The following is a 57,671-nucleotide window of genomic DNA, read 5'->3' as shown; positions in this document are numbered from 1 at the left end:
TGATCCAGGATTACCGCGCCCGCGCCGAGTGCATTCGCGACGAGGCCTACTCCCGGGCAGCCCGCCAGTTGGCGGCCGGCAAGCCCCCCCAGGAGGTCATGCGCCACCTCGCCCATGTGCTCACCAACAAGCTTTTGCACGAGCCCAGTGTGCGCTTGCGCCAAGCCGGTCGCGAAGGCCAATCGGAGCTGCTGGAGGCGGCGAATGAGCTGTTCCAGCTCTCGCAGGGTCAAGATACCGGTCACTGATGAATGCATCCATTCGGGGCAAGCTCGATCGGCTCGCCGAACGCTTTTCTGAGATCACCGCCCTGTTGGCCGAGCCCGAGGTGCAGTCGGATCAAAACCGCTTTCGCGATCTCGGCCGCGAGTACTCACAGCTAGAGCCGGTCATCGGCTGCTGGCAGCGTTATCTCGACCTCGAGGCCGAGATCGACGCGGCGCGTGAGATGCTCAGCGACAAGGAGATGGCCGAGCTGGCCCGCGAAGAACTCGACGCAGCCGAGCAGCGGCGTGAACAGCTCGAGCCCGAGCTCAATCGGCTGCTGATCCCACCCGACCCGAACGACCATCGCAACATCTATCTCGAGATCCGCGCCGGCACCGGCGGCGCCGAGGCGGCCCTGTTCGCCGGCGACCTGCTGCGCATGTATCTGCGCTATGGAGAACTGCTCGGCTGGCGCCACGAGATCATCAGCGCCAGCGAGGGCGAGATGGGCGGCTACAAAGAGGTCGCGGTGCGCATCAGCGGCAGCGGTGTCTATTCGCGGCTCAAGTTCGAGTCCGGCGCCCACCGCGTCCAGCGCGTGCCCGAGACCGAGTCCCAGGGCCGCATCCACACCTCGGCCTGTACCGTAGCGATCCTCCCCGAGGTCGACTCGGTCGACGAGATCAACATCGATGCCAACGATCTGCGCGTCGATACCTATCGCGCCTCCGGCGCCGGTGGCCAGCACGTCAACAAGACCGATTCCGCGGTGCGCCTGACCCACCTGCCAAGCGGTATCGTCGTCGAATGCCAGGACGAGCGCTCGCAACACAAGAACCGCGCCAAGGCCTTGGCCTTGCTGCAGGCCAAGCTGCTCTCTGCCGCGCGAGAAGAGCAGGCCGCAGAGCAAAGCGCCTCGCGCCGGCTGCAGGTCGGCAGCGGCGACCGCTCCGAGCGCATCCGCACCTACAATTTCCCGCAGAACCGGCTCACCGATCACCGCATCAATCTAACGCTCTACAAGCTCGATGAGGTGATGATGGGGAACCTAGACCAAGTCGTCGAACCGCTGCAGCGCGAACACCAGGCCGATCTGCTCGCCGAGCTGACCACGGCCTGACCGGATCGCGCACTGCATACCCTGAAACAAGCGCTGCAGCGTCTGGAGTGATGACGCGAACGCCGCTGTCTGGCGACAACCAGGACGTCACCCCTGGACAGCGACTGAGGCGATTGCCGAAAACCGCCTTAACGACGACTGACCTGCCCGACATCAAGAGGATTCGCTGGTAATGAGTGCACCGCTCGTCTGCATCGCCGAGCTGCGCCGCTCTGCCAGCACGCGCCTGGCCGCCGCCGGCTACGACAGCGCGGGGCTCGAGGCCGACCTGCTACTGGGTGCAGCCGCGGGACTCGACCGCACCCAGTTGATCGCCTGGCCAGAGACCTGCCTGAGCGCAGCCCAGCAACAGCAATTTGAGCAGTTGATCGTACGTCGCCTCGCCGGCGAGCCGATCGCATACCTGCTCGGACGGCGTGAATTCTGGAGCCTCGAGCTGCGCGTCAGCCCGGCAACGCTGATCCCGCGCCCGGAGACCGAGACCCTGGTCGAGCAAGCGCTCGAGCGACTGCCGGCATCGGCCGCGCTACAGATCGCCGACCTCGGCACCGGCAGCGGCGCGATCGCCGCCGCACTGGCTCGTGAGCGTCCGCACTGGACCTTGCTCGGCATCGAGCGTGACGCCGCTGCCCTCGCCGTTGCCGCCTTCAATGCCGCTGAGCTTCAGCTCGACAATCTCAAGCTGATCCGTGGCGACTGGTCGAGCACATTGGGCGCAGCGTCGATCGATGCCATCCTCAGCAACCCACCCTATGTGCGTCCCGATGATCCCCACCTCGTCGAAGGAGATGTCCGCTTCGAACCGGTTGCCGCACTGATCTCAGGCGGCGATGGTCTGAACGCCATTCGCTGCATCATCACCGATGCCGCGCGCTGTCTCAGGCCCGGTGGCCTGCTCGCCATCGAGCACGGCTGGGACCAAGGTCCGAGCCTACGCGGGCTAATGAAAACACAGGGTTTCGCGGCCATTGAAACCCTGCGTGATCTTGCGGGTCAGGAACGCGTGACCTGCGGATGCGACGGCCGGACTGCACGGACATCTCGCTCACCGACATCTCGCTCACCCAGACCTTGATCACCGACCCCTGGATTAAGCATACTCTCCCTATGGAAACACCCGACCCCGATCGCATCAAACAACGTCAGATCCATTTTCGTGATCTGCACCCGGAGCGGAACGACGCCAGCACCGCCGCGACCTTTTTGGCGGATGTCGATGGTGTGCTGCGTGCCGAGCCGCTGTCGCCGATCGTCTTGGACCTGACCTACGATCTGCAGCGTACCTGTCTCGAGGAGATCAACGACGCCCTCGCTGAACTCGGCCTGCATCTCGACGGCGCCCTGATCTTCAAGCTCAGACGCTCGCTCTACTACTACACCGAAGGCACTTATCGCGAGAACCACGGCTGCGCTCGCAGCGACAGCAACTCGACCAAGCGCGTGTTCGCGAAACGCTGGGAAAACCTGGAGCACGGTTGCCGCGACCCGCGACCCGAGCATTGGCGGCGGTATCTCTAGCGAGCAGACAACCAAGCGCTATCATCTCGCTCGCGGAGCATCCGGTGACTTGCACGGCGTGACAGCGTTCGCCGAGCCTTCTATGATCTGGCGATTACCCCGAGTCCGTCGAGCCCCCTATGCGCTTTGAAGTCAGCGACCGCGAGATCAAGCAGGCCAACATCCCGCACGAGATCTTCCTCACCAATCTCATCGGTAACCACATCCTAATGGCCGTCGCAGCCGGCGGCATTGCCGGCAGCTTTCCCTGGGTGATGGCGATCATCCCGGCGATCTCCTTCTCGATCCTCAGCTATTCGCTCTGGCGCGCGCGCCGCTCAATCGGCCGAGACCCCTGGTATGTGATGTGCCATTGGCAGGTCTGCGCGCGCCGCAGCCGAATCTTCATCGGCATGCTGTCACTGCTGATGGTCGCCATACTCCTCGGTTGGGTTGGCCACGTCTATGGCGGGATGATGAAGGAAGCCGCCATCGCGCTTGTTGCTGGTATCGGCATCTTGCCAGTGATGGTCACTGTCTTGGTGCTGATCATCGTCGAGTCCGATGCACTCTATAACGCCAGTCAGGCGAAGCTACCTGCCTGGGTCGTCGAGCGCTTTCCGAATCCGGATGCGATACGGATCGATCAACCGGCAGCTGAAAACGCCGCCACTTGAGATCAATCGAGCCTGGCCAGCACCTCACCAATCGCTCGCCGAGCGGACCTTAGGCGACCTTAGATATCGACACCTCAATCGCCTGCGGCCTGCTCTTTCGCGACCAGGATGTCGACGAGTTCAAACAGCTGATCGCGCCCGCCAGCTTCGGTCACGCCCGTGATATAGGTTCCGTTGACGACGATCGCAGGCACCCCCGAGAGCTGATAACGACGCACCAAGTCGGCCGACTGCCGCACCTTCATATCGACCGGAAACGACTGATAGGCTTCGCGAAAGGCCTCCTCATCGATCCCTTGCTCGGCGGCAAAGGCGATCAACTCCTCGTCGCTAAAGACCTTGCGTCGCTGCTCATGCAACGCCTTGAACAGTGGCTCATGCAACTTCTCCAACTCACCGAGCTGCTCAGCCGCGAAATAGGCCTTGGCATGCGGAATCCAGCGACTGGAGGCAGCCGCCGGCAGGCGCCGAAAGCTGACGCCGTCCGGCTTGTTCTCGAGCCAACGCTCTATGGTCGGCTCCAGCTGATAACAGTGCGGACAGCCATACCAGAACAGCTCTAACACCTCGACATCATCGCCAGGTTCTAGGCGCTGCGGCTCAGCAACCCGCTTGTATTCAATGCCCTCGTCAAAGCTCGCCGCCGCCAGCGCGGAGCCGAGCGGCCCGAGCAGCAGGAACGCAGCCAACAGCGCCATAAGCAAGATCGACCGAGACAGGCGCTGCTGGATGATGGATCGCGCAGACATGATGCTCCTCCAGATGATTTCAGTCGTTATTTCAGTCGTTTTCAGTATAGGGTCCATCAAGCTCACGCCCTATGGTGCGAGCATTGCTGGAAAGGGCCTTAGGCTGGGTTCAGAAGGTAGTCGATCACCAAACCAATGAAGACGGCCATGCCAAAGTAGTTGTTATTCAGAAAGGCCTCAAAACAGCGTTTGGGCACGCGCGCGCGGATCAGCCATTGCTGATAGATGGAGAGACTCGCGGCCACTGCAAGGCCGATGAAAAAGGCCATGCCACGACCCGCTTGCAGCCCCACCCAGACCAGGATCAGCAGCATCAGCAACTGCAGCAGGCCAACGATCAACCGATCCCAACGGCCGAAGAGGATCGCGCTCGACTTGATGCCGATCTTCAGATCGTCCTCCCGGTCGACCATCGCATATTCGGTGTCATAGATCAGCGCCCAGATCACCGTGGCGACGAACAGCACCCAGGCATAGAGCGGGATGGTCTCCTGGATGGCGGTGAAGGCCATCGGCACCGCCCAGCCGAAGGCCGCCCCCAGGAACAGCTGCGGTACATGGGTGAAGCGCTTCATGAACGGATAGATCATCGCCAGCGTCACCGCCACCACCGACATCGCGATGGTTTGCCAATTCAGGAACAGCACCAGACCAAAGGAGGCGAGACTCAGCAGCAAGAACAGCGCGACGGCCTCAGCGGGGCTGATCAGCCCCTGCGCCAGCGGTCGCGCGTTGGTGCGGGCGACATGGCCATCGAGGTGGCGATCGGCAAAATCGTTGATCGCACAGCCGGCGGAACGCATCAGCACCACACCGAGTACGAAGATGATGGCTACCTGCCAGGGCGGATGGCCCTCGCCGGCAAGCCAGAGTGCCCAGAGCGCGGGCCACATCAGGAGGAAGATGCCGATCGGTTTATTAAGCCGGATCAAGCGGACGTAGGCATCGAGCCGGACACGCCAGTCAGGGGATGATGCCGGGCCTGGACTCGATGTCGATGCCGCCGCTACCGCTACCGGCAGCTCACCCGGCTTGCTGATCTTGGTCTCGCGAACGCTCATTCGATGCTTCGATGGTCTCTGACAAGTGCAGACCACAGCCTAGCTAGGCCGATGACCTGTGATGAACAAAAGAGACATCAGCCAGCAACAAAGGGCGCGGACGTCTCGGACCCATAATTATCGCATAGCGCCTACGGCCACGAAGGTTGGAGATGCGGTTCCGGTTGGAGATAGCCCGCTCAGACATGGTCCGCTTAGACATGGCCGTAATCGTCACGACGGCCGAGCCAACGCCGAATCAGCGGCTCGACATGATCAGGCCAGTCCACGAGCAACCGATCGGCCGCGTGCCGTGCCGCGAGCGCGAGCGCGGCATCTCGCATCGGGTCCGCCAGCCGAAACTGAATCGCGCCCGCCTGGCGGGTTCCCAACACCTCACCGGCACCACGCATGCGCAGATCGGCCTCGGCAATACGAAAGCCACTCGCCTCGCGGCGTAGGATATCCAGCCGCTCACGGGCCGCGCGCGTCAGCGGCGGGTGGTACAGCAGCAAGCAAACACTGTCGATGCTGCCGCGACCAACGCGACCCCGCAGCTGATGCAGCTGCGCCAAGCCGAGCCGTTCCGGATTCTCGATGATCATCAAGCTGGCGTTGGGTACATCCACGCCGACCTCGATCACCGTCGTCGCCACCAGCAGATCCAGCTCGCCAGCCTTGAATGCCGCCATCACCGACGCCCGCTCCTGCGCCTTGATCCGACCATGCACCAAGCCAATGCGCAGCCCCGGCAACCGCTCGCGCAGATCGGCGGCGGCATCCTCGGCGGCTTGCGCCTGCAGCGCATCGGACTCCTCGACCAGGGTGCACACCCAGTACGTCTGACGCCCTTCTCGGCAGCCCGCATGGACGCGCTCAATCACCTCATCGCGTCGACTGTCCGGGACCGCGACTGTGGCGATCGGTTTGCGCCCCGGCGGAAGCTCATCGATCTCAGACAGATCCAGGTCGCCATAGGCCGACATCGCAAGCGAGCGCGGGATCGGGGTGGCGGTCATGATCAGTTGGTGCGGAATCGCGCCATCACGCTCGCCCTTCTCGCGCAGGCTCAGGCGCTGATGCACCCCAAAGCGGTGCTGTTCATCGATGATCACCAGCCCAAGCTCGGCGAAGCGCACCTCGGCCTGAAACAGCGCGTGGGTGCCAACCACCACCCGCGCCTGGCCATCGGCGATGCGCTCAAGGATCAGCGCGCGCTCACTGCCCGAGTGCCGCCCGGAGAGCCAAGCCAGCTCGATCCGCAGCGGCTCCAGCCACTGCTGCAGACTCTGCAGATGCTGCTCGGAAAGCAGCTCAGTCGGCGCCATCAGCGCGACCTGATGTCCGGCCTCAAGCACCTGCAGCGCGGCCATCGCCGCGACCACCGTCTTGCCGGAGCCGACATCGCCGAGCAGCAGCCGCATCATCGGCCGCGGTTGCTCCAGATCCGCGGCGATCTCATCCAACACGCGCTGCTGAGCGCCCGTGAGCTGGAAGGGCAGCTGCGCCCGCAGCCGCTCGCGCAGTGAGTTATCGCCCCGCAGCACCGGAGCACGTTGCGCACCGCGCGCCCGGCGCAGCCGCCGCAAGGCCAGCTGATGCGCCAACATCTCGTCGAAGGCCAGGCGTTGGAAGGCCGGATGGCTGCGCTCGAGCAGCGCCGTCGTCAGCTCAGCGCCTGCATCGGCGGGCGGTCGATGGAGCAGGAGCAAGGCGTTGGCAAGCGCGGGTAGCTGAAGTGGCGCTGTCAGGCTGGTGGGAATCCAGTCCTTGAGCGCAGCAGAATCGTGCTGCAGGCGATCGAGGGCCTGATCGGTGAGTGCGCGCAGACTGGTCTGCTGCAGACCCTCGGTGGCTGGATAGATCGGAGTCAGTCGGCCAGCCGGCTCCGGATTCGCTGGCGCACTAACCGCTTGACCAGTCGTCGGGTCAATGGCTGAACCGCTCGCCGAGCCCGATTCCGGACCAGTCGCCGAGCCATCCGTTTGACCCGCCGGCTGCTCCAGCGACTGCAGCTCCGGATGCACCATCTCCAACATCTGCGGCCCTTGACGGACCTCACCGAAGCAGCGCAGCCGCCGCCCCGGACGCATCGCTTCGATCTGAGTGCGGGTGAAGTAGAAAAACCGCAGCAACAGGGCACCGCGGCCGTCCTCGATGCGGATCTTCAGCGAGCGCCGCCGGCCCTGAGCGATCTGGGCATCGACGACCTCCCCTTCGACCAATACCTCCTCATGGATGACTAAGTCAGCCAGCGGCCGCAGCCGAGTGCGGTCCTGATAGCGCAGCGGCAGATGGAAGAGCAGATCCTGCAGCGTCAGGATGCCGAGCCGCTGCAGCCGCTCGGAGATGCGCGGCCCGACGCCCTTGAGCTGCTCAACCGGGATCTGGTCCAAGAGCGGATTGGGCCTCGTCCGTCAGCCGGCGGGAGCAGCTGAGGCGCCCGAGCCAGGCTGATCGGTCATGCGCAAGGTCGGCTGTTTGAGGCCACGCCGCGCGCGCAGCGCCTGCGCCAGTTGGTGCACCGTCATCGCATAATAGGTGCTGTTGTTGTAACGGGTGATGACATAGAAATTCTCGAAGCCGACCCAGTATTCAAGACCGCCGGCCGCATCCAAGCGCAACAGACTCACCTGACGTTGGTCGGGCAGCGCCACCGCGGGCTGAATCCCCTTCGCCTTGAGATTGGCCACAGAGTAGTTGGTCTTGAAGCCGGTATCGGTCGACCAGGGTAGCCCCGCACCACCGCTCGCCCGCGCGACCACAGCCGCGCCCGGCTGCCAACCATGGGCATTGAAGTAGCGCGCAACGCTGCCGATCGCGTCTACTGGGTTCCAGAGATCGCGCCGGCCATCGCCATCGAAATCGACCGCATAGTCATGCCAGCTTGAGGGCATGAACTGCCCCAGCCCCATCGCACCCGCAAAGGACCCCTCCGGCTGCAATGGGTCGAACCCCTGATCCTCGGCCATTAACAAATAGTGCGCCAGCTCGTCCTGGAAGTAATCGGCACGGCGCGGATAGTCGAAGGCCAGGGTTGCCAGGGCATCGATGATGCGATGCGTGCCCATGAAGCCACCCCAGCGCGTCTCGATGCCGATGATGGCGACGATGTATTCAGGCGGCACACCGTATTTGCGCGAGGCCTGATCGAGCGTCCTGGCATGCCGCGTCCAAAAGGCACTGCCCTTGTCGAGCATCGCCGGCGTGATGTGGCGGCTGCGGTAGCGCGTCCAGGCTCCGGTCGGACCCGAGGCTGGGCGCCACTGTTTATCCATGTATCGGATGATCGAGGGATCATGCTCGGCGCGCTCGAGGGTGCGCACCACCTGGGCGCGATCCAATCCTTTCGACGCCATGCGCGCAACAAACCGATCGACATCGGCGCGTCCGGCGAAGTCACCACGAGCGACGCCGCCCACAGCAGATCTGCTCGCAGCCCCGGCGTCACCGGCAGCCCCAGCGTCATCAACTGAGCTGAACGAGGCCTGGCGCACACCGGCAAATGAGGTTGCCTGAGGACTAGGACTGCTCAGCTTCAGGTCAGGGGAGAGCCTGGCGCCCGAGCTAGCCGCCTGCTTGCTCGGACTGGAACTGCAACCACTGATTAAAAGCAGTGCAAAGGCGAGTGTCAGCAGAAGCATCAGTGGGAGCGGGAGAAGAAATGGTAATCGCATGGGATGCTCCAGATCAGTCGCCGAGGACCATAATCGCATCCATCTCGATCTCAGCGCCTTTAGGTAGGGCCGCTACTCCGATCGCCGCACGCGCTGGATAAGGCTCGTCGAAGATCTCCGTCATCACCTCGTTGACCAATGGAAAATGTGCAAGATCGGTGAGAAAGATGTTGAGCTTGACCAAATCGCCAAGGTCGCCGCCTGCCGCCTCAGCCACCGCCGCCAGGTTGCTGAACACCTGCCGAGCCTGCATCTGGATGTCGCCGGTCACCAGCTCACCCGTTCCTGGCACCAGCGGGATCTGGCCGGAGAGGAAAACGGTATCACCGGCACGCACCGCTTGCGAATAGGGGCCGATCGCGGCCGGCGCCTGTTCGCTATGGATGATCTGTTTGGCCATGAGGCGCCTCCAAATTGGTGAGATCAGCAAGTGAGAATCAGCAAGTGAGATCGACGGGTGTGAACAGCCGCGGCCAAGCCTGCCCGACACTTGAATCGGCGAGTATAGCGAACCGAAACGCTAAGGACGTGTAAGGATCATGAGACAGCACCAGGCTAGCCCCAGAAGCACCATCTTTGAGCACAGGATACGAGGCTGACCAGAACCGGCCTTAGCTTGATTGATCCGGCAATCAGGTCGATTGACCAGCCTGCGATCGGCTCAGCTCGTTGCCCCCTTAGGTGCCCCCCTTAGGTACCCCCTTAGTGCCCCCGAACAACCCCTGCCACCAGCGCCGACGGCTTTTCGGCACCAATTGGGTCGCCGGCAGATCGACCGGCGGCAACTTGCTCATCACCCAGCCCGGCAGTGGCGGATGGCTACTCGAGCCGCAAGCCACGCCAAGATTATTGGGATCGTAGATCTTCACCAGACTCGGGATGCGCAGGTCGTCGGCGTAGACGATGCCGCACAGGCGCTCATCGTGCTCGCGGCGCAGCAAGGCATCGATCTCATCGATGAAGCGCTCCACCATCGCCTGATCGGCTGGGGCCTCCGGCGGCGGCTCGCCGATGGCATAGAGGTACCAACCACCCTTGGCATCGGTGCGCAGTCGCATCCAGAGCGCGTCTAGATCGCTCCAGCGCAAGGCTGATGTGAAGCTACCGCGAAAGGCCTGCAGGAAGGGGCTTGCCGCGACGTCCCTGGCTAGGTCGTTGGTCGAAGTATTGGTCATAGGCTTCGCGCGTAAGTCAGTAAGTCAAGGAGGGCTTGGAGCTATGGTTAAAGAGACCCCAGGATATAGATCAGGATGCCCCTAGAGAAGGACCGACGCAGTAGAAGAACCAATGCAGCGGTTGTCGTCGCCGATTCTGCGGCGACCGTGATAGGGTTTCCAACCCTGATGACCGAATCCGCTCCAGCGAGGCGAGATGCCATGTCAGACCAAGCCCTTGCCCACCCCCAGCGCTCACCGACAACGGCCGAGCGGTTGCTACCGAGCGACCTTGATTTCAGCTCCCCTTCCGAGGCCGGCCGCCGTGTCTCGGAGGAGGTCTACTGGCGCGACTACTACGGTCAATCAGAGATCTGCTACGAATGGAACAACGGCATACTCGAGGAGAAGCCGGTGTCGAATCAGGAAACCTTTCTCATCTATGCCTGGCTGCTGAGGCTGCTTGCCACCTTCGTGGCGAGCCGCCCGATCGCCGCGCTCACTGGCCTGGACATGGGCTTCCGCCTGACACTGCCTACCGGTACCGTCATTCGCCGCCCCGACATGGCCGTGGTCCACAACGCCAACCCCAAGCCGCTGCTGCTGCAGGACACGTCCTACCGCGGCATCTACGACCTCTGCATCGAGGCCCTATCAGACCTTAAGCGGGCCGACATCGAGCGCGACACCCGCCAGAAGAAGCGCGAATATGCCGCCGCCGGCGTGCCTGAATACTACATCCTGCATGCCGACCCCGAGCTACGAGCCTTCTACCGTCGCGAGCCCGCATCCGGACGCTACCGCCCCATCCCTGAGGTTGATGGCATCATCGCATCCGCTGTCCTCCCCGGCTTTCAGTTCCGGGTCGCCGATCTGCTGCGCCGCCCCGAAGACGCCATGCTGCTCGATGATCCGGTCTATGCCGACTTCGTGCTGCCCGGCTGGCAGCGCGACCGACTGCGGGCCGAGGCAGAGGCCCAGCGGGCCGAAACCGAAACCCAGCGCGCCAAGGTCATGGCCGCAAAGCTGCGCGAACTCGGCATTGACCCGGACGACCTCCGGGACTGAGGTGGCGGTTGCAGCCACCCATGCGCATCCCCGTTCGAGCCCTATTGACACTCCTCATGCTGGCGACCGCGATCGGCGGTTGGTGGCTGCTCTCGCGGCCACGGCCGATCGCGGTGCGGGTGCAGGGCGTCGAGCGCGGACTGGTCGAGGAGGTGGTCGCCAATACCCGCGCGGGCACCGTCAAGGCCTGCCGACGGGCGCGGCTGGCACCTGGCACCGGCGGCCAGATCGAGACGCTGGCCGTGCACGAAGGCGACCGCGTTGAGGCCGGGCAACTGCTGCTCGAACTCTGGAATCAGGATCTGCAGGCCCGCGTCACCCTGGCCGAGCGCGAGGCCGAGGCCGCCGAGGCCCGCTCGCTGGCCGCCTGCCTCAAGGCCGATCAGGCCGAGCGCGAGGCGGCGCGCCAGGTCAAGCTGGAGGCGCGCAACATGACCTCCGAGGAGGCCCTCGACCGCGCCATCACCGCCGCTCAGGCCGGGCGCGCGGATTGCGAAGCGGCGCGGGCCTCGGCGCTGGTCAGCAAGGCGCGGATCGGCGTCGCGCAGGCCGAGCTGGAGCGCACGCGCCTGACCGCCCCCTTCGCCGGCGTCGTCGCCGAGGTCTCTGGCGAGCTGAACGAGTACGTCACCCCTTCCCCGCCCGGCATCCCGACCCCGCCGGCGGTGGACCTGATCGATGATGCCTGCTTCTACATCTCGGCACCGATCGACGAGGTCGATGCCGCCAAGGTCCGCCTCGGCCTGGATGCCCGCGTCACGCTCGATGCCTTCGGCGATCAGGTGCTCGCCGGAACCCTGCGCCGCATCGCGCCCTATGTGCTGGATCAGGAGAAGCAGGCGCGCACCGTCGAGGTCGAGGTGGTGATCGCCGAGCCGCCCGCCGACCGGGCGCTGCTGGCCGGCTACAGCGCCGATGTCGAGATCATCATTGATCGCCATCAGGACGTCCTGCGTATCCCGACCGCGGCGATCCGCGCCGGCGAGACCGCTAGCGTGCTGCTGCTCGCCGACGGCGTCCTTGCCGAGCGCGCGATCAAGACCGGACTCGGCAACTGGGAGCAGACCGAGGTCGTCTCCGGCCTCGGCGTCGGCGAGCAAGTCGTGCTTTCACTTGGCCGCGAGGGCGTTGCGCCTGGAGCCGCCGCGGTCGCCGATGATGATTGAACTCAGGTGCTCGAACGGATGATCCAACTCATCGGCATCGAGCGCCAGTTCCAGGTCGGTGACGAACAAGTGCATGCTCTGCGCGCGGTCGATCTGGAACTAACCGCGGGCGATTATGTGGCGGTGATGGGCCCATCAGGCTCTGGCAAGAGCACCTTGCTCAACATCCTCGGCCTGCTCGACCGGCCCGATGCCGGACAGTATCGCTTCGACGGCACCGAGACCACGCGCCTCAACGAAGAACAGCGCGCCCGGCTGCGCCGTGAGCGCATCGGCTTCGTCTTCCAGGCCTTTCATCTGATCCCGCGGCTGACCGCCTTCGAGAACGTCGAGCTGCCCTTGATCCTGGCCAGTAGGCCAGTCAAGCCGCGCCGAGCACGGGTGACCGAGACCCTGGCGGCGCTGGGTCTTGGCGACCGTGCCAACCATCGTCCCGACCAGCTCTCTGGCGGCCAGCGCCAGCGCGTCGCCATCGCCCGCGCCACGGTCACCGAGCCCGACCTGATCCTGGCCGACGAGCCCACCGGCAATCTCGACCGCGCCTCCGGCGAGGAGGTGATCGCGACCCTGGAGGCGCTCAACGCCAAGGGGCTGACTCTGGTCGTCGTCACCCACGATGCCAGCCTCGGCGAGCGCGCCCAACGGCGCATCCAGATGGACGACGGAGCCATCCTCGGCGATGCGTCTCGCTGACATTCTGAGCAGCGAGCGCGACACGAACGCAGGCCGCCCATGCCATGCGACCCGCGGCTGAGACCGGCCCCGAGTCCTAACCGCTGATCCCTTCCACCTTGTCGTAGACCTCGGCCAGCGACAACTCGGCCTCGATCACCGAGAGCGGGATGGATTCGGAGGACTCCTGATAGGTGCTAAGACGCCAGGTTCCGTCCGACTGACGGATGAATAGCTCGGCCTGTATCCGATCCTGCGACAGCAGCAGATAGGCTTGCAGGCTTGGCAGGCTTCGGTAGTAGCGGAACTTGTCGCCGCGATCATAGGCTTCGGTGGAGTCCGAGAGCACTTCGACGATCAGCGTCGGATTGGTGACGACGTCGCGCCGTCCGTCGTGGAAGTCGCGCTCGCCGCAGATCACCACCACATCGGGATAGGCCCCCACCTCGGCGGTGGCGATATGAACCTTCATGTCACTTGGGTAGACGCGACAGGGTCGGCCCTTGAGTTGGTGCTGATTTCGCCAAACATCTCCATCTGCTTCAGAGCGGCAGTCTAGACGGTAGGGGGATTTGCTGTTGCTTCCAGCGCCTCACGCAACACCCTGCGCTCGACCTTATCGATCAGGGCTCGTAATACCCGCTCTTCGTTCGCCCTTCGCGCATCTCGTCCGCTCGGCTGATGCAGCGCTTCAACCAACGCTACAGCCAGCGGAAACTTCAACGCATCCGCCTGATGTAGCCAGCGCATCCCCTCGTCTTGGTCATAGATGCCGCCATCACCGAGTAACAGATCACGCCCTAGATAACACATCGCATCTGCGTGTCCAGCCCGTGCAGCTTTCGCGAACCAGTCGCGAGCGATTCTCGGGCGCTTGAGTTCGAGCATCCAGATTCCTAGTTCGCACTGTGCCTTAGGATCTCCAGCATCGGCAGCTAGGACGAGGGCTTCGTCTTCCTGCCCCAGTGGAGCATCACACAGCGCCACAACCTCCGCCAGTTCCAATTGTGTCTTGTTCCCTTGCGAGGTTTCCTCTAACGGTTTCAGTCGGCCGCCATGAATATAGCGCCACAGCGTGCGCCGAGTCAGTCCAGTAACAGCGCTTGCCGTGCTTAAACTAATCGATGGCATGGGGGAATCCTGGGTTGGTCGAAATAGGTAGATGTCTTCGGATCATGATAGCCAGCAACGTCGTGATGCTTCCAGTCCTTCACCGTTTGTCACATCTTTAGAGGTGTGACATCAGCCCACATGTCACACCTGTAAAGGTATGACAGTAATACGCCTTTCAAACTCTCAAGAAGAATGAGTTTATATAAATCAATAACTTTCAGAAACGCCAAGTGATGGCACAGAAATCGCTTAAATCAACATCGGGACCAGCAACGCCTTCCTTCTTGGCCAGACGGTTCCTGTTCACTATCACTCGGAGATACATTCCATGAAAAAAAAGCAACAGGCTGGATTTACCTTGATCGAGCTTATGATCGTTGTTGCGATCATTGGCATTTTGGCGGCTATTGCATTGCCGGCTTATCAGGATTTTACTAAGCGTGCTCGTGTGTCTGAAGCTCTCGTTGCAGCCGCATCGGCTAAAGCTACCATAAGTGAAAACATAGCCAACGCCGGTTCAATTGCCGCTACTGGAAATTGCGCAGGCTATACAAATTTAGCGACTGCAACTGATAATGTCACTTCATCTTCTTGCGACGATACTACGGGAGCCATCACGGTTACTTCAACACAAGGAGCTGGCGATACGGCTGCTTGTGAGATCATTCTTACGCCAACTATGAATGCTGATGATTCAGTTATCTGGGAATGCACTACAAACGCGGAAGATTGCCTGAATATTGTCCCTGCTGAATGCCGCTCTGTCGCGGGCTAAGACGAAGGCTAAAGTGGACCCCATATGTCCAGGACAGTTTTGTCCTGGGTTTAAGCTGCTTCGGTTGCTTTAAATGCAGCGCCTTGGCACTTCCCCGGCTCGGCCGCAGGTTCGTCGCCGGCGGAGCGTAGCGCATCCGTGGGACGAACCTGCGGCCGAGCCAAAACGATCCACGATCCTGGCAACGCCACCTCCCCCCGTACTGTACAACGCATCGGGGGTGAGGTTTCCCAACCCTTGGTGCGGCCGCCCTCCGTTGTAGAAGGTGAAGTACTCGGTGAGCCCCAGCTGTGCCTCAGGCACGGTGGCGTAGCCCTTGAAGGAGATGTCCTCGAACTTCACGCTGCGCCACAGCCGCTCGACGAAGAGGTTGGCCAGCGCGCGTCCCCGTCTGCCCATAATGATGGCGATCCCGGCGTCTAGCAGAACCCACGTGAAGGCATCGCTCGTGAACTGCAACCCCTAGTCAATATTGAAGATCTTAGGCTTGCCGTGGCGACGCAGCGCCTCTTCCAGGCAGTCCCTGCAGCCCCCGCTTCCAGGCTGTTGGACAGCCACCAGGTCAGCACTCGTCGCGAGTACCAATCCACCACCGCGACCAGGTAGGCAAACCCATGCTCCAAACGGATGACCACATCGAGGACACCACGACGATAGGCGCAGACGTAAGCGCTTTGGTCCGCTTTCTGCCAGTCACCTCGGGTCTGGTGAGGTGCGGCGAAAGCGATCAGATCCTCAAGAGAGAGTTTTAATGGAGTGGGCGGCATGTGGCCGCAGACCTCGTCGAACAGGCCCCGACGCTTCGCGGCTTGGTAGGCGGCTGGATCTCCGCGTAGCCAGGCGGCCTTTGAAGCGTAGCGGGCTGCTGAGGTCTTGATCTCATCAAGCGAAAGCAGGCTGGATCTCTGCTTTGTCATCTATCGATATGTAGCCCCGTAAAAGCCGAGCTTTGGTATGGCGCCTGCAAAAGTCAGCGAGTGAAGGAAAACCAAGCCGCCTTGATTGCCTTCTTCAGCAGCCTTGCAACGCAGCCTTTCGACGACGAAGCCGCTTTTCGCTGTGGCGAGTTGCGCGCCTATCTGGCGCGCCAAGGTACTCCAATCGGCCCCTATGACATTCAGATTGCCGCGATTGGTTTGACGCACGGGGTGACCGTCGTAACGAATAATGTCGATGAATTTTCCCGCGTTCCAAACCTCAGAATCGAAGATTGGCTCATACCGCCATGAGCAGCGACCTACATCCGGGCTGGCTGGAACTCACCGGAACACGACGACACCTGCACGGAGACGCAAACGCATGACGGCCTTGCAGACGCGCCCGCTGTGCGTGGATCTGGATAGCACCCTGATCCACACCGATCTGCTGATCCAATCCCTGCTGCTGCTCCTGAAACGCAACCCGCTCTGGCTGTTCGCGCTCCCCCTGTGGCTGCTCAAAGGCAAAGCCCATTTCAAACAACAACTCGCAGCACGGCAGGCCCGCTATCCTTCAAAGATCCCCGCCAAGTCGAGCGCCATGGCCTCAAAGGGCGGCACCCGCACGGGCTTGCGATCCGTCGCCGTGAGCCTTGCAACCACCCGATAGCCGCCGTCTTCTAACGCGTGCGCGATCAGCGTTCGCTGCTCGGGCCAGATCAGCCAAAACCAAGGGACGCGATGACGCTGCAAGAGCAGTGGGATGGTGATCCTGTCCTTCTTCTCATGGCCTGGCGAGACGATCTCGCAGACCCAGTCCGGCGGCAGGTCGATGACGCCGTCGAGTGGCTTGGGCAACCGTTCGCGACGCCAGCCGGCCAAATCGTGAGAGGGACACTCGTGGGGTTCGTAGGCGACGCTGACGTCGGTCAGGATCCACCAGCCCCTCGGACTGGTATCGTCGGCGAAGGGGCCAAGGGTGCGATCGGTCTTGCTCTGCACCCGTGCATGCGCGAACCGCGTCATTGGCCGTCGCACAATGTCTCCGCCGATCAATTCCACGCGCTCCTCTGAGTGCTGCAGTAGGTCATGAACGGTCTTTAGCTCGACGGCTTCCATCTTGGTTTGCTGGTCTCGCTGTAGCGGGATTCGCGGGTAAACCCTAACCGCTGATCCCTTCCACCTTGTCGTAGACCTCGGCCAGCGACAACTCGGCCTCGATCACGGAGAGCGGGATGGATTCCGAGGACTCCTGATAGGTGCTCAGAATCCAGGTTCCGTCCGACTGACGGATGAATAGCTCGGCCTGTATCCGATCCTGCGACAGCAGCAGATAAGCTTGCAGGCTTGGCAGGCTTCGGTAGTAGCGGAACTTGTCGCCGCGATCATAGGCTTCGGTGGAGTCCGAGAGCACTTCGACGATCAGCGTTGGATTGGTGACGACGTCGCGCCATCCGTCGTGGAAGTCGCGCTCGCCGCAGATCACCATCACATCCGGATAGGCCCCCACCTCGGCGGCGGCGATATGGACCTTCATATCACTTGGGTAGACGCGACAGGGTCGGCCCTTGAGTTGGTTGCGAAGCTCGGCGCTGACATTGAGCGTGATGAGGTTATGCTCCTCGCTGCCGCCGACCATCGCAAAGACCTCACCGGCGACGTATTCGCAGCGCTGATCGGTGGCGGTTCGCTCAATGGCGAGCCAGTCGTCGAAGGAGCAAAAAACAGTTCTTGATTTTTCATTCATTTTTTATCAAAATTTTCTACTGTAGATAGGTTATCTACAAGCGCGAAGGTTTCGCATTCCATGGTCAGAGTCGAAGTCGAATCGCAAGGTTGTTCTCTGTTCAGGATGAACGCCGAGGCAATTTTTATGGCGCAAGCTGGGTTTCGACGGCTGAAACTGCCCATGTTGCCGGTGTTGACCGGCCATTCGGTTGGGACTGCTCAACCAGGACTCCAGTTGCTCACCCGCAAGGGTGTTATCAACGGAGAGCGAAATGCCTAAAAGCTGCATAAGCAATTTTGTTTAGGTTTTTAGGAACAGAGATGCGGTTGAGGTTCGGCTGACATCATGATCTCCGGTGGATCATTGTGCTGGATGGTGCTGGGCCAAATTATAACGGATAGAAACGGATAGGAAATCCAAACGAGCCTAAGGGGACTAGGCCGAGATAGGGTCGTCACTGACAGAAAGCCTTGTGGCCTCTGATTTTGATGTCTGCTAGTGTGATGCTTAGCATTGACCGAGTGATAACAGCAATGCGAGCTGACCGCCATCGAGAACGTCGCGCCGCCGTTGATCCTGGCCAGCAGGCCACTCAAGCCGCGCCAAGCGCGGTTGACCGAGACCCTGGCGGCGCGCCACGGCGCATCCAGATGGACGACGGAGCCGTCCTCGGCGATGCGCCTCGCTGACATCCTGAGCAGCGCGACGCGCACGCTGACCGCCCATGCCACCCGCAGCTGGCTGACCCTGCTGGCGGTGGCGCTCGGCAGCGCCGCCGTGGTGGTCCTGTCCGCGCTGGGCGAAGGCGCGCGCCACTACGTGCTCGACGAATTCAGCGGGCTCGGCACCCAGCTGTTGATCGTCATGCCTGGTCGCAACGAGACCCGCGGTGGCGCGCCGCCGCTGCTCGGCGAGACGCCCCGCGACCTGACCCTGCACGATGCCCTGGCGCTGCTGCGCTCACCGCTCATCGAGCGGGTTGCCCCACTCGCGGCCGGGGAGGCGCCGGTCTCCTATCGCAGTCTGGAGCGCGAGGTGACCATCATCGGCACCACGGCGGATTTCCTCGAGGTGCGCCATCTCAGCCTGGCCGCGGGTCGTTTTCTGCCGCCGGGTGATCCGGAGCGGGCCGTGCCCACCGCCGTTATCGGCCAAACCCTGGCCGAGGCGCTGTTCGGCAACCAAAGCCCGATCGGCCAACGCCTGCGCATCGGCGACCGTCGCTTCCGCATCATCGGCCTGCTGCAGGCGAGCGGGGTCTCGCTCGGCAGCAATCTCGCCGACTCCGCCATCATCCCGGTCAGCGCCGCGCAGGCCCTGTTCGACAACCCCTCGCTGTTCCGCATCCTGGCGCAGGCGAGCGGCCCGGCCGCGCTTGAGGCCGCCGCCGATGACATCCGACGTATCATTCGCGAGCGTCACGAGGGCGAGGACGATGTCACCGTCATCACCCAGGATGCATTGCTCGGCACCTTCGACCGCATCCTCGGCGCCCTGACGCTGGCGGTGGCCGGCATCGCCGCCATCAGCCTGCTGGTGGCCGGGGTGCTGATCATGAATGTGATGCTGGTCTCGGTGGCGCAACGCACCGCCGAGGTCGGCCTGCTCAAGGCGCTGGGCGCGCGTGAGCGGGATCTGGTGCAGCTATTTCTCACCGAAGCACTGTTGCTCGCCGGAGCCGGCGCGCTGAGCGGGATCGCGCTGGCCTATCTGGGCATCGACGCCGTCAATCTCCAGCTCAATCTGCAGCTGACCGGCTTTCAGCTCCAAGTGCCGCCCTGGGCACCGCTGGCCGCCGGATTGGTCTCGGTGGGGAGCGGGCTCCTGTTTGGCCTGCTGCCAGCACTGCGCGCGGCACGGCTCGATCCCGTGGTCGCGCTGTCTGGGCGTTGAGCTTGCTGACTGCGCTGCTACTCGACGCCAAGGCCAATCGCCTCCAGCCGCACAAGAATGTAGGCGCAGCTTAACTGCGTACGTACGCTGGAGCCGAAGATGGTAGCCAAGGTAACGAGCAGCAAGGCGAAGACGGATACCATACTCATGGGACTGATTAGCTGGAGATATTCAATGTGGTGCGGCCAGCGGGATACCGGATTAGGTGTTGAGGGCGGTGATCGTGCCGATATTGCACTCTGAAGAATTAGCCTTGCTGGCCGGCGATCTAACACCCGTTGATCTGGGTGCTGGACACAACGAAGCACGCGATCTTGTTGTCAGAAAAGGCAAGGCCGATGGGCGCGAGCATGCCGTGGCGGTGTTTATGGATGGGCGCTCGGTCGAGTTTGGCGGGTCTCACAGCGACAGGCTCAAGGTGCCTGAGTTTGAGAACGCGTCTGGCATGGTGGTGGTTCATCACAACCACCCGCTTGGTGACAGCTTGAGCCGGCAAGACTTGTTATTGTTGCTGACCCGCGCGACATTTCGCGCGTAGACGCCCACGGACACCGCGGAGGCTGGTTTAGTGCCGAGCGATCTGGAAAAGCACGAACGCTTCTGGAGGCTCGCGCGGCTGTTGACGACGCCTTTGCTCAAATCACAACAGCCATTGTGAAGGCGGTGAAGTAAGGTGAAGTCGATGAGGCGACGACGCGAGCAGGGTTATGGCAGGTTGCGATGGCCTTGCTGATGACGAAACAGGGGCAGATTCAGTACTCCGCGAATACTGACGCTGTGATTGACATGGCTAAGAGGGTGTTGCAATGGCGGATAGACAGATGATGTATATCTACGAGGAGCCTTCAAGCCTAGAGCTGGCAGATTGGGAGGTTTTTCGTGACAAGATGCGTGATGAAGTTGCCCGCTTTCCAGACCGATTCGAGGCCGCTGATGCGCTGCATTTTGCGGAAGAAACGCTGCAGCAGCTCAAAGCGCTGCATGAAGCGGGTCGGCGGGAGGTTGCTTGAGCCATCGGCAAGCTGGCCTGCGTCGATCAGCAGTTAGATACCGGTGCGCCTGAGCAGGCTTTCATTCTCAGGCATGAGCAGCGAGAGATGATGCGCAGGATGGGGTGTTCGACCGCCGCCGGGTGGCTGACTTCGATACCGATCTTGCAGCTGTTGATCACGAGCGAAAGTCAATTGTTTCGATCGTCATTGCGACACCATCGAAGTGAGAGCGCCCGATGTCGCCACCTATGTCCTGACCGCCGTGCGCGCCCAGCGCGGGCGCAGTCTGCTGACGATCACCGGCATCGCCATCGGCGTCGCCACCGTCGTGCTGCTCACCGCGATCGGTGAAGGCATCCACCGCTTCGTACTCGCCGAGTTCAGCCAATTCGGCACCAACCTGATCGCGGTCACACCCGGCAAGACCAGCACCCTGGGCCTGTCTGGCGCCATGCTCTCAACCGTGCGCCCGCTCAGCCTGGCCGACGCCGATGCGCTCGAGCAGGTGCCCGATGTCGAGGCCGTGGTGGCGGTGGTGCAGGGCAATGCCGCGGTCGAGGCTGGCGGTCGCAGCCGGCGTACCCTGGTCTTCGGCGCCGGCCCCAAGGTGCCCGAGATCTGGGCCATGCGCCCGGCGATCGGCCGCTTTCTGCCCGAGGACAGCGGTGGCGGCCGGCCGTTCGCCGTGCTCGGTGCCACGCTGAGCGAGGAACTCTTCGGCAGCCACTCACCCTTGGGCGCGCGCATCCGCGTTGGCGGCGAGCCGTTCCGCGTCATCGGAGTCATGGCGCGCAAGGGCCAGATGCTCGGCTTCGATCTCGACGATACGGTCTTCATCCCGGTGCAGCGGGCGCTGGCGATGTTCGACCGCGACGGGCTGATGGAGATCGACCTGCTCTACGATCGCGCCGCCGATAGCAGCGCGGTGGCCGAGCGCGTGCGCGAGCTGCTGATCCGCCGCCACCAGCATGAAGACTTCAGCATCACCACCCAGGATCAGATGCTCGAGGTGTTGGGCTCGGTGCTCAATGTGCTGACCTTGGTCGTTGGCGCGCTCGGTGCGATCTCGCTCGCGGTCGGCGGCATCGGCATCCTCACCATCATGACCATCGCCGTGCGCGAGCGCCGTGCCGAGATTGGTCTGTTGCGCGCGCTCGGTGCCAGCCGCGACCAGATCATGGGCCTGTTCCTGCTCGAAGCCCTACTACTGGCGCTGCTCGGCGGCCTAGCGGGGCTGATCATCGGTGCCGGCGGCGCCTGGCTCATCGGCCTGCTGGTACCAGCACTACCGACCCACACCGCCTGGGATTTCGTGCTCATCGCCGAGGTCACCGCCGCCAGCATCGGCCTGCTCGCCGGCGTGCTCCCTGCCCTGCGCGCCGCTGCACTCGACCCGGTGGCGGCGCTGCATGATGAGTAGGCTCCGACGACCGAGGCGACGATTTGTGACAAGATTTGAGCGCCACTGTCCGGCAAGAATCGGGAAGTAGAAAATGGACGGCTGCTTAGCGACAATTGGAAGCCGGAGTTGGCCGCAAGCTTGCCCCTTCCTGCAGGCTTTATCCCATGCTTCAGGCTGCACGCTCGGTGCAGGCCCGATGAGCAATGTCGTTGTGATACAGATCGATCATCGGAAAACAAAGCTCGTAATCCCCCCAGACCAGCCCCCCCATATTCAAGGCGGAAACGAGCAAACCTCTCCGGCTGCAGCCAAGCGCGAAGGTCAGGATGCACCGCCCGGCTGAGGAAAGGCTTGAAGTCGACGACTTGCTCTGTACCATCATCAAAACGCAGATGCAGACAGTAGGGAGCCACCTGCTCGGCTGAGAGGATGTTGATGATCTCTGCGGTCATTTCAGTCTCCCACTGATGTGCTCGGGCCGAACCGATTTGTGCAGCACGAAAAAGTCGATCCACTTGGTCACAATTCCTCCGCTCGGGCACGTACAAGGGCCTCAAAATTCCGCCGCTCGGTTGGCTTTAATGGCGGGCGGCCACCGACATCGCTAAACAGCACCTCTGTCACCTGACCATTGACGAGAATGATCTCTGCGCGTGCCTCACGGCCTTGAGCCTTGCCGTGGACATGCACAGGCTCGTGCTCATTGGCGTAGAACATCACCAACAGACCAAGGTACTCATAGCGTTTTGGCATGATTCTGCTTCACGCTAAGGTACAGGGCGCATCGCCACCCGGACGATGAAGGGCTCACCTCAGGGTACCGTTCATGGCGCATCGACACCCTGGAAAATGCAGGCTACTTGAGGGTTACCATCGTTCCGACCTAGGGCAGACTGGTATAGTCTGCAGCTTAACTGATTGAGCGACAAACCCGATGACCAGCCTCTACCACTCCGAACTCAGCGAGCTGCCGCTACTCAGCCGCGGCAAGGTCCGCGATCTCTACGCCGCCGGTGATGAGCATCTGCTCATCGTCACCAGCGATCGGCTCTCCGCCTTCGATGTGGTGCTGCCGCAGCCGATCCCCGGCAAGGGCGAGGTGCTCAGCCGCGTCAGCCGCTTCTGGCTCGCGCGCACGGCTGGAATCATCCCCAACCAACTGGCCGAGCTGCCCGTCGAGACCTTCGTCACCGATCCCGAGCAGCGTCGAGCGCTCGGCGATCGCGCCATGCTGGTGCGCAAGCTGCGCCCGCTGCCCATCGAGGCGATCGTGCGCGGCTATCTGATCGGCTCGGGCTGGAAGGACTATCAGGCCAGCGGCGCGGTCAGCGGTATCGCGCTGCCAGCCGGGCTACGCCAGGCCGATCGCCTGCCAGAGCCGATCTTCACCCCCTCGACCAAGGCCGCGATCGGCGACCATGACCAGAACATCGACTTCGCCGGCGCCGCCGAGCGCATCGGCGCCGAGCTTGCCGAGCAAGTCCGCGCGATCAGCCTGCGCATCTATCAGGAAAGCGCCGCCTATGCCCTTGAGCGCGGCATCATCATCGCCGACACCAAGTTTGAATTTGGCCTTGATGCCGAGGGCCGCCTGCACCTGATCGACGAGGTGCTGACCCCAGACTCCTCGCGCTTCTGGCCGGTCGACCAGTACCAGCCCGGCAGCAGCCCACCAAGCTTCGACAAGCAGTTCGTGCGCGATTATCTCGAGACCCTGGACTGGGACAAGACCCCGCCTGGACCGATGCTGCCAGAGGCCATCATTGCCCAGACTGCGGCGAAGTATGCGGAGGCGGAGCGGCGTTTGCTGGGTTGAGAGCGCATGACCGCCTTCCAACAACTCATCGACGCCATGCGTGCTGGACGAGACTGGTCGGGCATGGGCGACCCGAACCAGGCGCGCGAACTCATGGCAGCGGTCTATACCGAGCGTTACCACGGCGCGGCTCATCATAAAGATCGCTACCAACTCCGCGCGAATCTACAGAAGAAGGAAGAGGCCGCCTCCTACGCCGGCTGGATAACCGCCGACAACCCCACCTCCGGTGCCTATCAAGGCACCTCCTTCGTCTGGTTCCCCGGAGCCGGCGGCAGCATCGCGGTGCTCGTCATCGGAACCGACGGGTTCGGGGCTGACAGCCATATTCTCGGCAGACCAGGTCACGGTCGACGGCTGCGCGCTCTCCGAGCGCTGCATCAGGGCCGGCTATGGGTCAAACCCGATCTCCTCGACCTCAATAGCCGCGTCCCCGAGACCCTCAGCGCCGACTGGCCAGCCGCCGAGCCTGCGCTCAAGACCTATGGCCAGGTCATCTATGCCGCGATCCCAGTGCAGACCAGCGCAGACGCCAACGCCGTCGAGGATCTGCTCGATCTCTTCTTTGCCGAACACGGTACACCACTGACCGGCAAGGCGCGAACCCGTTGGGATAAGCGGCAGCAAGACATTGCCGGCGCCATCTTCCCCAGCTTCGATGAAACGCACGTCCTCAGCCTATTGAAAGAGCGGCGGTTTCTGATCCTCGAAGGTCCTCCCGGCACCGGCAAGACACGCTGGGCCATCCGCTTGGCGGAACAGATTGGCGGTGTGACTCAGGTCCAGTTTCATCCAGCCCGCACCTACGAGGATTTCATCGTCGGCCTCTTCCCGCGCCCGGCTTCCAATGGGCTGGCCTTCGAGGTGCGGGCCGGCGACTTGCTGCATGCGAACCAGGCCGCTGCCACAGCACCCCATGTCCTGCTGATCGACGAGATCAATCGCGCCGATCTCGGCCGGGTGCTCGGTGAGGCGGTGATGCTGTTCGAGGTCGGTGAGGCACCGCGGCGAGTGCGCCTGCCGCAGGTCCCCGACGGTCATCCGCCCGAGCTGGAACTCTCGCCCAACCTGTTGGTGCTCGGCACCCGCAACACCGCCGACCGCAGCATCGCGCGCATGGACCTCGCGATCCGCCGCCGCTTCGCCTTCATCCCAGTCTGGCCGGACCTGGAGGTCGTGGCCGCCGAGGGCGTGGATTTCGCTGTCCGGCTGTTCTCAGACTGCATTCACAGCTTCGCCGAATATGCCGACGACGAAACGCTGTGGCTGGTGCCTGGCCATGCCTACTTTCTCGATCCAAGGCCCGACCTAGACCCCACCGACCGCCCAGCCCGAGTCGCCCGACGCCTCGAACTGGAACTCTTGCCGCTGTTGCGCGACTACCTCGACGAGCGCCTCTGCGGCGGCGCCACCGAGGCCATCGCTGGCCTCAGCGACCGGATCAGCTCGACCTTGATGGGGCTGCGCTAATGCCGGCCCGGCGCGGCGCGCAGAAACCGAAGGCCCGCGGAGAACTGACCCGACCCCCGCCGTTGAGCGCCCGGTCGCTGTTTCGGCTGGTCGATCATGGCGACCCCATGCGAATCGAACCCGCCGCCGTCGGCGCTGCAGGAGATCGTTGGATCGATGGTTTTCTGCAGGCCAATGAGACCCAGCTGCGTCGGCTCAATCTGCGCACCGAGGTCGAGACCCGTGGTGGTGTGCGTCTGCTGGTCCACCCCGGCAGCCACATCGGTGCGGTGCCCTTGGTCTCGCCGGCAACCCGTCGGGTCGCGGCGGGCCTGTTGGTCGAGCCGCGTTTTCGCTGGTCGGCATTGGGTGCGGTGTTGCAAGCGACCGGCTTTGCCGTTGAGCCGCGTCTCGGCCAGGCCCCACTGGTTCCAGGTTCGGCGCGCGAGGTCCCGCCCTGGCTCCTCGCCGCGCCGGTCCTGAACCGCCTCGAGGCCCTGCTGCGCTCTCTCCGACGCGGCTTTGTCGAGCGCACCGAGGTCCGCACCAGCCCCCGCGGCCGGATCGAGTGGACGCAGTGGACTCAGCGCCAGCTCGCCAATGGCCAATGGAGCCGGCTACCCTGCAGCTTCCCGGACCTCGATGATGATCCGCAGCTGCTATCGGCCATCCGCTGGACCCTGGCCCGGCTGGAGCAGGATCTGGCACAGCAACGGGACGCGCCACCTGCGCGTGCGCTCAGCGAACGCATTCGGCTGTTGAATCATGATCTCGGCCCTGGCCCCAGCCAGCGACCCTCGCCCTGGAATCAGCCTCAGACAGGCTCAGCTTGGCTCGCGGACGCCTTGCAAGCGATGAGCTGGATCGCAGAAGAACGTGGGCTGGGCGGCGCCCACAGCCTCGATGGCCTGGCCTGGGATCTCGAAGCGGACCAAGTCTGGGAGGCCTGGGTGGCGGCCTTTGTTCGGGACTTGGCACCACAACTTGGCCTCAGCTGGGTTGGGGCAAGCGAGGTCCAACAGCGTCTCAACTGGCAGGGAAGTCTGAGTTCAATGGGCGCACTGATCCCGGACACTGGGCTGCGCAGTGCGGAGCGCATGATCTGGGTCGATGCCAAATACAAAGCCCACCTCAGCCTGCTCGCCCGCTATGGTTGGAACGGCCTGAAAGACGCGGTGCGCGATGCACATCGCGCCGATCTGCACCAAGCGCTTGCCTACTCGGCCCTCAGTTCGACAGACCAGATCGATAGCGTTTTGGCCTATCCTCAACTTGGTGATCTCGGTGATGAGCGTCGCCCGCATGCCACCCTTGCAACACTCGCCTCAGGACGACGGCGGATTCGATTGATACTGGCCGGGTTGCCCTTTGGTTTTCGGTCGCCAAGCCAACGCGACCGTGCACTCAGCAGCTGGCGCAAGTTACTCGGGCGCTCAGAAGACCGCGGCTAACCCCATCGCTTTTGCACAGGACACCACATCATCATGGGCATGTTCGACAGCTTCCTAGTCCCGCTTGGTAACCGCGAGGTCGAGGCTCAAACCAAGCGCTTCGACTGCGTCTTGAAGACCTATCGCGTTGGCGATCTTGTCAGCGGCGCCGCTCCGGGCTTGCGGGTGTACTTCGATCAGCGACGCATCGATGAAGACGGCCGATTCGTCTATCGGGAGACCGAGAGTCCAACCGAGGATTGGACCCTGTTCTTCGTGCTCGCCAATGGCGTCCTCGTCGATACCGACGCCGTTGCCGGCACCCTCGGGGAGGAGCTGATCCTCCAGCGCATCCGCACGCTCAACGAGATCTGGCAGGATTCGGCACGCCTGCTCGAACGCTTGACGACCTTCATCGCCGAGAAGCAGAAACGGATCGACCGCATGAACTCAAGCATCAACGCGGTGCGGCACGTAATCCGCGATACGCGCCGTCTGCGCCAAGGCGATGATCTCTCCGGCCCGTTCAGCCTGATCCACGAGAGTTCCCGCCGACTGAAACAAGGCGATGATCCGCTCGACGTGATCGAGTCGGTCCTCGGTGAAGACCATCGGTTCTTCTACTCCGACCCTGAGGTTCCCACCGACCGGCTCGCAGACTATCGTCTCTGACCCTCCCAGAAGAACTGCTAGAAAGACGCCTGTGTGACCTGGCAGGACCAGACGACAAGACCACCGATCCAATGCCAACGCATCAGATCCAATGCAAACGCATCAGACCCAATGCCAACGCATCATCCCGGCCGCCTGATCATGCACCTGGATCTCGACGCCTTCTATGCGGCGATCGAGCAGCGCGATCATCCCGACTGGCGCGGTCGCCCGCTGGTCGTCGGCGCGCAACCCGGTGGTCGCGGAGTGGTGGCCACCTGCTCGTATGAGGCCCGACGCTATGGCGTGCATTCGGCGATGCCGATCGCCCAGGCGGCGCGCCGGCTGCCACCGGAGACCATCTATCGACGGCCCGACATGGCGCGCTATGCCGAGGTCTCGCAGCAGATCATGCGCCTGCTACAGCAGCTCTCGCCGCTCATCGAGCAGGTCTCCATTGATGAGGCCTATCTCGATGTCTCCGGACTGGAGCGCCTGATCGGTCCGCCCGAGCGCATCGCCGAGCGCGCGAAGACGCTGATCCAGTCCAACACCGGGCTGACCGCATCGGTCGGCATCGGACCCAATCGATTGATCGCCAAACTGGCCTCTGAGGCGAGCAAGCCAGATGGGCTGCGCGTGGTCGAAGCGGAGCAGGTGCAGGCGTTCTTGGACCCGATGCCGATCTCGGTGCTGCGTGGGGTTGGCAGCAAGACCGAGCCGCGTTTGCTGGCGATGGGCCTGAAGACGGTTGGCGATGTCCGGCATCAGCCCCTCGAGCGCCTGCGTCAGGCCTTGGGCGCGCGCTCCGGCACGGCGCTGCATCTGCAGGCGCGCGGCATCGCCGACGACGCGGTGCAGCCGGTGACGCAGCGGCAATCGATCTCGAAGGAGACCACCTTTGGCGAGGATGTCACCGATGAGCAGCAGCTGCGCGAGACCCTGCACTGGGCCGCTCAGGAGGTCGGCTACCTCGCCCGACATCAGGCTCTTGCAGGTGCACTAGTGACGCTCAAACTGCGTCTGCAGCCCTTCGAGACCCACAGCCGTTCGCGAACCCTGAGCCAGCGCACGGCGAGCGACCAGCTGATCTTTCAGACCGCCTGGGAGCTGTTCGCGTCAAGTCCTTGGCGCGGTCGACCGGTACGGCTCATCGGGGTTGGTCTCTCCGGCTGGGAGCCGGCGGCCTGTCCAACACAGCCCGATCTCTTCGCGGCCAGCGAACCGCAGCCCTCAACGCTGACCACTGACAAGCTGGATCAGACACTCGATGCAATCAGAGACAAGCTCGGCGATGGACTCATTCAGCGCGGGATGCGGCGGCCTTGATCAAGCTGAAAGCCTCGAACGAGAATGCAGATCCGATAACATTGCACCGCGAGCACTGATGGTTAACCACGTGGTTAACGACGCCTGTTCGCGACGGTAGATACAGCATCGCGATCAGCGCGCTTGGAAGCGGGGTAAACAGCCCTTGAGCCGTTTAACCACTCGGATCTATACCGCTAGCCAGTCGAGAAGAGAGCGCCAGGCCGCTCGCTTCTGCTCGAACCGCAGTGCGGCATGTGCCGGACTGGTCGAAGGCAGCCGATGCCGTGCAATCTCGCGGTGTGGAAGCTTCAGGCCGGGAAGGACCCGCCGCCGATACTCGCGTTCGGCCGTGCCGCCATTGAAGACGACCTGAACAATCCCTGGAGAGGCATCGAAGAAGGCACCGAAGTCGTTAACGCGAACCGTCTCTGGCCGAATCGCCTGATCGAGACTCCCTGGGCGTTCGCAAGCCGCGATCACATCCCAGAGCGCGATTCCATGCCCAACCAGCGCCGCACAACGCTCGGCGTAGCTCGCCTGTGGCGGTATCCCAAGCAGCTCGCCAAGGATCGGCCAAAAGGCGTTGCGCGGATGACCGTAATACTGCTGCTGCCGCAATGACGCCTCGCCCGGCATCGAGCCCAGGATCAGCACGCGTGCGGCAGGGCCAACAACCGGTGGGAACGCCGTTTTCAGCTCAGACTCGATGGTGCCCATTCCGCGATCAGTCTTTTGTGCTGCAGCAAGCGATCTCCAAGCGATCTCCAAGAGATCTCCAATGAGATCCCCCAAACGATCTCATTGATGGACGACCAGCCGCAAGTCGGGCATCTCTTTTTGGGAGTCTCTCAACGATCGCATTGAGCAGACCGGCACGATTCCGCCGTTGCCGGATATCGTCCCTTGCCGTAGGGCTTGCCGATCTGCCAATCGCTGGTGTGGATGAAGACGGTCATGGATGGGCGTCTGACCGTTTTAGGTGCTTAGACCCACTCCCCTTGCAACCCGCTAGCCCGCTCGACACGGCCTGCAAGAGCAGCCCCGAGCACCGCCTCCTGGCTGTAGAGCAGCGTAAAGCGCTTCTTAGCGCGGGTAATCGCGGTATAGAGCAGCTCGCGAGTCAGCACCGGATTGGGCCTATCCGGCAGGATCAGCGCGGTATGCTCGAACTCTGAGCCTTGGGCCTTATGGACGGTCATTGCAAACACCGTTTCCACCGCCTGCAAGCGACTCGGTAGCACCCAACGCACCCCGCCCTCTGCCGTCGGAAAGGCAACCCGTAGCATCGATGTCGTCATCGAGGTCGTCCCCCGCGCCTGGCCGCCCCTCACCGGTGCCGGCACCGACAAGGTGATGCCGATATCGCCATTCATCAGATTCAGGCTGTAGTCATTGCGGGTGACGAGCACCGGGCGACCCGAAAACCATTGCCGTGGCGCCGTCGCCCGATCGCCCTCGCCTGCCGCCTCTCCTAGCCATCCGCGCTGTCTCAGCAGCGCGATGATGCGCGGGTTGAGCCCTTCGACGCCCCAGACACCCTGACGCAGCGGGGTCAGCAGTTGGAAGCGCTTCTGGGCTTTCAAGATCTCCGTTGCCCACTGATCGAAGACCGCCTGATCGGCATCTGCTGGTGGCGCCTGATGGCGCAACTGGTGTAAGAAGCTGTCCTTCGCCCCAAAGGCCTCGGCCATCAAGCGGCTGAAAGCGGTATTCTCCGGATCGCTGATCACTTGGGCGTCGATGATACCCAGCGCGGGGTCTTGCTTGGCATTGAACAGATCCAGGACGTCCTGAACTGGGTTGGAGGTTGAATCAAAGGTTGAGGCTACTGGCTTGCGCAGTTGCTGCTTTTGGCCAAATCGTCCCTCTTGGTCTGATCGATCCTCCTGATGCGACTGCTCCTTCCTCTCGACGACCCCGCCCTGATTGACCAGACTGGCCAGTGCACCGATACCGCCTTCCTGGCTGAACCGGTAACTGTGCGACAGGATGACAATGGCCTGCCCAAGGCCGGAGCCGGTGTCCAGGCTGCACGGCAGGGCCGGCGACACGGACGGCTGACAAAGATCACCCAGCACCGCACCGGCCTCCACCGAACTGAGCTGATCCTTATCGCCCAGCAGGATCAGCCGCGCATCGGGTCGCAAGGCATCGAGCAGATCCGCCATCAACTCGACATCGACCATCGAGGCCTCATCGACCACCACCACATCAGCCGGTAGTGGGTTGGCGGCATGATGGCGGAAATGGCGGCTGTTCGGGATGGTGCCGAGCAGCCGATGCAGGGTCTTGACCTGGGTGGGGATCGGTCCCCAAGCCTCCGCACCACCCGGCAGCTGATGCCGTTGCCCGGCGATCGACTCGGTCAGGCGCGCTGCGGCCTTGCCGGTCGGGGCCGCCAACTCGATGCGCAGCGATGCGAAGGAAGGCGTGTCATCGCACTCATCGTTCGGCGTCGCCAAACGCTGCAGCACGGCCAGCAGGCGCACGACGGTGGTGGTCTTGCCGGTGCCGGGTCCACCCGTGATGATGAAGAAGCGACGGCTCGCCGCGCGCTCGCAGGCGATGCGCTGGCAGTCGGGTTCCTCTGGCTGTTCAGAGGACGCTTGGTCTTCTGAGGCTTGCGTGGTCTGTGGACCTGCTGAGCAGCCAAACAGCGCATCAAGGTAGCCGTCGAGCCTGGCCATATCGACCGCGACCGGCGCAGCCAGTCGCGCCTGAATGCCGGCACGAATGCGCTGCTCGTACTGCCAATAGCGGCGCAGATAGAGCAGTGGCCGCTCAGCGCTGCCCGCGAGCACCAAGGGACTGCCCGCGTGCTCGGCAAGCGCTGGCTCGCGTCTCGCGGGGTCTTTCGCCATGCCCTTGGCTTCGGGGGCGATCGGATCAGCGCCATGCCCGACGCCGGTCATCTCATTGATCATCAGGGCGATGACGCTCTGGGCATTGGCGAGCCGCCTCACCCAGTCCTCCAGATCCAGTGCCGCCAGTTGCTCGCGCAATTCCTCGCGGACTTGGGGGCTCAGGTCGGTGTCATCGCGCAGCCGGCTGAGCAGCCGCTCCGGTGCCTTCAATGCCCGATCCAGATCGAGGCAGACATGGCCATGACCATTGCGCTCGCTGGTCAGGGCAATGGCGAGCAGGACGTCGGCGTCCATGACTCCAGCCTCCTCGGCGATGAAGCGCGTGAAGGCCAGATCCACTGCCCGCAGAGCACCGGCCTCGACCCAGTTGCCAAGGCGTGCCAAGAGGTCCTGGCTGCCGAGGGGCTGGCGGCTATTGTTGCTGGACGCGGTCTTGCTCGTCGGCTGTGCTGCCTGGGCGCCAGCTGCCTGTGGGGCTGCTGCCTGTGGGCCTGCTTGTGCGGATGAATGCCCGTCATGGCTTGGCGCGGCGTCTGCGCTCAGCGCGATTTCAGCGCTCGAGATAGGCCCTGAACCCTCGGCGGGTGCAGAACCTTGCGGCGCGAGGGTGCCTGGGGAATGCATCGATGATCCGGCCATCAGGCCACCTCCAGTTGCGTCGTCAGCGGCCGCCCGTTGAACAGCCGATCCAGCCCCCTGATCAAGGCGCGGCTGGGCTTGGCCATGAACAGTCCCTGGGTCGGCGCCTGATAGCCGCGCAGGAACACATAGAGGGCACCGCCCAGATGCTGCTCGATCTGATAGTTGGGCAGCCGGGCGCGCAACAGCCGATGCAGGGCGAGCAGATAGAGCGCGTATTGCAGATCGTAGCGGTGCGCGAGGATCGCCGTGCGCATCGCCTCGTCGGTGTAGGCGCTGTCGTCGGGGCCGAGCCAGTTCGATTTCCAGTCGAGCAGGTAGTAGCGCCCTTGGTGCTCGAAGACCAGGTCGATGAAGCCCTTGAGCAGGCCGTCGAGTTGATTCGGGCGCAGCTGCGGACGCGCTGCGCCGGGGAGGCAGTGGGCTTGCACCAGGCGATCGAGGGTGGCGGTCTTGACGCCGTCGCTGGTGATCCAAAACTCCAGCTCGACCTGGACTTGGCTGGGTGCCAGGTCTTCCAACCGTAGGGTTGGCGCTGGCCCCTGTGGCGGTGCCAATCCAGAGAGCGTCCAAGGGGTGGTGAGCAGATGCTCGAGCCACTGATCCAAGGGGCCAATCCAGTCGGTGAGACCGCGCAGTTGGCAGCGCCGCGCGAGCAGGTCCTGACGCAGCGCCGGCACATGCGCGGCGGCGGCGAAGCCACGCCGGGGCTGGCCTTGGGGATCTTGCGGGTCTTGGGTTAGCGGTAACCGCGCGGCCCATTCCAGCAGACCGTGCAGGAAGGTACCGTAGCGGCTGCCGCGTGGCAGAGCGTGTAGCGAGCCCGGGGTGGCTTGGTTGTCGCGGCTGGTGGCGCGCGCCTGGCCCGGAGAGCACTCGCCGTTGCTGTTGTCGCTGCCGCTCGGGCGGCTGGCTACGACGGGGTGGTGATCAAGGCGCTTGTTAGCCGGGTCGCTGGGTTGGTCGTTGGATTGGTCGCTGGGTTGGCCACTGGCCTGATCGCCGGATTGGCCGCTGTTGACCTCTCCCTCGGTTTGGGCTTGCCCTTCTGCATCGCCTGCTGCGTCGCTTTCGCCGGTGCCAGGCCCTGCGGGCTCGCTGGTCAGCGCGCTGCTGAGGATGCCGGTCATCGCCGACGTCAAGCCCGTCTCCAGGCTCGACTCCTCCAGCGCCGTCTCCTGCTCGGCCGTATCGCCCGCGCTTGGCTCAGATCCCGGCCCATCGAACTCGGCGGCAACCTGAGCCGCGCCGACGGTTAGCGCCGAGTAGCTGGCGATCCACCAGGGCTCGAAGCGGCCATGGCTGGGCGAACGGGCCGGCTCGAGCAGGGTGTCGGTCGCCGTCGCTAGGGGCTGCGCGGGCGTCGTTGGCAGCGCCTGGATGGCGATGTCGTCGCCGTCGCCCTTGAGCTGCGCGAGGGCGTCCCAGACCTCAGCGGCATTGGTGAACGGCCGTCCGCCCTTGAGCACATGGCCGATTGCGGATTCGTGCAACTTCGGTTCCTTGCTTTTGCGACTCAGCGGCGTGATCCCGAGCCAGGCCGCATGCCGGGCGCGGGTGAGTGCGACGTAGAGCTTGCGCATGTCCTCGCTGAGGCGCTCGTCATCGGCGTTATCCCAGGCGGCCTGGAAGGCCTTATTGCCCGCCACCTCCAGCGCGCGAGAACCCGCTGCACCGCCCGCCTCTCCGGCAGCCAATCGCGTCGGCACCTGCCTGCTGTGTCCATCGATCTTTCTCCAGCTACAGATGAACGGCAGCAGCACCAGTGGGTATTCGAGCCCTTTGGACTTATGGATGGTGATCACCTGGACCAGCTCGGCATCGCTCTCCAAGCGAACGATGAACTCCTCGCCGCCGAGGTCCAGATGCGTGCTCAGATGGCGGATCAACGCCTGCTCGCCATCGAGGGCCGTGGCAGACTGCTGCAGCCATTCGGCCAGATGCAGCAGGTTGGTGAGCACGCGCTCGCCATTGGCGCGCTGCAGTAGTCGGGCGGGCAGGTGCTGCTCGTGCAGCAGCCGGCGCAGCATGGCGAGCACGCCTTGGCGCTGCCAGGTGCGCTGATAGCCGAGGAAGCGCATCACCTGCGTCTCCCAGTCCAGCTCGTCCTCTTGCAGTCGGGCCAGTTCCTCGAGCGGGATGGCTAGGGTATTGGTGCCGAGCGCGGCGCGCACCAGGCCCTCGTCGGTCGGCGCGGCGCAGGCCTTGAGCCAGTGCAGCAGATCGGCCGCCTCTTGGGTCTGGAACACCGAGTCGCGATCGGAGAGGTAGACGCTGTTGATGCGCAGCGCGGCGAGGGCCTGGCGCATCACCGCGGCCTCCTTGCCCTTGCTCACCAGGATGGCGATGTCGCTGGGTTTGAGTGGTTGGGTGACCTGCCCGCTGCCGGTTGGGGCGAAGCCGGTGCGTGGCTCAGGGGCGGTGGCCTGAGCCAACCAGCGGGCGATCTCGGCAGCGGTGGCGGTGGCCATCCGTTGCAGATAGTCATCCGGTGCGGTCGCGGCGGTACCCTCAGGGGGCTCGAGGGTCCAGCAGGTCAGTGCGGTGGCCGGTGCGCCGTCGATGAGCAGGGTTTGATCACGGCCGTTGGCGGTGATCGTCACATAGGGGATCGGGTTCTCGGGGGCTGGCTGGGTGGCGACCTTGGTCGCTGGCCCTGCTGCTGGTTTGGCCTCTGGGACGGCATCGGCATCCGCGTTCGGCGCCGCAGCCCGATCCGCCGCAAAGCGGAAGGCCGCGCGCGGTTGGGCCTCGGCATGGCCGAAGAAGCGGTTGCAGGCGTCAACCATCGCTTCGGTGGAGCGGAAGTTGGTCGCCAGGGTCGCGTGACGTCCCGTGGTGGCCTGACGCGCGGCCAGATAGGCGTGGATGTCGGCGCCGCGAAAGGCATAGATCGACTGCTTGGGGTCGCCGATCATGACCAGGGCGGTGTTGGGATCGTTGGCGGCGACCTGATAGATGGCATCGAAGATCCGGTACTGGATCGGGTCGGTGTCCTGGAACTCATCGATCAGCGCGACCGGGAACTGTCGGCGGATGGTCGCCGCGAGCGCGGCAGCTTGGGTCTGGGCGCTGGGGCTGTCATCGGCGGGGGTCAGCGCGGCGTCCAGTTCGCTGAGTAGTTCATCGAAGCCCATCTCGGCGCGGATGCGCAGGCGCCGCGGTAGCTCTTCGGCGAGCCAGTGCGCGGCGTGGGCGAGCAGGCAGGCCTCGAGTGAGGGTGGCGCATTGGGCTTGCTGGCATCGGCGGCTTGCAGGGTCTGCTGCCAGCTGGCCAGGGCGTCGTAGACGGGATGCTCGGGCGCGGTCTGGACCGGGGCCTTTTTCTTGAAAGCGAATGCGCCTCGAGCGAAATGCGGGAGCTGCGTTGGCGCATCGGCGCCCTCCGACCAAGCCCCGATCTTCGCCAAGACCTGGTCGAATCCCGCTGGATTGGCACTGCCATGCACTCTACCGTCGAGGTTGGAACGCAGCGCGCGGAGTTGTTTCTCAATCGCCTCGCGATCCTCACGCCAGATCCTGCGCGCCTCGTCCTCAGCCTCACGCTGTCCGATCCGTGTCGCCAATGCCGTCTGCAGGCAGTCGCCATCAAGCGGCTGGCCCTTGAAGCAGAGCTGGGCATCGCGGCGTTGGAGCCATTCGCGGAGCTTGCCTTGCAGCACCTCGGGCGAGGTGGCGACCTCACGGATGCAGCGCGCCTCGGCGAGCGGACGGCCATAGCAGTGCTTGCGCCAGTAGTCGCGCAGGGTCTCGGCGATCAGCTCGCTCTGATCGGTGACCAGGATGCGCTCGAACAGCCCGCCGGTGGCAAAGGCATGCTCGTGCAGCATGCGCTGACACCAGCCGTGGATGGTGGCGATCATCGCCTCGTCCATCCACTCGGCGGCCAAGCGCAGGCGGTGGGCGCAGGCTGGCCAGTGCTCGGCTGGGTAGTCCTGACGCAGGGCCTGCAGCGGATCGTTGGGCGACGCTGCTTGTGTTGCTGGAGCGGGAGCGGTGGACCCTGCTGATTCGGATGCCGCTGTTATGACTGGGTCAGGCTCGGCGGTCTGGGTATGAGTCTGGGTCTGGGTCTGGGTCGGCACCGGCTGCGAGAACAGCTCGGCAGCCTCGACCAGACGCGCACGGATGCGCTCGCGCAACTCCTTGGTCGCAGCATCAGTGAAGGTCACCACCAGGATCTCCGGTGGGGTCAATGGCCGCGCAAAGGCGGTGGCCGCCTCGCCGGTGCGGCCATGGCCGAGCACCAGGCGGATGTAGAGCAGCGCCAGGGTAAAGGTCTTGCCGGTGCCCGCGCTGGCCTCGATGAGCCGGCTGCCCCAGAGCGGGAAGTGGAGCGGGTCCAGGGTGGTCGTGGCGGCTGGCATGGGCGGGTTCTCGGCTTCGGGATCGGTTTTACGATTGAGCTTAGACTCAGGTTTGCGCCTGGCCTCATGGTCTGGCTTGCGCTTGTGCATGACCTCGTTTCCAGCCTTGGGCTTGGACGCGCCATTGGAGGCTGTTGCGGCAGCGATCGTCAAAGCGCCTGATGGGTGATGGCCTGTTGATAGAGTGGGCCATAGAGTCGCTCGATCAGCGCGTCAAACCCCTCGGCAGCGCTTAGCGTGGCGAAGTCGGGCCAGAAGCGTGCGTAGCCGACATGCGCATCGCGCTCGCCGCGATAGCGATCATTGCCCTCGTAGTCTTCGGCAGGCTTAGCGCCCTTTTCCTTGCTTTTGTCACGCAACACCCCGAACGCGGTCTTGCAGGCCAGTGGCAGGGGCTGGGTCAGTGCCTCGACATAGCCCAGCATCAGCGACTCCAGAAGCGTTGCCGCTCCCGCCTGTTCGCCCTCCTCGCAACCCCCCTCCTCGCTCGCCCGATCCTGCCAATCGAGCGCCGGCAACCAGACCTCGCTGCCAGGGCCGAGCAGACAGGTGCGGGTCGGCGCCTCGTGCTGAGCGGCCAGATGCCGCGGCCAGTGCGTAACCAGGTGAGACCAACTGAGCTGATCCTTCTTGATCAACTCGCTGGCCTGCAATCGCAGTTGCAGCCGCTCGCCTTGCGCGTTGGCGCGCAGCCCGGTGAGGCTGTCTTCGAGCAGCAGATCGCCGGCGCTGAGGCTCAGGGCGCGGATCGGCACCGCGGTTGGATACGCGGCCAGCAGCGCGCGATAGCGTTGCAGGGCTGTCGCGAACTGAGCCCGCAAGTCGTCACGCCAGTGGGCATCAAAGGGGGCAAGCGGCAATTCGCCAGCCCGCGCGAGCCGATCGACCGCCTGCTGCAGACAGGTCTCGCTGGCGATCCCAGGCTGCGCCACGAGTTGGCGTTCGACGCGCTGCAAGATGGCGTCACGCAGTCCCCAGCGCTGTAGCGCATCGAGGTCGAACGGCTCCTCATCGAGCGCGGTCTCGGCCTCGCGCTCCAGGTGCAGGGCCAGGCGTTGGGTATAGAAGGTGCGCAGCGGATGGCGCAGAAAGCGGCCCAGCCTCTGCAGGCTGATCGGCCCGTCGAAGGTCGGGGGCGAGAGTCTCGGTGGGCGTTCCGGGAACAGGGGCGCCGGCGCGGCGGCGTCAGTGGCCGCTGTCACGTCCGCGCCATCGGCCGCTGTCGCGTCCGCATAGAGCCTGCGCCACTCATCGGCATAGGTGAACAGCCGTGGGTCGCGCCCGGGCTCGAAGTAGCGCCGGCTGAACGGCTGCAACGGATGGCTGCGGGTCAGCGCCGCGAGCAGGGCCTGGCCCGAGGTGTCGGAGGCGGCCCCGGCAGCCTCTGGAGCCAGCCGCCAACCGGCCTGCAGATGATCGCGCAACTGCCCGACCAGCACCGAGGGTGGGCGCTCGGAGTCATCGCGCAGGCTGCGCCCGACCCAACTGATCACCAGGCGTTCGCGCGCGGCGAGCAGGGCTTCGAGGAACAGGTAGCGGTCATCCTCGCGCCGGGAGCGATCGCCGGGGCGGTAGTCGTTGGCCATCAGATCGAAATCAGTCGGCCGGCGGCTGCGCGGGTAGTCGCCGTCGTTCATGCCGAGCAGCCAGATCTGCCGGAACGGGATCGCGCGCATCGGCATCAGGGTGGCGAAGTTGACCGCACCAGCGAGGAAGCGCTGGCTCAGGGTCGGTGTGTCGAGGCTGGGCAGCAGGCTGTCGCGCACCACCTCGAGCGGCAGCGGTTCGTCCTCAAGACCGCCGTCGGTGGCGTCGAGTAGCCATTGCTCGAGGGCTTGGCGCAGTTGCGCAAGCGCGCGCTCGTCGGCCTCGCTGCTGGCCAGGAACAGGGCCTCAAGGCGCTCGGCGAGCAGCGTGCTCCAGGCCGCCGGGGTGCGCGGCTGTTGCAGCAGACGCCAGCTCTCGCCGAGGCTGTCGAGCAGCTGGGCCAAGGGGCCGATCAGGGCGGCGTCGAGGCCGCCGATCTCATCGAAGGGCTCGATGCCCTGCCAGGCCGCGCTGCCACCGTTGGCGAAACCGAGCAGCAGGCGTTTGAGGCCGAAGTGCCAGCTGTTTTGTTCGAGCCCGGGCAGGTCGAGGCCGGCGCGTTGCGCGGCGTCGAGGCCCCAGCGGATCTTGGCGCCCTCGATCCAGGGGCGCAGCCTGGGCAGGTCGGTCTCGCTGAGGCCGATGCGGGCGCGTAGCGCGGGGATCTCGAGCAGATCGAGCAGGTCGCTGACGGCGAAGCGCGACTGCGGCAGGTTGAGCAGGGTCTCGACGCCGATCAGCAGCGGATCACGCTGGCGGGGCGATTGGTCGGTGATCTGAAACGGGATGCGGCGTGGATCATCGCGCTCCAGGCGCCCGAACACGGCCTCGATGTGCGGGGCATAGACGCTGATGTCGGGCACCATCACCAGGATGTCGCGCGGATGCAGCGCTGTACCGGCTTGCTTGGCGCTGGCGAAGGCGTCGAGCAGTTGGTCGTGGAGGATCTCGACCTCGCGTTGCGGGCCGTGGGCGATGAGGAAGCTGAGGCTGCGGTCCTGGCGTGGATCGATGGCGGTGGCGAGTGCGCGCCGTTCGTGCAGTGGGCGCAGCTCGAGGATGTCGTCTTGGAGTTGTTGTAGCAGCGTGGGGTTGTGCGGATCGCTGGCGTCGAGCGGGGACTCGAACAGGTCGATCTTGAGGTCGTGCTGGGCGAACTGGGCCTCGTAGGTGCCGCGCTCGTCGTGTTCGTCGAGCAGGCGGATGTAGTCGCGGCCCTGCTTGCCCCAAGCAGCGAGCAGCGGATGGCCATGCAGATGCAGCTCGGCCTCATCGATCGCCTCGGGAACCTTGCGCTGGGCGGTGCGCTGATAGGCGCGGCGGAACAGTTCGCGGCCTTCGACTAGGTCGCCCCAGTAGTGCTGGCTGGGGTTGTGCACGAAGAGCATGACCTGGGCGATCGGGGCGATGGCCTCAAGGACCTCGATGGTCTGGCGGGGCAGTGAGGAGATGCCGAAGACGATGACCCGACGGGGCAGTTCGCTGGGTCGGGTGGCCCAGCTCAGGGTCTTGGCCTGGGCGAGGAAGCGTTGGTGGATCTGGGCGCGGCTGGCGTCGGTGGTGGCGCCGCCGAGGTGGCTTGAGCCGCTGGTGGCGTGGCGGATGCTGTCCCTGCCCGTGCTTGGGTGGCCGAGGTCGTCTGCACTTGGGTTGCCAAGGGCGTCCCTGCTCGCGCTGTCCAGCGATTGGCGCAGTCGACGCCAGAGCAGCGGTTGCCAGCGGTGGTCCTCGGGGATCGGGGTCTGGCTGCCGTTGGGGCGGATCAGTACATCCTCGCCCTGCTCCCAGGCGCTCAGCCAGTCGGCGCGGTAGACCTGGTATTGGTCGTAGAGGTCGGCGAGGCGCGCGGCCAGTTGCTGGCGGCGGCGGGCGTCGCCATCGCTGCTGAGGAAGCCGCGTAGGGGGTTGAGCCAGGTGCGTTCGTCGGGGGTGCTGGCGAGGGTGTCGAGCTCGCCGAGTAGCCGGTACAGGCGCCAGGTCAGCGGTGCCTTGTCATCGGCGGAGCGCTCGGGGAGGTCGCCGAGCACCGCGCGATAGGCCTGCCAGAGGAAGCGCGCCGGGAGCATCAGGTCGAGGGCGGCGGCGATGCCGCAGCCGCCGCTGAGGTCATCCGCTGGGGCGGATGAATCCTGACCCCTGGGGTCATCGCCTTGGATGTCTTCAGCGCGCGGAGCGGCGAGCGCGAGCTTCAGCCATTGGCCGATGCCGTTGCTCTGCACCAGGATGACCTCGTTCTCCAGCGGCTGCAGCGGATGGCGGATGAGCCAGGCGCTGAGCAGCCCACGCAGGGCTTCGAGCCGGTTGCCTTGGATCAGCATGAAACCGGTGGGCCAGGCGCGGGCTTGATCCGTTGTCTCGGTCATCGCTGTGCTCCTCTCGTCACTGGCCAGTGCTCGGCCTCTGGATCGTCGCTCGGTTGCAGGATCGCACAAGGGGCGTCACCGGTGGAGGGGCACGAGAATCGCCCACTACCGATCACCGCTCAGGCCGCCAAAAGAATCACGAAGACGCCAGCCAACATCAGCACCCCGCCCGGCGCGCGGCTCACCAGATTCGGCTCGCGAAACAACAACGCGCCATAGAGGATGCCGAACAACAGGCTGCTGCGCTTCACCGCGATCATATAGGCCACCTCGGTCAGGCGCAGCGCCATGAAATGGGTGATCACCATGACCCCATTGAGCGCGGCGACGGCAAGCACGGCGCCAGGTCGGCGAGTCAAGCGCCGCAGCGCCGGGCGCAACGACAATCGCGCGCCGCCGACCGGCAACAGCAGCAGGAGTGGAATCGCCAACAGGCCAATGACGGCAAAGTAGAAGGCACCAAAGGCGGCCGAGGGCAGATAGAGCAGAGCCACCTTGCCGAGGGTCGAGGTCAACCCATAGAGCAGCGCGACGCCAAGCATCATCCGCGAGCCCGGCTCCCAACGGATCGCGCCGAGCGGCCGCAGCCAGGTGCGCCAGTCATTGCGCCGCGCCTGCTCGACGTTGAGCAGCCAGGCCCCGGCGACGATCAGCAGCACACCCAGTAGTCCGCCCAGACTCAGCTGCTCGCCCAGCACCAGCGCCGCGATCGCCATCGAGAACACCGGCGTAAAGGCCAGATACGGCAAGGTCAACGACAGCGGATGATCGCGAATCGCCGCCATGTAGAGCAGCATCGCGCCGATCTCGAGCGGCGCCAGGACACTCAGCCAGGCCCAGAACGGCGCCGGCAACTGACCCAGATCCGGCAACCAGAACAGCAGCGGCGAGAGCAGCGCACCGGTCAGCGTGAAGCGGATCAAGGTCAGCTCCCGCGCCGAGAAGCCCTGCAGCCAGGCCTTGGTCGCCGCATCGGCCGAGGCGACGCTGAAGGCGCATAGCAGGGTCAGCAAGAGCCAGCTCATCAGGCCCGAACCAAGCCAGCCGGTGCATTGTGCCGCCCTCCTGCCAGCAGACGAGAACGGATGCGCGTCACTCCAGCGGACTGAATCAGGGCATCACGCATCCGCAAGCAGGGCCTCGCGCGGCCTGACCCGAGCAGCGGCGGCCTTCAGTACCTCAATCCCAGCCCCAGGGCGATGCGCCAGCTCGCTCAGCGTGCGCCGCCAGGCCTTGGCGCCTGGGCACGCATGAAAGAGACCGAGTAGATGCCGAGTCATCGATGCCAACGGCACGCCTTCCGCCAGTTGCCGTTCAACATAGGGGATGAAGGCGTCTAACGCCTGCCGCGGCGTCGCGACCGGATTCGCGGCACCAAAGAGGCGCCGATCCACATCGGCCAGCAGCCAGGGGTTCTGATAGGCCTCGCGGCCGATCATCACGCCGTCGACCTGTTGCTCGCTGAGCAGCGATTCGACCTGCTCGAGACGCGTCACACCGCCGTTGAGCACCATTGGCAACGTCGGAAAATCCTGCTTGAGCCTGATCACCCAATCCCAGCGCAAGGGTGGCACCTCGCGGTTCTCGCGCGGACTCAAGCCCTTGAGCCAAGCCTTGCGCGCATGCACGATCAGCGCATCGCAGCCGGCCCGCTCCAGCGCTTGGGTAAAGGCGACCAGCTCCTCGTAGCGATCGCGGTCGTCGATGCCGATGCGGCTCTTGACCGTGACCGGGATCGCCACCGCCGCCTTCATCGCCGCCACGCAGTCGGCCACTAATGCGGGCTCGGCCATCAGGCAAGCGCCGAAGCGCCCGTTCTGCACCCGGTCCGATGGGCAGCCGACATTGAGGTTGATCTCGTCGTAGCCCCAGTCGGCACCCATTTGCGCACAGCGCGCCAGCTCCGCTGGATCAGAGCCGCCGAGCTGCAGTGCTAGCGGATGCTCGGACGCGTCATAGCGCAAGAAGCGCGCGCGATCACCATGGATCAGCGCGCCGGTCGTCACCATCTCGGTGTAGAGTAGTGTGTGCCGTGACAGCAATCGCGCAAAGGAACGGTAATGCGAATCAGTCCAATCTAGCATCGGAGCGACCGAGAGACGTCGGTCCAACAACGCTGGCGGGTTTACTATCATCTTCTCAGGATCAGCGGGTTCGAGGATTTTCAGTATCTCAGGCGCGTTCACAGCTCTGCCGTCTCAAGATCGAGAACAAGATGAGCAGCACGCATCCCCGGCGCAGCCAACAGCGCTGAGCAACGCTGCGTCCAGCCTGCGACCCGAGGATCGACGTCGCCCGAACGGACCCCATTGCTCCAGTACGCGAGGGCCTTGTCGAGGGCGCAAGCCGGCTCCCATAGCCTGACCCTTGCGGTCGCCTGATGCAAAGCGTGCTCCGGGTCACCGTCAAAGCAGGTTCCGAGAAGTGCAGCACGCGGCGCGCCCTCTAGGCGTGCCCTCAAGCACAGGTTGGCAATATCCTGGTGTGGATCGCCGGCGGTGGAGGTTTCCCAGTCGATGAAATGAACCCGATCGCCATTGTCGATGATGTTTCCGAGCACCAGGTCGCCATGGCAGGGAACGGGCAAGGGTGCCGTGCGTTGCAGCGTTGCCACCACGGGCTCCATCGCCCTGACAACACTCGGCAGACCAGCGGCATGCCGACGGGCCTCGTCGGCCTCCGCAGCAACGCCGGCCATACGCCGGCGAATACGGCGCAGGATATCGGTTCCAGAGCGAAATGGGGCTGTATCGCGGTGCAGGCTTCGGAGACAACGACCCATGCGAACGGCAGCGTCTGGCGTGACCATGCCTGGTTTCGGGTGTTCTCCATGGAGATAGGGCAGTAACAGCAAGCCATCCGTCGGATCGGCGAGCAGTGGCACCGGCGTGACACCGGCCGCAGCGGCCGCATTGAGGTTGTGTAACTCGCGCACAAGCCTATCGGCCGCCTTCGGCCTTGCGTGCGGCAGCCGGATCACTGCCGATTCGCCGGCATGGCGCAAGAGATAGACCTGATTGCGCTCCCCTTGCGAGGGGCGCTCAACCCACTCAATCTGCTCAGGTCGCCAGCCAAGGCTAGCGAGTCGATCCCAGGCGACGCCAAAGCCGTCAGGCAGAGCGCTCATCGGCGAAGATGCATGTTGCACGCTCCTCATTGCTCGCTGTAGTCCCATCCGATACAGCAACGCGGCCGTCCAGCATCATTTTCAAATAAAAGGCACAGACATGCTGAATGGTATCAATACGAAACCACTGGCGCGTATACTTAAAACGAATGCCGCCCAGCGCAACGTCTGGGTTAGCGGCAAAATAGATCGACTCTGGGGTATTGACCAAATGCATCGTCGCCCAAGCCAGCAATCTCAACGCACGGCCATAAAGCGCAATGCGTGCCTTATCTCCCACCTTGTGCGCAAGGGTGAAGGCGGCCATGAGCCCTTCAGCACGGGCGCCATCGGCGTAAGGATACTCGCCGAATTCGTAGAAGAAGGCGCCTGCGTAGTCCGGATAAGGCGCATCATCAACCGTATACATCTGCCGCACCATCGCATCGGCATCGGTAAAGACGAAGTCCCGGTAGAGATCGCGACGAAAGGCCGGTTCGTCCCAAAACTCCATCATCGCCATCATCAGCCAGGCGTCCGAGGGCAAGGCGCGGTATTCGCTCGCGCGGGTGCGCGGTCGCTCCACGATGAGGAAGCGCAGCGCGCGATGGACAGCGGCCAGGAGACGCGCCTTTTCGACCTCGTCCTCTAGGATGTACAGATAGTAGCCCGCTAAGCCACATAGCGCCTCGCCTGGATAATAGAAAGAAAAGTATTTCCCGTTGTCGGCTTCGGTGACCTCCTTGTCTAAGTAGACCTTGTAGTAGATAAACTCGCCGCTGTCTGTGATCTGCTCAGCGATGTGATTGGCGAGCCGCCGCGCCGCCTCGTCGTAGCGACGGTCGCCCGTCAGCCGGCGATGTTCGGCCAGCGCATAGAGTCCGACACCGCTACCGCCCAGCTTGCCCTTGCGATTGTAGTAGATGTAATGCGCCTCCCTGCCGTCATGCGTCTCATAGGTCCTTGCCTGGGCGAGTAGGTAGTCGATGGCACGCCGCATCGGCGCAAGCGCCCGATCGCTCCCAGTCAGGCGCGCGTGGTAGAGCCCCGTCAGGATACCGCCGCTGTGGCGAACGATGTTGTAAAACGGGTTCCTGTCGGGGTCGCGGTTGGGGTGCTCGTGGTCGCGGCGGCTGTCCAGCGCTGCATTGTAGTAGTAGAGGAAGCGGCCATCGGCTTGTTGATTTCTCAGGATGTGGTCGACTGCCAGCTCTGTTGCCTGCACCAACCGCGCCTGGGTGAGCGGTCCGTTCAGCGGATGACCCCGCCACAACCGCACCCAGCGCTCACCAAAGCTGATGTAGCTTTCGCTGGTGAAGCGAGCGAACGAGTAGGCGTCCAGTACATCGTTGCCGTACAGCCGCGTCAAGCGACGTCGCAGCTGCTTCATGCCCATGTAGGAATGCACATAGGCATCGCCCGGTAGGACGTAGATACGCTTGCCATCGCGCTCCAGCACCAGGCCATCAAGACCGACCTCGAAGTGCAGGGCACCCCTTCTAGACATACCGATTTCACGAATATCACAGGGCACAGGGGGCTGAGCGATGATGTCCAGCTGGATTCGGCAACGCTCCTGGTCAGCGACGGCAAAGGCGCCGATGCGCGGATGCTGTTTCAACGCCTTTAACGCCTGCTCCAGGGCCTCACCTAACCCTCCACCGCCACGGCGCACGACCATCAGACGCTGTTCAGAGGCTTGGTAGAGAATCAGCACCACCCGGTCGCAGCGTTGGCGAAATCCCTGCGCACCTGCGACCGCCACACGAAGAGCCTCCCAATCCGGGGCAGCAGCCTGAAGCGCGGCACGCAGCATCGCGAGCAAGGTGGTATCACCAGGCGTCAGATGATCGCTGGGTAGACGACGCTCCGGCACTTCCAGCACTCCGAGGGGATAGACGGGCGGTGGCAAGTCGGTCGACACTGCGGCTATGGCTCGAGCTTCCGCTTCCACAGGGAGTCCGAGAGACGTAGACATGGCAGGATACCGGGCTGGCAGGATGTGTCAGCGTCAGGTGACAATCACTGCCACTGACAGCTTTAATCGGATCACGGATGGACATTCTGAGCACGCTAAGGACCGATCGCGCATCCCCTTGGCCATTATTCTAGGAAATGGCACTAGTCTTGCATGCACTCGGGTAGCTTGCATGCACTCCCTCAGAATGACAAGGGTGTCTCAACACTTGTTCAACGACGAGCGTTGACCTAAAAACCCTGGGACTGCGCGATTTGCATTGACAAAAAACAAAAAATACACTACATTTCAATCAATTAGAGTCCGCCTAGAGAGTAACAACGATGGCCCACTTACTTCTTGATGATAAAAAGGCTGACCAGGCCCGCAAAACCCATAATAGCCGCATTTCGAAAGTTGCATTGGGAACCGCAACGCTCGCACTCGCTTTGAGCGCAACAGCGACACTGGCCACTCCGACGTTGACTATCGATAATATGCAACAGGTTGGGAGTGTTGAATTCAGTTTCTCTGAAAATTCGAGAGATCCTTTCTTGATTGGTTACGACAACGTTAACCTTCGTTTTGATTATGATTATGACCCTGATAAATGGAGAAATAAAAACGACTGGCGTCAAAATGGAATAAGCGCGGGCGCTTTCGACGGCAAAGCACAATCTACTGGAAACGAAGATTTCGACATTACGACGCTCTATCGTAGCCAAGATCAGGTCATCTTGTACTGCCTCGATATTTTCAATGATCTCGAGACGGTAGGTTTCGTTGAATACAACGTATACGCATTTGATGATGACGCAGCTGGCGACCCCACTACGACAACTCAAATTACACAAGACGAAACAGAAACTGAGAGGGTCTGGCGGGGGTGGAGGCAGGGGTGGCAGCTTCGCGAAACAACAATACCAGGAATTACTGCCACTGGTAACATCAACAACGTTTTGGATTTTCTTGGTGCGCTTAATGATGTTTTAGCTGAAACTGACTACTGGGTTGAAGAAGATGATGGCTGGGTTCAAAATGGCACTTATAATTTTGGTGACCGAAATTGGCTGAACCCCGCTAACTGGTTAGTAAGCGGCGCAATTCAGGTCGGAATCTGGGAAAGCCTCTATGACGGCGATATGGACCTCGACACTGGCCATTTTTCAGTTACAGGATTAAGCCGGGATGGAGAAGAGTTACTTAATACTACTTTTCAACGAATGGCATCCAGCGACCCGCTAGACAGAAGCCAAGTCCTGTTGTTTCAGCCTGTAAACGGTGGCCAAACGCTTATTGGAGATCCCGACCCCGTTGATGTGCCTGCCCCCGGGACGCTGGTGCTACTCATAAGCGGTCTGTTTTTGGTTCGCAAAGTCAGCCGGAATAGCCGCTAGCGGTAAAACCACGTGCTGAGTCGTTCTTCAAAGCCGATCCAGCACGGGCACAGCAACAGAAAGGGGTTGATGGACTAACGCCTTCAGATCGGCCGCAGGCCAAGGCCATACGCAGATAGCGACGCCGTTCTTCTGTATGCCATTCATCAACCACCGATCTCCGTGCTCTCAGCACAGTCGAGCAACCCTCTGCTCATGAGCAACCCCTTGCTCAGCGACCTGCGCCCCCTGCAATTGACCGATTTACCAAGGTTCAAGCAGGCAGTTATCGCAGGGCAACAGCGGGGCTGGAACTTCTATTTCCCCTATCTGCTTTTTGTCCGTCTTGGCTCCCAAAGCGCTCGCTATCTTTGGGAAGAACGCAACGGCTCTCTCTGTGTGTTCAGACATCAATATGCAAGGAAGAACCGTCTGGACCTTGCGTTCCCGCCATTTCCCTATCAGGAATCGGCATTGCTTGGTGCTTTGGAACGCAGCACTGATTTCAATCAATCGGACAACTCCAGGATCTATTTCATTGACGAACAAGACATGCCGCAGCTGCGGCAATTAAACCTCTTTCGTCTCACCAAGCGTAACCCGCAGTATCTCTTTTCGCCAAAAGCACTTTCCAGCCTAGCTGGCCCCCAGTTTCAGAATCTACGACGCAAAATCAGTCTCGCCAGCAGGCGGATGGAGATCGACATCCAACCCTACGGCCCGGAATATGCTGCACAATGCCGTCAGCTTCTTAACGACTGGGAGAGGCAAAAAGAAAAACAATCGGACTCTGTGTTTTTTCAGCGGCGCTATGCCCTAAACGCTTTTCATTTTGCTCCGCAACTCGACAACCGTGACTTGAATGGCTTTGTCTATCTTGTCAATCAACAGGTCCGCGCATTGACCTTTGGGGGAGAAATAAGACCAAACGTCGGATGCTTGTTATTATCCATCGCTGATCCGAGTAACGCAGATCTTGGCTATTTTATACGCCAGCATTTTATTTCAACCATGCAGGACTACGAAATCGTTAATGACGGATCAGATGGAGGAGATCACGGACTGAGAGAAATGAAACAACGTTTCCGACCCACTGGATTTCATATCGCTTACACGGGTAAGCAGGTTACTCGGCTGGCATCTCGGGCAACAACCTCCCTATCCAATAACACTGGAGAGTCGGAAACCCGAAGCCTAAGCCCAGACACCAATGAGGCTCGTCATCCGGTAAGCCGCTACAGCCAAGCACGTTACGAACTGCGTCCATCAACGATGGTACCAGGCCAAGTGGGACTTTTCGCCTTAGTCGACTTTGTGGTAGACGAAATCGTCGCCCCTTACGCATACTTTGATGAAACCCGATTGATTACCTGGGCTGAGTTCGAAACATTAGATGAGGCAACGCGTTACAAACTTATCCAGTACTGCTACAAAGACAGAAAAGGACTCCATGCCCCGAAAGACATCAACAGTCTAGGGATCTGCTACTTTATCAATCACAGCTGCGATCCGAACCTGTATTGCAATAAGAAAGGCGACTACGTTGCGCAACGAAATGTTAAAGCTGGCGAAGAGTTGACTGCAGACCTAGAGAAAAACATGAAGAAAACTTATACGCAATTTGCTTGCTGCTGCAAATCGGCTAACTGCAGAGGGATTATCCGAATATAATAACAATCAATACCCAAGCCTGCGCATCTGCCAAGCACAAGACCAGCAGAACGAGAAAGACGCATGCATCGACAATCCTGATTGAGTGACGGCCATGAAGCGTTGCGATGAGATATCCATATCGCCCAACACGGAACTCCAGGTCATCGCAGCCACCCATCCGCTTGAACTGGATGCGCATGCCAGCGCATGGAATCGCTTGATCCATGAATGCCCTGTCGCCTACCCCACCCAAAGTTACGGCTGGCTAAAGGCCTTCTACAGCCACAAACTCGACCCCACGGAGCAGATGTGCTGCCTGCTTGCCTACCAGGGTCAAAGACTGGTCGGCGTCTTGCCATTAGTCGGGGGATTTCGGGCGCATGGACTTGGCAGGGCTCAGCACCACTTCCGCGCCCCTGTCGATGAGTACCATACCGTTCGCGTTGATCTGCTAGCGCACTCCAATCAAGCGGCGATTCTCCAAGCCTGCTTTCGTCATTTATCCGCGATGAGCTCGGGTCCACCGATTCTGCGCTGGCGTCAGGTACCCTCGACATCACCCATCTTCGCCGCTTTTCAGCAGCATCCGGACAGGCTCAGCCTGATGTTTCGGCAATCCGGTCTGGAGCATCGCATCGCGCTGCCCAATGATTTCAGCGCATTTCTGAGCACTTTGGGCAGTAAGTTCCGGCGTGAGCTGTTTCGCCAAGAACGCCGGCTCAAGGAACGCACGCTGGTGACCTATCGCTGCCGAGAGGATTCGCGGAGTATTGAGGATAACTTCGCCCGGTTCATGGCCGTCGAACACAGTGGCTGGAAGGGCGAGCGCAATAGCTCGATCCAGGCTCGGCCGGGCGATCCACCGTTATATCTCGCCGCTGCCAAGCAATTCGCTCGCGATGGTTGGATGGACTGGAACTTTTTAGAGGCCGATGGCCAGGATATCGCTGGCCAATTCGCGGTGCGTATGAACGGTGTGTTGTTTTTATGGAAGGTTGGCTACCAGGAGGCGTTCGCCAACTGCGCGCCAAGCCATCTGCTTTTTCTGCGCACGCTGGAGAAGGCTTTCATTCAAGGAGATGTCAACGCGGTCAATTTCATGGCGCGGCGCCACTGGCTGCGGGTCTGGCAACCGGTGGAACATCCGCTCTACAACCTGATTGTTTACCCGACCGATTTAGCGCCCGCCTCCTTGGCCAAGATGACCCAAGCGGCCCAGTCCGCTCATTACAGGCTGTGGGACGGAGAAAACCTCTCGCAATCCAGCTCTGCAACCTCAGCCCGCCAGCAGGTCTCGCCAACGACCAAGCCCAGTCACGCCGCCTTGAGCAGCCCAGATCCGGCCTACCGAACCGATCGCGCCACGGTGATCTGGGCCGGAGATATCAATCTAGGCCGAAGACAGCATTATCGGACCGCCAGCATTGGCGCGGAAAACGTGCTGGGTGGCATTCCCGCCTTGCGCACCGCCGACCTGCGCATCGCCAATCTGGAATGCGTGGTGGCCACCGCCGGAGAGCAGGGCTTCAAGGGAAGCAAAAAAGCACCCTATTACTACCGGGCTCGACCGGAGATGCTACGGATCTTGACCGGCGCACATATCGATATCGTCGCGACAGCCAACAATCACAGCGGGGATTACGGCCCCGAGGCCTTACTGGAACAAGGCCGCTGGCTGGACGCTGTCGGCATCGGACACGCCGGCACCGGCCCCCATCTGGAGGCAGCCCTGCAACCGGTGTTGCGCCGGGCCGGGAACCTGAACGTCGCCTTGTTCAGCCTCGACGCCACGGAGCCCCAGTTCGCAGCCACCCAGGACAGTCCGGGAAGCGCGCATCTCGACCCAGACCTCCCGGACCTCTGGCGAGCGACCCTGGCCCCTCGCATCAGCGCGATTCGCGACCAAGCCTCCGTGGTTCTGGTGGGCGTCCACTGGGGCCGCAATCATGCCGACACGCCTGAGCCGCGCACTCGGGCTTTGGCGCGAGCCATCATCGACGCTGGCGCCGATGCGGTGCTGGGCTGCAGTGCCCATTGGCTGCAGGGAATCGAGCTCTATCGACAGCGCCCGATTCTCTACGATGCCGGCAACCTGCTGTTTGATTCCGTGCGCAACACCCTGCACCGCGGCGGTCTCTTTGCCCTCGACATCAGCCCCCACGGCGTCGAACAGATCCGCTTCATTCCGATCGGTATCGGCTTTGGCTACTCGGTCCAGCGCTCCGGACGCAACGCCCGCAAGACCATCGATCAGTTCACGGCGCTTTGTTCGGCGTTCGGCACGCCGGTCTCATCGGACGCGACGAATGCCGGGGCCATCACCCTTTCGCCACCTCGCCGCGTCATCAAGACCCGGTTACCGCAAGCGCCCTATACTCGTTATGACCTGAGCGTTCTGGACCCGTCCATGACGTCAACCACGGCGGCAGGCGCTGTGGACCAGGTTCCACAAGCCGCCCGGATCGCGCCGGTTCGTCTCGGGCCACTGACGCTGCTCGGAGTGCGCGTCGATCCGCAGACGATCACCCGCCGGCAGATGCTCTGGGTGGAAAGCTTCTGGAGCTGCGAGGCTCCGATCCGGGAAGACATCCGCCTGAACATTCGCGGGGTGCCGGTCCAACCCAGCACCATCCCGGTCTGGGGCAAACGCATGGACCATGATCCCTGCGACTGGCTCGCTCCAACCAGCCGCTGGCAGCCCGGTGTCATTTACCGGGACTACTATGGTTTGCGCGCGCCTCGGATGTCGCAGTTGCTCAATGTGGACCTGCGCATCGAGGTTGGCATTCTGTCCAGGCAGCATCCCGACGTTTCGCCCTACCTCGGTCCAGTGCTGCGGATGGCCATTCCCGAGCTGGAATCAGCCCCCGCTTCCACCACAACACCTTCTTACCGCAGCGACTTTCCGGCCTCGATCCAAGAATGCCAGCCCGGGCAGACCTGGACCGCGGCCCAGCTCCAAGCGGTGACCGGCGGCACCTGGCAGGTGCCACCGCCAGAGGGCTGGTTCGTGCGCTCCGCCGCCTACCAACGCTCCTACATCGATCGACTGCCCAAGCCGTTTTTCTTCGTCGCGCACGATCTGGCGCAACGCCAGCGCCATGCCCAATCCACCCGCCCCAAACGGGATTACGATCGCCACGACGCACTCCCGACACTGGCCCCGCACTGCGCCGGCGCCATGGTCTCCCGACCCGTGGCCGGATTGCCCGCAGACTTCCCGCTCTTGCAGGTGGCCGATCCGATCCAAGCCTTGATGGAACTCGGCCTGGCAGCCCGACAACGCTATGCGGGTCCTCTCGTGGCCATCACCGGCACGGCGGGTAAGTCCACCACTGTGGCCATGCTTCAACAGATGCTGACCGCGCTGTCCGAACCGACCCCGACCCTCGGCGATCCGGTCCTAGCCACCCAGGGCAACTACAACACCCGTATCGATGCCCTCGCCCTCCTCGCCAGCCTGCATCCCGAGCACAGGGCCGCCATCGTCGAGGTCGCCCAAAGCGCGCTCTGGATGAAGCGTGGACCGGTCACCCGCCTGATGCGTCCAACCATCTCCGTGATCACGGAAATCGGCCTGTCCCAGACCGATCGGCGCGTGTCCTCGGTCGCCGATACGGCACACTGGAAGTCGCACATCTTTGATGGTCTGACCGGACCCGCCGTGGCCGTGATCGGCGAGCACTTGCCCTATTTCGACGAGATCCGAGGCAAGGCGGCCCAGCATGCCCAGCAACTCCTCGTCGTTGGTGAAAGTCGCAACGCGCAGCTGCGGATACGCGCCGTGGACAGCCGCCGCTCGGGCCGAATGACTGAACATCGCATCACGCTGGACACCCCGCAAGGCCGCCTTCGCTTTACCCTGCCCCTGTCCAGTCCGGGCATGGTCCGCAATGCCTTGGCGGCCCTGGCCGTGATCCTGGCGATGGACAAGGATCTTTCAGACGCCGCTGAGGCGTTGCGGCATTTTGAGCCCAACGCAGGCTGTCTTCGGCATCACAGCGTCAGGCTCCGCCATGGCCTCGTGACCCTTATTGACGACAGCTACAACGCCACGGTCCTCTCCATGCTCAACGCCTTCCAGGTGTTGGCGGAGGCGACGCCCCCCGCGCAAGGACGGAAAATCGCCGTGCTCGGGCGTATCGTCCATCTCGGCGAACAGGCCCAATCCCTGCATGAGGAGCTGGCCGAGCCGCTGCTCGCGACCGGCGTGGAGCAGGTGATCACGCATGGCCCGGAGATGCGCTTTCTGCGCGCGCAGCTGCCCGCCGATCGCTTGGGGCCGCACTGCTCGCAGGCCCAAGAGGTGGTGCGCCATCTTCATGACCTGGCCCAGGACGGTGACCTGATCCTGATCAAGGGCTCTCGCCGAGCGTCGGATTTTGGAGCCATCCCGCACCTGCTGACCCAACCTGAACCAGGAGATGCCGAACAGGCAGCCTCAGGCATCCCAGCCCCCCTCTCTCGGTCCGCGCCGCCGCCATCCCGGGCGCCTGCTCCCGTGTTCGCTTTCACCGAAGACCTGCTGTTGCAGGCTGCGGCCCGTCGCGACCTGAAGATCACCCGACATCCCGCCGGGTACGTCGAGATCGCCCAGCATGGACGAAGCGCGATCTTTCGACGCAACTCACCGGATCACTCCGTCCTGGCTGCGACCATCACCGCAGACAAGCGCCGCAGCAAGCAATTACTCGACCTGAACGGACTGCCAACCCAGGAAGCGACCGTCTTTGGCAACCTGCACGCCGCCCAAGCATTCTTTATCCGTTTCCAGGCCGAACACACCGATCGGGCACGCCATGTCCGAGTCATGGTCCTGGGCGGACGCGCAGTTGGGGCTTATGAATGTATGCCGATCACGCTGACTGGCAATGGTCGCGATACGGTTGCGGGCTTGATCCAGGCGCGCACTAAACGCAGAGCCAGCAACCCCTGGCTGAGCCGATGGCCGCTGGTCCAGCAAGAGGGTCTCGCGCAATCAGGATGGGCCATGGAGGCCGTTCCCGATCCAGGAACCCGCATCCTACTGTCCCATGTAGCCAGCATCGCCAACGGCAGCGACACGGTTGCCTTGACCGAAACCATCCATGCCTCGCTGCTGACATTGGCCGAACGTGCCGTGCACTGTTTTCCAGGGTTGCACTTGGCTTGCGTGTCCCTGCTCTGTGAGGAGCCCGAACGCGACCTTGCCAGCCAGAGTGCGGTGATTCTGGATATCGACGGCAAGCCTGCCATCGCCGATCTCGCTTTCCCAGCCTCGGGACTGGCCTTGGATCTGTCCAACGAGGTGCTCGACTATGCCCTTGATCCGGCTCGGCAACAAACGCCTTCGGACCAACCGCCCTGCCTCCGGCCCGCCCCTGCGTTCACTCCAGCAGCGGACACGGCATTCGCCCTGGACAGTCGCCTGGAAGTCCAATTATTGTGTCATGCCGCCCGATCCCGAGGATTAAAAGCAGAGCGACTCGCCTCGAAGCTGACTCGCATTGCTGATGCGGATGGCCAATGCCTGTTTTACCGGACGATGTCGCCTGGCACTCGCATCGTCGCGCGGCGGGCTACCAACACGCACAAATCATGGGCGAAGCAATTGCTCCGCGCGGCTGGCTTACCGACGCCCAATGGCCAGGCCTTCAGTGCAGACCAACAAGCACCCGCTTGGGCCTATCTTCAACGCCAGAGCGTTCCCGCCGTGATCAAACCCCAATCCGGCTCCTGGGGGCGAGGCGTGACCACCAATGTCACCCAGCGCGAGCATTTCGACGACGCCTGGACGCTCGCGGTCCAGACCAAGGCGACGATGATCCTGGTCGAGGAGTACGCACCGGGTGCGCTGTATCGCCTGTTTATCATCGGCAATACCTTGGTCGCCGCCGCGCACATTCTTCCCGCTCACATCACCGGCGACGGCCAACGGAGCATTCAAGCCTTGGTCGACGCCCAAAACCTCCAGCGCGAAGGAGACCCCGGACTAGCCCAATGTCCGATTGTTCTCGGCCCTTCCGTACTTCGCCAGTTACAGGCGCAAGGGCTGAATCCAAACGCCATTCCTGACGCTGGGCACACCGTGCAACTGGACACCGTCGCCAACACCGGCGTTGGCGGAACCAGCCAGGACGTCACCGAGAGCGTCCATCCCGACTTCGCGCCCCTCGCTGTCAAGGCCCGACAGGCTGTGTTCGATCCGCCTCATGTCGGCATCGACCTGGTTGCCGAGGACATCTCCCTGCCGCCTGACAAACAAGCCTGGAGCATCATTGAGGTCAACACCAACCCCGATCTCAGCTTGCATCATTTCCCAACGGTTGGGCAGGCCCGAAACGTTGCTGGGGTCTTGATCGAGTCCTTGTTTTTAGCGTACAGAACCAATGATTGCTCTTTTCGTTTACGGCCATCGACAATCCCTGATGCTGAAACGCTATAGACACTTCTTCGCTGATCCGTTGGCACTTCTGCTGCTCTTTAGCGTTGTTGTTCTGAGCCAGCAGCCAGCCCTAGCCACCGAGCAGGAAAAAACATGGCTGGACTGGAACAGGCCGGCGGAAAAAAACCTGTGCCCAGATGAACCAACATTTGTCTGGGTAGAACACGAAGAAGGAAAGGAATGCATCCGTTACTTTCCCGGCGATGACATCCATAACGCGCCCGTCGTCATTGCGCAATTCTACGGAGATCGAGATCGGGTCATGCGCAAACCAGTGGATCAAATCCGCAACAACACCCGATCCTCGCAAGAAGGCTACGCGGCGCGACAAACCCGCAGAGCGGGGATTCCAGTGGTGGTGGTCGCCCGTCCCGGCACCTACGGCTCCTCGGGCGATCACCATCAGCGACGCCAGCCCAAGGAATACCACTCACTGAACGCCGCATTAGACCGGATCAAGGAGCGCTACGGCATCCAGCAGTTCGTCCTTTCGGGCCACAGCGGTGGAGCCACAGCGGCTGCAGCCTTGCTCACGCTAGGCCGAACCGACATCCGCTGCGCAACCTTGAGCTCCGGGGCCTATGACCTGCTCAAACGGGCCGAGATGCTCCGCAAGGCCAAGGGGCGACGGCCGCGAACAGGCTTCGACACAACGGGGTTGGCCGATCCCTACGATCCTTTGGACCATCTTCAGGACATCACCCATGATCCAGAGCGCTTGGTGATCATCCTGGGTAATCCCGAGGACAGCATCACGCCGTTCAGCCTGCAATTGGCCTTTGCAAACGCCTTGGAAGATGCTGGCCACCGAGTTAGAGTAGAGATCCACCCAGCACGAGAACCGGCATTTCATAATCTAACTGGGCATGTCACGATTAAAGCCGCTGGAGGATGCGCAAAGTAATGGAAACCTACTAAGGTAGGGTGCAACCTGCCGAGCGCGCCGCCAAGTGATTGATTCGCGGTTTTGCCACCGAGTTGCCCCATGCCCTCAAGTAGCGATCGGCAAGGCCTGATCATCGTTAGCGGCCTGATCGCCATAAAGGCGCGACAGCTCGCTGTGGATGCGAAAGTCCATAAACGGCTCCCACAGCTCGCTGAGCGCGACGCTGCGCAGCTGCAGCATGGCGTGGGCACCCGGACGGTCCAGCGCATGCCGGAGCGCTCCATGCCGATCCTTGACCAGATGCCGACAGGCGCCTTCGATGACACCGGCGGCGATCGGGAAGCCGGCCTCCAGGTAGGCATCGTAGGCCATGCGCTGGCGGTTGACATCGAGGTAGGTGTACACGCTGTCGAGGCGTTTGCGCGCCCGGCCCCGGCGGGGCTTGCGCTGTGCATCGAGGTCGGTGAGGACGTCAGCGACCTGACCATGGAGCACCTGACCCAGGGCGGTTTTGACCCAGGCACGGCACTGTTCCGGCGTGTCCTCAAGGACCTCGGCGGCCTCCCAGAGATAACCGGCGACATGAATGACATCGAGGATCTCGGTGACATGTTCGCCCGGCAGATGGGTGGCGGCAGCCTGCCACAGCGAGCACTGCCCATCGATGAGCACCACTGTGTGCCGCGCGCCATCGGGATTGCGCAGCCGATTTTGATACTGCATCCAGTCGAAGATCATCCGCGCTTGCTCGCCGCTGTGGTCCTCGGCATCGCGGATCAGGCCCGCACGCACGGCTTTATGCAACGGCTTCGGACGCGCGGTTGGCGCTGGCTTGAGCACGGAGGTCTTCTCAGCAAACAGCGCCTCGAGTACCGCGTCCGGGGTGCGCACGAACGGGGCGATGCTGTAGACGCTGCCCAGCAGGGCCATCTTCTTCTTGCCACCCACCCCCCGGGTCTCGCTGGCGCGCATCGCCACCCCTTTGACATCGACGGTGTTGACCACGAGGGTGTTGGCTGAAGCCGGCTCAGGCGCTGGCCGCCGCGCCCAAAAGGCGTCCACGGAGGTGCTCAACCCGGCCTGCTGACGTTCCAGTGTCTGCACCGATTGGCGCACCTCGAGTACGCGCTCGAGCAGGTCGTTGGTTTGTGCGTAGGGCTGCTCGATCATCAGCCGTTCGTTCCAGGACTGCAACAGAAAGGAGGTGCAGGTCTCGGGCAGCTGCAACCGCGCATCCAAGGGAATGAGCTCGATGGCTTGGCCTTCGCGTTGGCCATAGACGAAGCGCTCGAGCTGAAAGTCACCAAACACGCTGCGATAGGGGCGCGGGCGCGGTGCCAAGCGCTTGAGCACGCGTCCCTGCTCCATGCGGTGCGGTGCTGCTCACCGACATCCCCGTCACCACTGGCGGCAAAGAAGGCCCCCAGCAGGCTGTGGCCCAAGGCCAAGACCCCGCGCCACAAGCCTTCTTCAACCTCATGGGTTGCCCGTGTGTCCTCGAGTGATGTTTCAACGAACCTGACGAGTGCTTGCATCTGCTCGCATCAGTTGAGGGCCGTGGCTGGTGAGCGTGGACGTGTGTAGACTGAGCAAGGCGGTCTCTCAGGCGGTGGCGGTTCAACGGGATGGTTGCCCTGATCAGCCTACGCCTGTGAGCACCGCCTTGCCCAAGGGCCTCACTCTCCCCCGGCCTGTCCACCCTCGCAGTGGAGCCGCTCCTGCGCCGGTCGGCGCGCTCGGCAGGTTGCACCCCTAAGGGTATAGCGTGGACGGTGCTCGCCAACCAACAGTAACGAGCAGTTTGAGACTGACAATGGATAATAGACTTGTGACTAAATAATATTTTTTTATTTTTCAGTAACCTGACGAGCATTCTTTCAGTAAGCTTTTTCAAAACAACAGCTTAACCTTGAAAAGTTATAATTCGACCCTATTAATAATTGA

General features: G+C 62.8%; 43 protein-coding genes and 2 pseudogenes (1 of these 45 running past the window's edge). 23 read left to right on the top strand and 22 right to left on the bottom strand.

The window, feature by feature from the left end:
* From hemA to CCR96_RS18925, 5 genes are all read left to right on the top strand, one after another.
* Nucleotides 1-248 carry the final stretch of a glutamyl-tRNA reductase gene (hemA, locus tag CCR96_RS18945; protein ID WP_201222566.1) on the top strand. 1,027 nt of this gene lie to the left of the window's left edge, so 248 of the gene's 1,275 nt are visible here — the last part of the coding sequence; the start codon falls outside the window, past its left edge; the stop codon is at nt 246-248.
* Complete coding sequence (gene prfA / locus CCR96_RS18940) at nt 248-1,327, top strand: peptide chain release factor 1 (RefSeq protein ID WP_201222246.1); 1,080 nt, start codon at nt 248-250, stop codon at nt 1,325-1,327. The genes hemA and prfA overlap by 1 nt, the downstream gene beginning before the upstream one ends.
* Nucleotides 1,328-1,499: 172 nt before the next feature.
* Nucleotides 1,500-2,402, top strand: coding sequence for a peptide chain release factor N(5)-glutamine methyltransferase (gene prmC, locus CCR96_RS18935; RefSeq protein WP_201222244.1), 903 nt, complete (start codon nt 1,500-1,502; stop codon nt 2,400-2,402).
* 32 nt (nt 2,403-2,434) lie between these two features.
* The gene (locus tag CCR96_RS18930) at nt 2,435-2,845 is read left to right on the top strand and encodes a hypothetical protein (protein WP_201222242.1); all 411 of its coding nucleotides are present in this window, start codon (nt 2,435-2,437) and stop codon (nt 2,843-2,845) included.
* Nucleotides 2,846-2,964: 119 nt separating this feature from the next.
* On the top strand, nt 2,965-3,501 hold the full coding sequence (locus CCR96_RS18925; protein ID WP_201222240.1) for a hypothetical protein: 537 nt from the start codon (nt 2,965-2,967) through the stop codon (nt 3,499-3,501).
* A 74-nt stretch (nt 3,502-3,575) separates the two neighbouring features.
* On the opposite strand, the gene CCR96_RS18920 is transcribed toward CCR96_RS18925, so the two are convergent.
* The 6 genes from CCR96_RS18920 to CCR96_RS18895 all read right to left on the bottom strand — a co-directional run bounded on the left by CCR96_RS18920 (nt 3,576) and on the right by CCR96_RS18895 (nt 10,142).
* Entirely contained in the window at nt 3,576-4,250 is a 675-nt protein-coding gene (locus CCR96_RS18920; RefSeq protein ID WP_242519217.1) for a thiol:disulfide interchange protein DsbA/DsbL, read from the bottom strand.
* A 98-nt stretch (nt 4,251-4,348) separates the two neighbouring features.
* A complete protein-coding gene (gene ubiA / locus CCR96_RS18915) occupies nt 4,349-5,311 on the bottom strand; it encodes a 4-hydroxybenzoate octaprenyltransferase (protein WP_201222238.1) in 963 nt (320 codons plus the stop codon).
* 194 nt (nt 5,312-5,505) lie between these two features.
* The gene (gene recG / locus CCR96_RS18910) at nt 5,506-7,686 is read right to left on the bottom strand and encodes an ATP-dependent DNA helicase RecG (RefSeq protein ID WP_201222236.1); all 2,181 of its coding nucleotides are present in this window, start codon (nt 7,684-7,686) and stop codon (nt 5,506-5,508) included.
* A gap of 21 nt (nt 7,687-7,707) precedes the next feature.
* Entirely contained in the window at nt 7,708-8,712 is a 1,005-nt protein-coding gene (mltB, locus tag CCR96_RS18905) for a lytic murein transglycosylase B (RefSeq protein ID WP_338035914.1), read from the bottom strand.
* Nucleotides 8,713-8,980: 268 nt separating this feature from the next.
* The gene (locus tag CCR96_RS18900) at nt 8,981-9,367 is read right to left on the bottom strand and encodes a RidA family protein (RefSeq protein WP_201222234.1); all 387 of its coding nucleotides are present in this window, start codon (nt 9,365-9,367) and stop codon (nt 8,981-8,983) included.
* Nucleotides 9,368-9,644: 277 nt separating this feature from the next.
* Nucleotides 9,645-10,142, bottom strand: coding sequence for a hypothetical protein (locus tag CCR96_RS18895; RefSeq protein WP_201222232.1), 498 nt, complete (start codon nt 10,140-10,142; stop codon nt 9,645-9,647).
* Between the two features lie 201 nt (nt 10,143-10,343).
* On the opposite strand from CCR96_RS18895, the gene CCR96_RS18890 reads away from it, so the two are divergent.
* Genes CCR96_RS18890 through CCR96_RS18880 form a run of 3 tightly spaced genes read left to right on the top strand, consistent with a single transcriptional unit; the run spans nt 10,344 to nt 13,048 of the window.
* Nucleotides 10,344-11,189: a Uma2 family endonuclease gene (locus CCR96_RS18890; protein WP_201222230.1), complete on the top strand. Its 846-nt coding sequence runs from the start codon at nt 10,344-10,346 to the stop codon at nt 11,187-11,189.
* A gap of 20 nt (nt 11,190-11,209) precedes the next feature.
* On the top strand, nt 11,210-12,355 hold the full coding sequence (locus CCR96_RS18885; RefSeq protein ID WP_201222228.1) for an efflux RND transporter periplasmic adaptor subunit: 1,146 nt from the start codon (nt 11,210-11,212) through the stop codon (nt 12,353-12,355).
* Between the two features lie 18 nt (nt 12,356-12,373).
* Nucleotides 12,374-13,048, top strand: coding sequence for an ABC transporter ATP-binding protein (locus tag CCR96_RS18880; RefSeq protein ID WP_201222226.1), 675 nt, complete (start codon nt 12,374-12,376; stop codon nt 13,046-13,048).
* A 76-nt stretch (nt 13,049-13,124) separates the two neighbouring features.
* Here CCR96_RS18880 and CCR96_RS18875 read toward each other — a convergent pair.
* Both CCR96_RS18875 and CCR96_RS18870 read right to left on the bottom strand, forming a co-directional pair.
* Nucleotides 13,125-13,523 (bottom strand): annotated as a pseudogene (locus CCR96_RS18875) (Uma2 family endonuclease); the annotation flags it as partial.
* A 59-nt stretch (nt 13,524-13,582) separates the two neighbouring features.
* Entirely contained in the window at nt 13,583-14,158 is a 576-nt protein-coding gene (locus tag CCR96_RS18870; RefSeq protein ID WP_201222222.1) for a tetratricopeptide repeat protein, read from the bottom strand.
* A gap of 310 nt (nt 14,159-14,468) precedes the next feature.
* Between CCR96_RS18870 and CCR96_RS25175 the strand changes: the two genes are divergently transcribed.
* The gene (locus CCR96_RS25175) at nt 14,469-14,915 is read left to right on the top strand and encodes a pilin (RefSeq protein WP_201222220.1); all 447 of its coding nucleotides are present in this window, start codon (nt 14,469-14,471) and stop codon (nt 14,913-14,915) included.
* Nucleotides 14,916-15,065: 150 nt separating this feature from the next.
* Here the strand turns inward: CCR96_RS25175 and CCR96_RS24745 are convergent.
* Nucleotides 15,066-15,544 (bottom strand): annotated as a pseudogene (locus CCR96_RS24745) (transposase); the annotation flags it as partial.
* 252 nt (nt 15,545-15,796) lie between these two features.
* On the opposite strand from CCR96_RS24745, the gene CCR96_RS18855 reads away from it, so the two are divergent.
* On the top strand, nt 15,797-16,144 hold the full coding sequence (locus tag CCR96_RS18855) for a PIN domain-containing protein (RefSeq protein WP_201222560.1): 348 nt from the start codon (nt 15,797-15,799) through the stop codon (nt 16,142-16,144).
* 255 nt (nt 16,145-16,399) lie between these two features.
* On the opposite strand, the gene CCR96_RS18850 is transcribed toward CCR96_RS18855, so the two are convergent.
* Both CCR96_RS18850 and CCR96_RS18845 read right to left on the bottom strand, forming a co-directional pair.
* Nucleotides 16,400-16,951 carry a Uma2 family endonuclease gene (locus CCR96_RS18850; protein WP_201222216.1) on the bottom strand — a complete coding sequence of 184 codons (552 nt, stop codon included), beginning with the start codon at nt 16,949-16,951 and terminating at the stop codon, nt 16,400-16,402.
* Between the two features lie 43 nt (nt 16,952-16,994).
* Nucleotides 16,995-17,579: a Uma2 family endonuclease gene (locus CCR96_RS18845; protein WP_201222214.1), complete on the bottom strand. Its 585-nt coding sequence runs from the start codon at nt 17,577-17,579 to the stop codon at nt 16,995-16,997.
* 552 nt (nt 17,580-18,131) lie between these two features.
* Between CCR96_RS18845 and CCR96_RS18840 the strand changes: the two genes are divergently transcribed.
* Nucleotides 18,132-19,454, top strand: coding sequence for an ABC transporter permease (locus CCR96_RS18840; protein WP_242519216.1), 1,323 nt, complete (start codon nt 18,132-18,134; stop codon nt 19,452-19,454).
* Nucleotides 19,455-19,471: 17 nt separating this feature from the next.
* On the opposite strand, the gene CCR96_RS25170 is transcribed toward CCR96_RS18840, so the two are convergent.
* Nucleotides 19,472-19,603, bottom strand: coding sequence for a hypothetical protein (locus CCR96_RS25170; protein WP_274601156.1), 132 nt, complete (start codon nt 19,601-19,603; stop codon nt 19,472-19,474).
* A 59-nt stretch (nt 19,604-19,662) separates the two neighbouring features.
* On the opposite strand from CCR96_RS25170, the gene CCR96_RS18835 reads away from it, so the two are divergent.
* The 3 genes from CCR96_RS18835 (at nt 19,663) to CCR96_RS18825 (ending at nt 21,866) form a co-directional block, all read left to right on the top strand.
* The gene (locus CCR96_RS18835; protein WP_201222210.1) at nt 19,663-19,992 is read left to right on the top strand and encodes a hypothetical protein; all 330 of its coding nucleotides are present in this window, start codon (nt 19,663-19,665) and stop codon (nt 19,990-19,992) included.
* A gap of 283 nt (nt 19,993-20,275) precedes the next feature.
* Nucleotides 20,276-20,464 (top strand): hypothetical protein, encoded by a 189-nt coding sequence (locus CCR96_RS18830; RefSeq protein ID WP_201222208.1) that lies wholly within the window; start codon nt 20,276-20,278, stop codon nt 20,462-20,464.
* A 205-nt stretch (nt 20,465-20,669) separates the two neighbouring features.
* Nucleotides 20,670-21,866 (top strand): ABC transporter permease, encoded by a 1,197-nt coding sequence (locus tag CCR96_RS18825; protein WP_201222206.1) that lies wholly within the window; start codon nt 20,670-20,672, stop codon nt 21,864-21,866.
* A gap of 501 nt (nt 21,867-22,367) precedes the next feature.
* On the opposite strand, the gene CCR96_RS18820 is transcribed toward CCR96_RS18825, so the two are convergent.
* The gene (locus tag CCR96_RS18820; RefSeq protein WP_201222204.1) at nt 22,368-22,601 is read right to left on the bottom strand and encodes a DUF4160 domain-containing protein; all 234 of its coding nucleotides are present in this window, start codon (nt 22,599-22,601) and stop codon (nt 22,368-22,370) included.
* A 181-nt stretch (nt 22,602-22,782) separates the two neighbouring features.
* Between CCR96_RS18820 and CCR96_RS18815 the strand changes: the two genes are divergently transcribed.
* The 5 genes from CCR96_RS18815 (at nt 22,783) to dinB (ending at nt 28,523) form a co-directional block, all read left to right on the top strand.
* A complete protein-coding gene (locus CCR96_RS18815) occupies nt 22,783-23,664 on the top strand; it encodes a phosphoribosylaminoimidazolesuccinocarboxamide synthase (protein WP_201222202.1) in 882 nt (293 codons plus the stop codon).
* Nucleotides 23,665-23,670: 6 nt separating this feature from the next.
* On the top strand, nt 23,671-25,134 hold the full coding sequence (locus tag CCR96_RS18810; RefSeq protein WP_201222200.1) for an McrB family protein: 1,464 nt from the start codon (nt 23,671-23,673) through the stop codon (nt 25,132-25,134).
* 107 nt (nt 25,135-25,241) lie between these two features.
* Nucleotides 25,242-26,564 (top strand): 5-methylcytosine restriction system specificity protein McrC, encoded by a 1,323-nt coding sequence (locus CCR96_RS18805; protein ID WP_201222198.1) that lies wholly within the window; start codon nt 25,242-25,244, stop codon nt 26,562-26,564.
* A gap of 33 nt (nt 26,565-26,597) precedes the next feature.
* On the top strand, nt 26,598-27,215 hold the full coding sequence (locus CCR96_RS18800) for a hypothetical protein (RefSeq protein ID WP_201222196.1): 618 nt from the start codon (nt 26,598-26,600) through the stop codon (nt 27,213-27,215).
* A gap of 111 nt (nt 27,216-27,326) precedes the next feature.
* Nucleotides 27,327-28,523, top strand: a complete 1,197-nt coding sequence (dinB, locus tag CCR96_RS18795; RefSeq protein WP_242519215.1) for a DNA polymerase IV — start codon at nt 27,327-27,329, stop codon at nt 28,521-28,523.
* A 168-nt stretch (nt 28,524-28,691) separates the two neighbouring features.
* On the opposite strand, the gene CCR96_RS18790 is transcribed toward dinB, so the two are convergent.
* The 8 genes from CCR96_RS18790 to CCR96_RS18750 form a co-directional block, all read right to left on the bottom strand.
* Entirely contained in the window at nt 28,692-29,222 is a 531-nt protein-coding gene (locus CCR96_RS18790; RefSeq protein ID WP_201222194.1) for a DNA-deoxyinosine glycosylase, read from the bottom strand.
* 266 nt (nt 29,223-29,488) lie between these two features.
* A complete protein-coding gene (recD, locus tag CCR96_RS18785) occupies nt 29,489-32,008 on the bottom strand; it encodes an exodeoxyribonuclease V subunit alpha (RefSeq protein ID WP_242519214.1) in 2,520 nt (839 codons plus the stop codon).
* Nucleotides 32,008-36,375 (bottom strand): exodeoxyribonuclease V subunit beta, encoded by a 4,368-nt coding sequence (recB, locus tag CCR96_RS18775; RefSeq protein ID WP_420827284.1) that lies wholly within the window; start codon nt 36,373-36,375, stop codon nt 32,008-32,010. The genes recD and recB overlap by 1 nt, the downstream gene beginning before the upstream one ends.
* A gap of 149 nt (nt 36,376-36,524) precedes the next feature.
* Nucleotides 36,525-40,325 carry an exodeoxyribonuclease V subunit gamma gene (gene recC, locus CCR96_RS18770; protein WP_242519212.1) on the bottom strand — a complete coding sequence of 1,267 codons (3,801 nt, stop codon included), beginning with the start codon at nt 40,323-40,325 and terminating at the stop codon, nt 36,525-36,527.
* 119 nt (nt 40,326-40,444) lie between these two features.
* Complete coding sequence (locus CCR96_RS18765) at nt 40,445-41,350, bottom strand: DMT family transporter (RefSeq protein WP_201222191.1); 906 nt, start codon at nt 41,348-41,350, stop codon at nt 40,445-40,447.
* A gap of 93 nt (nt 41,351-41,443) precedes the next feature.
* Complete coding sequence (dusA, locus tag CCR96_RS18760) at nt 41,444-42,409, bottom strand: tRNA dihydrouridine(20/20a) synthase DusA (RefSeq protein WP_242519211.1); 966 nt, start codon at nt 42,407-42,409, stop codon at nt 41,444-41,446.
* A gap of 98 nt (nt 42,410-42,507) precedes the next feature.
* Entirely contained in the window at nt 42,508-43,452 is a 945-nt protein-coding gene (locus tag CCR96_RS18755; protein ID WP_201222187.1) for a phosphotransferase, read from the bottom strand.
* Nucleotides 43,436-45,355 carry a glycoside hydrolase family protein gene (locus CCR96_RS18750; protein ID WP_201222185.1) on the bottom strand — a complete coding sequence of 640 codons (1,920 nt, stop codon included), beginning with the start codon at nt 45,353-45,355 and terminating at the stop codon, nt 43,436-43,438. Before CCR96_RS18750 ends, CCR96_RS18755 begins: the two co-directional genes overlap by 17 nt.
* 377 nt (nt 45,356-45,732) lie before the next feature.
* Between CCR96_RS18750 and CCR96_RS18745 the strand changes: the two genes are divergently transcribed.
* From CCR96_RS18745 to CCR96_RS18730, 4 genes are all read left to right on the top strand, one after another.
* Nucleotides 45,733-46,785, top strand: coding sequence for a hypothetical protein (locus tag CCR96_RS18745; protein ID WP_201222183.1), 1,053 nt, complete (start codon nt 45,733-45,735; stop codon nt 46,783-46,785).
* 195 nt (nt 46,786-46,980) lie between these two features.
* Nucleotides 46,981-48,435 carry a phosphatidylglycerol lysyltransferase domain-containing protein gene (locus tag CCR96_RS18740; protein WP_201222181.1) on the top strand — a complete coding sequence of 485 codons (1,455 nt, stop codon included), beginning with the start codon at nt 46,981-46,983 and terminating at the stop codon, nt 48,433-48,435.
* Between the two features lie 94 nt (nt 48,436-48,529).
* Nucleotides 48,530-54,841 carry a GNAT family N-acetyltransferase gene (locus CCR96_RS18735; protein WP_201222179.1) on the top strand — a complete coding sequence of 2,104 codons (6,312 nt, stop codon included), beginning with the start codon at nt 48,530-48,532 and terminating at the stop codon, nt 54,839-54,841.
* A complete protein-coding gene (locus CCR96_RS18730; RefSeq protein ID WP_201222177.1) occupies nt 54,825-55,745 on the top strand; it encodes a hypothetical protein in 921 nt (306 codons plus the stop codon). Before CCR96_RS18735 ends, CCR96_RS18730 begins: the two co-directional genes overlap by 17 nt.
* A gap of 87 nt (nt 55,746-55,832) precedes the next feature.
* Here CCR96_RS18730 and CCR96_RS18725 read toward each other — a convergent pair whose 3' ends face one another.
* Entirely contained in the window at nt 55,833-57,095 is a 1,263-nt protein-coding gene (locus tag CCR96_RS18725; protein ID WP_201222175.1) for an ISKra4 family transposase, read from the bottom strand.
* Nucleotides 57,096-57,671: the final 576 nt, after the last annotated feature.

This window comes from Halochromatium roseum (assembly GCF_016653315.1).
Lineage (GTDB): Bacteria > Pseudomonadota > Gammaproteobacteria > Chromatiales > Chromatiaceae > Lamprobacter > Lamprobacter roseus.
This window is presented reverse-complemented; position numbering and strand designations above follow the sequence as displayed.

What these genes read in the sequence shown, in the direction of transcription:
- prfA (WP_201222246.1), top strand. Translation starts at nt 248, where the DNA reads ATGAATGCATCCATTCGGGGCAAGCTCGATCGGCTCGCCGAACGCTTT.
- prmC (WP_201222244.1), top strand. Translation starts at nt 1,500, where the DNA reads ATGAGTGCACCGCTCGTCTGCATCGCCGAGCTGCGCCGCTCTGCCAGC.
- CCR96_RS18930 (WP_201222242.1), top strand. Translation starts at nt 2,435, where the DNA reads ATGGAAACACCCGACCCCGATCGCATCAAACAACGTCAGATCCATTTT.
- CCR96_RS18925 (WP_201222240.1), top strand. Translation starts at nt 2,965, where the DNA reads ATGCGCTTTGAAGTCAGCGACCGCGAGATCAAGCAGGCCAACATCCCG.
- CCR96_RS18920 (WP_242519217.1), bottom strand. Translation starts at nt 4,250, where the DNA reads ATGTCTGCGCGATCCATCATCCAGCAGCGCCTGTCTCGGTCGATCTTG.
- ubiA (WP_201222238.1), bottom strand. Translation starts at nt 5,311, where the DNA reads ATGAGCGTTCGCGAGACCAAGATCAGCAAGCCGGGTGAGCTGCCGGTA.
- CCR96_RS18900 (WP_201222234.1), bottom strand. Translation starts at nt 9,367, where the DNA reads ATGGCCAAACAGATCATCCATAGCGAACAGGCGCCGGCCGCGATCGGC.
- CCR96_RS18895 (WP_201222232.1), bottom strand. Translation starts at nt 10,142, where the DNA reads ATGACCAATACTTCGACCAACGACCTAGCCAGGGACGTCGCGGCAAGC.
- CCR96_RS18890 (WP_201222230.1), top strand. Translation starts at nt 10,344, where the DNA reads ATGTCAGACCAAGCCCTTGCCCACCCCCAGCGCTCACCGACAACGGCC.
- CCR96_RS18885 (WP_201222228.1), top strand. Translation starts at nt 11,210, where the DNA reads ATGCGCATCCCCGTTCGAGCCCTATTGACACTCCTCATGCTGGCGACC.
- CCR96_RS18880 (WP_201222226.1), top strand. Translation starts at nt 12,374, where the DNA reads ATGATCCAACTCATCGGCATCGAGCGCCAGTTCCAGGTCGGTGACGAA.
- CCR96_RS18870 (WP_201222222.1), bottom strand. Translation starts at nt 14,158, where the DNA reads ATGCCATCGATTAGTTTAAGCACGGCAAGCGCTGTTACTGGACTGACT.
- CCR96_RS25175 (WP_201222220.1), top strand. Translation starts at nt 14,469, where the DNA reads ATGAAAAAAAAGCAACAGGCTGGATTTACCTTGATCGAGCTTATGATC.
- CCR96_RS18850 (WP_201222216.1), bottom strand. Translation starts at nt 16,951, where the DNA reads ATGGAAGCCGTCGAGCTAAAGACCGTTCATGACCTACTGCAGCACTCA.
- CCR96_RS18845 (WP_201222214.1), bottom strand. Translation starts at nt 17,579, where the DNA reads ATGAATGAAAAATCAAGAACTGTTTTTTGCTCCTTCGACGACTGGCTC.
- CCR96_RS25170 (WP_274601156.1), bottom strand. Translation starts at nt 19,603, where the DNA reads ATGAGTATGGTATCCGTCTTCGCCTTGCTGCTCGTTACCTTGGCTACC.
- CCR96_RS18830 (WP_201222208.1), top strand. Translation starts at nt 20,276, where the DNA reads ATGATGTATATCTACGAGGAGCCTTCAAGCCTAGAGCTGGCAGATTGG.
- CCR96_RS18820 (WP_201222204.1), bottom strand. Translation starts at nt 22,601, where the DNA reads ATGCCAAAACGCTATGAGTACCTTGGTCTGTTGGTGATGTTCTACGCC.
- CCR96_RS18815 (WP_201222202.1), top strand. Translation starts at nt 22,783, where the DNA reads ATGACCAGCCTCTACCACTCCGAACTCAGCGAGCTGCCGCTACTCAGC.
- CCR96_RS18810 (WP_201222200.1), top strand. Translation starts at nt 23,671, where the DNA reads ATGACCGCCTTCCAACAACTCATCGACGCCATGCGTGCTGGACGAGAC.
- CCR96_RS18805 (WP_201222198.1), top strand. Translation starts at nt 25,242, where the DNA reads ATGCGAATCGAACCCGCCGCCGTCGGCGCTGCAGGAGATCGTTGGATC.
- CCR96_RS18800 (WP_201222196.1), top strand. Translation starts at nt 26,598, where the DNA reads ATGGGCATGTTCGACAGCTTCCTAGTCCCGCTTGGTAACCGCGAGGTC.
- dinB (WP_242519215.1), top strand. Translation starts at nt 27,327, where the DNA reads ATGCCAACGCATCATCCCGGCCGCCTGATCATGCACCTGGATCTCGAC.
- CCR96_RS18790 (WP_201222194.1), bottom strand. Translation starts at nt 29,222, where the DNA reads ATGGGCACCATCGAGTCTGAGCTGAAAACGGCGTTCCCACCGGTTGTT.
- recD (WP_242519214.1), bottom strand. Translation starts at nt 32,008, where the DNA reads ATGGCCGGATCATCGATGCATTCCCCAGGCACCCTCGCGCCGCAAGGT.
- recB (WP_420827284.1), bottom strand. Translation starts at nt 36,375, where the DNA reads ATGCCAGCCGCCACGACCACCCTGGACCCGCTCCACTTCCCGCTCTGG.
- recC (WP_242519212.1), bottom strand. Translation starts at nt 40,325, where the DNA reads ATGACCGAGACAACGGATCAAGCCCGCGCCTGGCCCACCGGTTTCATG.
- CCR96_RS18765 (WP_201222191.1), bottom strand. Translation starts at nt 41,350, where the DNA reads ATGAGCTGGCTCTTGCTGACCCTGCTATGCGCCTTCAGCGTCGCCTCG.
- dusA (WP_242519211.1), bottom strand. Translation starts at nt 42,409, where the DNA reads ATGCTAGATTGGACTGATTCGCATTACCGTTCCTTTGCGCGATTGCTG.
- CCR96_RS18755 (WP_201222187.1), bottom strand. Translation starts at nt 43,452, where the DNA reads ATGAGCGCTCTGCCTGACGGCTTTGGCGTCGCCTGGGATCGACTCGCT.
- CCR96_RS18745 (WP_201222183.1), top strand. Translation starts at nt 45,733, where the DNA reads ATGGCCCACTTACTTCTTGATGATAAAAAGGCTGACCAGGCCCGCAAA.
- CCR96_RS18740 (WP_201222181.1), top strand. Translation starts at nt 46,981, where the DNA reads ATGAGCAACCCCTTGCTCAGCGACCTGCGCCCCCTGCAATTGACCGAT.
- CCR96_RS18735 (WP_201222179.1), top strand. Translation starts at nt 48,530, where the DNA reads ATGAAGCGTTGCGATGAGATATCCATATCGCCCAACACGGAACTCCAG.
- CCR96_RS18730 (WP_201222177.1), top strand. Translation starts at nt 54,825, where the DNA reads ATGCTGAAACGCTATAGACACTTCTTCGCTGATCCGTTGGCACTTCTG.
- CCR96_RS18725 (WP_201222175.1), bottom strand. Translation starts at nt 57,095, where the DNA reads ATGGAGCAGGGACGCGTGCTCAAGCGCTTGGCACCGCGCCCGCGCCCC.